The sequence below is a fragment of the Mesorhizobium sp. B2-1-3A genome (assembly GCF_006442655.1).
GTDB lineage: Bacteria > Pseudomonadota > Alphaproteobacteria > Rhizobiales > Rhizobiaceae > Mesorhizobium.
On record NZ_VFWK01000003.1, the window covers coordinates 54,628 to 109,144 of the forward strand.

Annotated in this window: 56 protein-coding genes, 1 tRNA gene and 1 pseudogene (2 of these 58 running past the window's edge); 33 read left to right on the top strand and 25 right to left on the bottom strand. The window is 63.2% G+C overall.

The genetic code is table 11. From position 1 onward, the window contains the following. Positions 1–904 carry the 3' portion of an FAD-containing oxidoreductase gene (locus tag FJ977_RS11625; protein WP_140771522.1) on the top strand. Its footprint begins 473 nt before the window's first position, so the window shows 904 of its 1,377 coding nt (coding positions 474–1,377); its start codon lies off the left edge, out of view; the stop codon is at positions 902–904. A gap of 3 nt (positions 905–907) precedes the next feature. Here the strand turns inward: FJ977_RS11625 and FJ977_RS11630 are convergent, their stop codons facing one another. Further along, positions 908–1,357, bottom strand: a complete 450-nt coding sequence (locus tag FJ977_RS11630; RefSeq protein WP_140771524.1) for a MarR family transcriptional regulator — start codon at positions 1,355–1,357, stop codon at positions 908–910. 173 nt (positions 1,358–1,530) lie between these two features. Between FJ977_RS11630 and FJ977_RS11635 the strand changes: the two genes are divergently transcribed. The 3 genes from FJ977_RS11635 to FJ977_RS11645 all read left to right on the top strand — a co-directional run bounded on the left by FJ977_RS11635 (position 1,531) and on the right by FJ977_RS11645 (position 6,403). Beyond that, on the top strand, positions 1,531–3,894 hold the full coding sequence (locus FJ977_RS11635) for a membrane-bound PQQ-dependent dehydrogenase, glucose/quinate/shikimate family (RefSeq protein ID WP_140771526.1): 2,364 nt from the start codon (positions 1,531–1,533) through the stop codon (positions 3,892–3,894). A gap of 165 nt (positions 3,895–4,059) precedes the next feature. Further along, positions 4,060–5,235: an MFS transporter gene (locus FJ977_RS11640; protein WP_140771528.1), complete on the top strand. Its 1,176-nt coding sequence runs from the start codon at positions 4,060–4,062 to the stop codon at positions 5,233–5,235. A gap of 112 nt (positions 5,236–5,347) precedes the next feature. Beyond that, positions 5,348–6,403, top strand: coding sequence for a succinylglutamate desuccinylase/aspartoacylase family protein (locus tag FJ977_RS11645; protein WP_140771530.1), 1,056 nt, complete (start codon positions 5,348–5,350; stop codon positions 6,401–6,403). A gap of 281 nt (positions 6,404–6,684) precedes the next feature. Here the strand turns inward: FJ977_RS11645 and FJ977_RS11650 are convergent, their stop codons facing one another. Beyond that, positions 6,685–7,455, bottom strand: coding sequence for an isocitrate lyase/phosphoenolpyruvate mutase family protein (locus tag FJ977_RS11650; RefSeq protein ID WP_140771532.1), 771 nt, complete (start codon positions 7,453–7,455; stop codon positions 6,685–6,687). A gap of 68 nt (positions 7,456–7,523) precedes the next feature. Here FJ977_RS11650 and FJ977_RS36655 point away from each other — a divergent pair, with 68 nt between their 5' ends. The 3 genes from FJ977_RS36655 (at position 7,524) to FJ977_RS11660 (ending at position 10,917) form a co-directional block, all read left to right on the top strand. Beyond that, positions 7,524–7,649 (top strand): hypothetical protein, encoded by a 126-nt coding sequence (locus FJ977_RS36655; RefSeq protein WP_274609153.1) that lies wholly within the window; start codon positions 7,524–7,526, stop codon positions 7,647–7,649. A gap of 126 nt (positions 7,650–7,775) precedes the next feature. Further along, on the top strand, positions 7,776–9,965 hold the full coding sequence (locus tag FJ977_RS11655; protein WP_140771534.1) for an anthranilate synthase: 2,190 nt from the start codon (positions 7,776–7,778) through the stop codon (positions 9,963–9,965). A gap of 4 nt (positions 9,966–9,969) precedes the next feature. Continuing rightward, positions 9,970–10,917, top strand: coding sequence for a cation diffusion facilitator family transporter (locus FJ977_RS11660; protein ID WP_140771536.1), 948 nt, complete (start codon positions 9,970–9,972; stop codon positions 10,915–10,917). Positions 10,918–11,073: 156 nt separating this feature from the next. Here the strand turns inward: FJ977_RS11660 and FJ977_RS11665 are convergent, their stop codons facing one another. After that, the gene (locus FJ977_RS11665) at positions 11,074–12,177 is read right to left on the bottom strand and encodes a hypothetical protein (protein WP_140771538.1); all 1,104 of its coding nucleotides are present in this window, start codon (positions 12,175–12,177) and stop codon (positions 11,074–11,076) included. Positions 12,178–12,272: 95 nt separating this feature from the next. Between FJ977_RS11665 and FJ977_RS11670 the strand changes: the two genes are divergently transcribed. The 5 genes and pseudogenes from FJ977_RS11670 to FJ977_RS11690 all read left to right on the top strand — a co-directional run bounded on the left by FJ977_RS11670 (position 12,273) and on the right by FJ977_RS11690 (position 15,417). Then, on the top strand, positions 12,273–12,710 hold the full coding sequence (locus tag FJ977_RS11670; protein WP_140771540.1) for a DsrE family protein: 438 nt from the start codon (positions 12,273–12,275) through the stop codon (positions 12,708–12,710). Between the two features lie 63 nt (positions 12,711–12,773). Further along, entirely contained in the window at positions 12,774–13,556 is a 783-nt protein-coding gene (locus FJ977_RS11675) for an SDR family oxidoreductase (protein ID WP_140771542.1), read from the top strand. A gap of 64 nt (positions 13,557–13,620) precedes the next feature. After that, complete coding sequence (locus FJ977_RS11680) at positions 13,621–13,929, top strand: putative quinol monooxygenase (RefSeq protein WP_140771544.1); 309 nt, start codon at positions 13,621–13,623, stop codon at positions 13,927–13,929. 48 nt (positions 13,930–13,977) lie between these two features. Beyond that, positions 13,978–14,221: pseudogene (locus tag FJ977_RS36255) on the top strand (type II toxin-antitoxin system prevent-host-death family antitoxin). A gap of 92 nt (positions 14,222–14,313) precedes the next feature. Next, positions 14,314–15,417: an AbrB family transcriptional regulator gene (locus tag FJ977_RS11690; RefSeq protein WP_140771546.1), complete on the top strand. Its 1,104-nt coding sequence runs from the start codon at positions 14,314–14,316 to the stop codon at positions 15,415–15,417. 22 nt (positions 15,418–15,439) lie between these two features. Here the strand turns inward: FJ977_RS11690 and FJ977_RS11695 are convergent, their stop codons facing one another. The 6 genes from FJ977_RS11695 to FJ977_RS11720 form a co-directional block, all read right to left on the bottom strand. Further along, positions 15,440–16,519, bottom strand: coding sequence for a siderophore-interacting protein (locus tag FJ977_RS11695; protein WP_140771548.1), 1,080 nt, complete (start codon positions 16,517–16,519; stop codon positions 15,440–15,442). A 147-nt stretch (positions 16,520–16,666) separates the two neighbouring features. Further along, positions 16,667–17,956: an MFS transporter gene (locus FJ977_RS11700; protein ID WP_140771550.1), complete on the bottom strand. Its 1,290-nt coding sequence runs from the start codon at positions 17,954–17,956 to the stop codon at positions 16,667–16,669. Continuing rightward, positions 17,953–18,282: a hypothetical protein gene (locus FJ977_RS11705; protein WP_140771551.1), complete on the bottom strand. Its 330-nt coding sequence runs from the start codon at positions 18,280–18,282 to the stop codon at positions 17,953–17,955. Before FJ977_RS11705 ends, FJ977_RS11700 begins: the two co-directional genes overlap by 4 nt. A gap of 2 nt (positions 18,283–18,284) precedes the next feature. Then, on the bottom strand, positions 18,285–18,848 hold the full coding sequence (locus FJ977_RS11710; RefSeq protein ID WP_140771553.1) for an isochorismatase family protein: 564 nt from the start codon (positions 18,846–18,848) through the stop codon (positions 18,285–18,287). Between the two features lie 52 nt (positions 18,849–18,900). After that, positions 18,901–19,362 (bottom strand): MarR family winged helix-turn-helix transcriptional regulator, encoded by a 462-nt coding sequence (locus FJ977_RS11715; RefSeq protein ID WP_140771555.1) that lies wholly within the window; start codon positions 19,360–19,362, stop codon positions 18,901–18,903. 156 nt (positions 19,363–19,518) lie between these two features. After that, a complete protein-coding gene (locus FJ977_RS11720; protein WP_140771557.1) occupies positions 19,519–20,406 on the bottom strand; it encodes a LysR family transcriptional regulator in 888 nt (295 codons plus the stop codon). 148 nt (positions 20,407–20,554) lie between these two features. Between FJ977_RS11720 and FJ977_RS11725 the strand changes: the two genes are divergently transcribed. Further along, positions 20,555–22,087 carry an MFS transporter gene (locus tag FJ977_RS11725; protein ID WP_140771559.1) on the top strand — a complete coding sequence of 511 codons (1,533 nt, stop codon included), beginning with the start codon at positions 20,555–20,557 and terminating at the stop codon, positions 22,085–22,087. Positions 22,088–22,102: 15 nt separating this feature from the next. Here FJ977_RS11725 and FJ977_RS11730 read toward each other — a convergent pair whose 3' ends face one another. From FJ977_RS11730 to FJ977_RS11740, 3 genes are all read right to left on the bottom strand, one after another. After that, entirely contained in the window at positions 22,103–22,417 is a 315-nt protein-coding gene (locus tag FJ977_RS11730; protein WP_140771561.1) for a nuclear transport factor 2 family protein, read from the bottom strand. A 154-nt stretch (positions 22,418–22,571) separates the two neighbouring features. Beyond that, complete coding sequence (locus tag FJ977_RS11735; RefSeq protein ID WP_140771563.1) at positions 22,572–23,348, bottom strand: esterase family protein; 777 nt, start codon at positions 23,346–23,348, stop codon at positions 22,572–22,574. A 5-nt stretch (positions 23,349–23,353) separates the two neighbouring features. Then, entirely contained in the window at positions 23,354–24,520 is a 1,167-nt protein-coding gene (locus FJ977_RS11740) for an ATP-grasp domain-containing protein (protein ID WP_140771565.1), read from the bottom strand. Between the two features lie 495 nt (positions 24,521–25,015). Here FJ977_RS11740 and leuA point away from each other — a divergent pair, with 495 nt between their 5' ends. The 4 genes from leuA to FJ977_RS11765 all read left to right on the top strand — a co-directional run bounded on the left by leuA (position 25,016) and on the right by FJ977_RS11765 (position 30,448). Beyond that, positions 25,016–26,692: a 2-isopropylmalate synthase gene (gene leuA / locus FJ977_RS11750; protein WP_181179852.1), complete on the top strand. Its 1,677-nt coding sequence runs from the start codon at positions 25,016–25,018 to the stop codon at positions 26,690–26,692. Between the two features lie 241 nt (positions 26,693–26,933). Further along, positions 26,934–28,697 carry a hypothetical protein gene (locus FJ977_RS11755; RefSeq protein WP_140771569.1) on the top strand — a complete coding sequence of 588 codons (1,764 nt, stop codon included), beginning with the start codon at positions 26,934–26,936 and terminating at the stop codon, positions 28,695–28,697. A 224-nt stretch (positions 28,698–28,921) separates the two neighbouring features. After that, the gene (locus FJ977_RS11760) at positions 28,922–29,725 is read left to right on the top strand and encodes an alpha/beta fold hydrolase (protein WP_140771571.1); all 804 of its coding nucleotides are present in this window, start codon (positions 28,922–28,924) and stop codon (positions 29,723–29,725) included. A 108-nt stretch (positions 29,726–29,833) separates the two neighbouring features. Further along, positions 29,834–30,448 (top strand): hypothetical protein, encoded by a 615-nt coding sequence (locus FJ977_RS11765; protein ID WP_140771573.1) that lies wholly within the window; start codon positions 29,834–29,836, stop codon positions 30,446–30,448. Here the strand turns inward: FJ977_RS11765 and FJ977_RS11770 are convergent. Further along, on the bottom strand, positions 30,432–31,361 hold the full coding sequence (locus tag FJ977_RS11770) for a metallophosphoesterase (RefSeq protein ID WP_140772754.1): 930 nt from the start codon (positions 31,359–31,361) through the stop codon (positions 30,432–30,434). The two genes, FJ977_RS11765 and FJ977_RS11770, sit on opposite strands and share 17 nt — an antisense overlap. Before the next feature lie 71 nt (positions 31,362–31,432). Between FJ977_RS11770 and FJ977_RS11775 the strand changes: the two genes are divergently transcribed. Next, positions 31,433–31,927 (top strand): NUDIX domain-containing protein, encoded by a 495-nt coding sequence (locus tag FJ977_RS11775; RefSeq protein WP_140771575.1) that lies wholly within the window; start codon positions 31,433–31,435, stop codon positions 31,925–31,927. A 1-nt stretch (position 31,928) separates the two neighbouring features. Here the strand turns inward: FJ977_RS11775 and FJ977_RS11780 are convergent, their stop codons facing one another. Further along, positions 31,929–32,918 (bottom strand): glutathione S-transferase family protein, encoded by a 990-nt coding sequence (locus tag FJ977_RS11780; RefSeq protein ID WP_140771577.1) that lies wholly within the window; start codon positions 32,916–32,918, stop codon positions 31,929–31,931. A 265-nt stretch (positions 32,919–33,183) separates the two neighbouring features. Here FJ977_RS11780 and FJ977_RS11785 point away from each other — a divergent pair, with 265 nt between their 5' ends. The 5 genes from FJ977_RS11785 to FJ977_RS11805 all read left to right on the top strand — a co-directional run bounded on the left by FJ977_RS11785 (position 33,184) and on the right by FJ977_RS11805 (position 36,919). Next, positions 33,184–33,708, top strand: coding sequence for an N-acetyltransferase (locus tag FJ977_RS11785; protein ID WP_140771579.1), 525 nt, complete (start codon positions 33,184–33,186; stop codon positions 33,706–33,708). A 124-nt stretch (positions 33,709–33,832) separates the two neighbouring features. Continuing rightward, on the top strand, positions 33,833–34,594 hold the full coding sequence (locus FJ977_RS11790; protein WP_140771581.1) for a 3-hydroxyacyl-CoA dehydrogenase: 762 nt from the start codon (positions 33,833–33,835) through the stop codon (positions 34,592–34,594). A gap of 144 nt (positions 34,595–34,738) precedes the next feature. Beyond that, a complete protein-coding gene (locus FJ977_RS11795; protein WP_140771583.1) occupies positions 34,739–35,518 on the top strand; it encodes a HugZ family protein in 780 nt (259 codons plus the stop codon). Positions 35,519–35,673: 155 nt separating this feature from the next. Next, positions 35,674–36,018, top strand: a complete 345-nt coding sequence (locus FJ977_RS11800) for a metalloregulator ArsR/SmtB family transcription factor (protein ID WP_056578376.1) — start codon at positions 35,674–35,676, stop codon at positions 36,016–36,018. A 103-nt stretch (positions 36,019–36,121) separates the two neighbouring features. Continuing rightward, positions 36,122–36,919, top strand: coding sequence for an RNA methyltransferase (locus FJ977_RS11805; RefSeq protein ID WP_140771585.1), 798 nt, complete (start codon positions 36,122–36,124; stop codon positions 36,917–36,919). A 30-nt stretch (positions 36,920–36,949) separates the two neighbouring features. Here FJ977_RS11805 and FJ977_RS11810 read toward each other — a convergent pair whose 3' ends face one another. Both FJ977_RS11810 and FJ977_RS11815 read right to left on the bottom strand, forming a co-directional pair. Next, positions 36,950–38,101 carry a hypothetical protein gene (locus FJ977_RS11810; protein ID WP_140771587.1) on the bottom strand — a complete coding sequence of 384 codons (1,152 nt, stop codon included), beginning with the start codon at positions 38,099–38,101 and terminating at the stop codon, positions 36,950–36,952. A 159-nt stretch (positions 38,102–38,260) separates the two neighbouring features. Then, complete coding sequence (locus FJ977_RS11815) at positions 38,261–38,797, bottom strand: EipA family protein (protein WP_224518884.1); 537 nt, start codon at positions 38,795–38,797, stop codon at positions 38,261–38,263. Positions 38,798–38,916: 119 nt separating this feature from the next. On the opposite strand from FJ977_RS11815, the gene FJ977_RS11820 reads away from it, so the two are divergent. From FJ977_RS11820 to FJ977_RS11830, 3 genes are all read left to right on the top strand, one after another. Beyond that, on the top strand, positions 38,917–39,216 hold the full coding sequence (locus tag FJ977_RS11820) for a hypothetical protein (protein ID WP_140771591.1): 300 nt from the start codon (positions 38,917–38,919) through the stop codon (positions 39,214–39,216). Next, positions 39,185–39,814 carry a histidine phosphotransferase family protein gene (locus FJ977_RS11825; protein WP_019860754.1) on the top strand — a complete coding sequence of 210 codons (630 nt, stop codon included), beginning with the start codon at positions 39,185–39,187 and terminating at the stop codon, positions 39,812–39,814. The genes FJ977_RS11820 and FJ977_RS11825 overlap by 32 nt, the downstream gene beginning before the upstream one ends. Positions 39,815–40,037: 223 nt before the next feature. Then, positions 40,038–40,406: a response regulator gene (locus FJ977_RS11830; protein ID WP_140607090.1), complete on the top strand. Its 369-nt coding sequence runs from the start codon at positions 40,038–40,040 to the stop codon at positions 40,404–40,406. Between the two features lie 173 nt (positions 40,407–40,579). Here FJ977_RS11830 and ctrA read toward each other — a convergent pair whose 3' ends face one another. After that, positions 40,580–41,275 (bottom strand): cell cycle two-component system response regulator CtrA, encoded by a 696-nt coding sequence (ctrA, locus tag FJ977_RS11835; RefSeq protein ID WP_006203583.1) that lies wholly within the window; start codon positions 41,273–41,275, stop codon positions 40,580–40,582. A gap of 451 nt (positions 41,276–41,726) precedes the next feature. On the opposite strand from ctrA, the gene FJ977_RS11840 reads away from it, so the two are divergent. After that, the gene (locus FJ977_RS11840; protein WP_056578132.1) at positions 41,727–42,104 is read left to right on the top strand and encodes a hypothetical protein; all 378 of its coding nucleotides are present in this window, start codon (positions 41,727–41,729) and stop codon (positions 42,102–42,104) included. A 130-nt stretch (positions 42,105–42,234) separates the two neighbouring features. Here the strand turns inward: FJ977_RS11840 and FJ977_RS11845 are convergent, their stop codons facing one another. Beyond that, positions 42,235–42,633: a helix-turn-helix domain-containing protein gene (locus FJ977_RS11845; protein ID WP_140771593.1), complete on the bottom strand. Its 399-nt coding sequence runs from the start codon at positions 42,631–42,633 to the stop codon at positions 42,235–42,237. Positions 42,634–42,722: 89 nt separating this feature from the next. On the opposite strand from FJ977_RS11845, the gene FJ977_RS11850 reads away from it, so the two are divergent. Next, positions 42,723–43,649, top strand: a complete 927-nt coding sequence (locus FJ977_RS11850; RefSeq protein ID WP_140771595.1) for an NADP-dependent oxidoreductase — start codon at positions 42,723–42,725, stop codon at positions 43,647–43,649. Positions 43,650–43,737: 88 nt separating this feature from the next. On the opposite strand, the gene FJ977_RS11855 is transcribed toward FJ977_RS11850, so the two are convergent. Further along, positions 43,738–44,013 carry a DUF1153 domain-containing protein gene (locus FJ977_RS11855; RefSeq protein ID WP_006203587.1) on the bottom strand — a complete coding sequence of 92 codons (276 nt, stop codon included), beginning with the start codon at positions 44,011–44,013 and terminating at the stop codon, positions 43,738–43,740. Positions 44,014–44,300: 287 nt separating this feature from the next. Between FJ977_RS11855 and mnmA the strand changes: the two genes are divergently transcribed. Beyond that, positions 44,301–45,491: a tRNA 2-thiouridine(34) synthase MnmA gene (gene mnmA / locus FJ977_RS11860; RefSeq protein WP_140771597.1), complete on the top strand. Its 1,191-nt coding sequence runs from the start codon at positions 44,301–44,303 to the stop codon at positions 45,489–45,491. 45 nt (positions 45,492–45,536) lie between these two features. Here the strand turns inward: mnmA and FJ977_RS11865 are convergent, their stop codons facing one another. After that, positions 45,537–46,496, bottom strand: coding sequence for a Gfo/Idh/MocA family oxidoreductase (locus FJ977_RS11865; RefSeq protein WP_140771599.1), 960 nt, complete (start codon positions 46,494–46,496; stop codon positions 45,537–45,539). A gap of 241 nt (positions 46,497–46,737) precedes the next feature. On the opposite strand from FJ977_RS11865, the gene FJ977_RS11870 reads away from it, so the two are divergent. Continuing rightward, positions 46,738–46,814, top strand: a tRNA-Met gene (locus FJ977_RS11870). Here FJ977_RS11870 and FJ977_RS11875 read toward each other — a convergent pair. The 3 genes from FJ977_RS11875 to FJ977_RS36260 all read right to left on the bottom strand — a co-directional run bounded on the left by FJ977_RS11875 (position 46,771) and on the right by FJ977_RS36260 (position 49,500). Next, positions 46,771–48,396 carry a recombinase family protein gene (locus FJ977_RS11875; protein ID WP_140772756.1) on the bottom strand — a complete coding sequence of 542 codons (1,626 nt, stop codon included), beginning with the start codon at positions 48,394–48,396 and terminating at the stop codon, positions 46,771–46,773. The genes FJ977_RS11870 and FJ977_RS11875 overlap by 44 nt on opposite strands. Next, positions 48,393–48,665, bottom strand: coding sequence for a hypothetical protein (locus FJ977_RS11880; RefSeq protein ID WP_140771601.1), 273 nt, complete (start codon positions 48,663–48,665; stop codon positions 48,393–48,395). The genes FJ977_RS11875 and FJ977_RS11880 overlap by 4 nt, the downstream gene beginning before the upstream one ends. Positions 48,666–48,789: 124 nt before the next feature. Then, complete coding sequence (locus tag FJ977_RS36260) at positions 48,790–49,500, bottom strand: hypothetical protein (protein ID WP_246682998.1); 711 nt, start codon at positions 49,498–49,500, stop codon at positions 48,790–48,792. A 203-nt stretch (positions 49,501–49,703) separates the two neighbouring features. Between FJ977_RS36260 and FJ977_RS36265 the strand changes: the two genes are divergently transcribed. Then, positions 49,704–49,925, top strand: a complete 222-nt coding sequence (locus FJ977_RS36265) for a helix-turn-helix domain-containing protein (protein ID WP_140772759.1) — start codon at positions 49,704–49,706, stop codon at positions 49,923–49,925. A gap of 518 nt (positions 49,926–50,443) precedes the next feature. Here FJ977_RS36265 and FJ977_RS11895 read toward each other — a convergent pair. Beyond that, positions 50,444–51,013, bottom strand: coding sequence for a TetR/AcrR family transcriptional regulator (locus FJ977_RS11895; protein WP_140771603.1), 570 nt, complete (start codon positions 51,011–51,013; stop codon positions 50,444–50,446). Positions 51,014–51,116: 103 nt separating this feature from the next. Between FJ977_RS11895 and FJ977_RS11900 the strand changes: the two genes are divergently transcribed. Next, positions 51,117–52,523: an amidase gene (locus FJ977_RS11900; RefSeq protein WP_140771605.1), complete on the top strand. Its 1,407-nt coding sequence runs from the start codon at positions 51,117–51,119 to the stop codon at positions 52,521–52,523. Between the two features lie 94 nt (positions 52,524–52,617). Then, positions 52,618–53,592, top strand: a complete 975-nt coding sequence (locus FJ977_RS11905; protein WP_140771607.1) for a quinone oxidoreductase — start codon at positions 52,618–52,620, stop codon at positions 53,590–53,592. Positions 53,593–54,352: 760 nt separating this feature from the next. On the opposite strand, the gene FJ977_RS11910 is transcribed toward FJ977_RS11905, so the two are convergent. Next, on the bottom strand, positions 54,353–54,517 hold the 3' portion of the coding sequence (locus FJ977_RS11910) for an IS110 family transposase (protein ID WP_140771609.1). It continues 924 nt past the right edge of the window; the window shows 165 of its 1,089 coding nt (coding positions 925–1,089); its start codon lies beyond the right edge, outside the window; its stop codon occupies positions 54,353–54,355.

Consider the following 54,517-nt stretch of genomic DNA (forward strand, 5'->3'; position numbering starts at 1 on the left):
CCTGACCAATTCCTCGATGATGGATCTCGACGTCCTGCCGCGCCACCTCATCGTTGTCGGCGGCAGCTACATTTCGCTCGAATTCGCGCAGATGTTCCGTCGTTTCGGCTCGGACGTCACCGTGATCGAGAAGAGCCCGCGCCTGACCGGCCGCGAGGACGAGGATGTCTCGGCCACCATCCTGTCGATCCTCGAGAACGAAGGCATCGCGGTCCATGTCGGCGCCGACGACATCGGCTTCGCCAAGCGAGGCGACGACATCGCGGTGACCTTCTCGGCCGGCAAGCCGGCGGCCGTCGGTTCTCATGTGCTGCTGGCGCTGGGACGCACCCCCAACACCGACGATCTCGGCCTCGACAAAGCCGGCGTCGCGGTTGACAAGCGCGGCTTCGTCATCGTCGACGATCAGCTGCGCACCAGCGTGCCCGGTATCTGGGCGATGGGCGACTGCAACGGCAAGGGCGCCTTTACCCACACCTCCTACAACGACTACGAGATCGTCGCGGCCAATCTGCTCGACAACGATCCGCGCAAGGTCAGCGACCGCATCGAGGCCTATGCGCTCTACATCGACCCGCCGCTCGGCCGCTGCGGCATGACCGAGGCAGCCGTAAAGAATTCCGGACGCCGCGCGCTGGTCGGCCAGCGGCCGATGACGCGCGTCGGCCGCGCCGTCGAAAAGGGCGAGACGCAAGGCTTCATGAAGATCCTTGTCGATGCCGACACCAGGGAAATCCTCGGCTGTTCGGTGCTCGGCCCCGGCGGCGACGAGGCGGTGCATTGCGTGCTCGACCTGATGTACGCCAAGGCACCCGTCGACACTCTGGCGCGCGCGGTGCACATCCACCCCACCGTCTCGGAGCTGCTGCCCACGATTGCCCAGGAGTTGAAGCCGCTGGTCTGAAACCTATTCGGCTTCCGGTCCGGTCAGCTTCGCCTCCAACCGGCCGAGCAGGAGCATTGCGCCTCTCAGTTCAGCGTCACCGATATCGCTGAGCAGCTCGGCGCGCAGCACCGCCAGCAGGCGCTCAATCTCGGTCACACGGCCGCGCCCGGCATGGGTGAGCGACAGGATCTTGGCCCGCCTGTCGGCGGCATCCTCGGTGCGCGTCACCAGCCCCTCCTCGACCAGCAGGTCGACGATGCGTACCAGGGACGGCCCTTCGAAACCGAGATGATCGGCAAGGACACCCTGGCGCCGATTGTCACCCAGCCGCGACAGCATCACCAGTGGCATGGCGGTGGCATGCGACAGGCCGCAATCGTCGAGCGCCTTGTCGGCCGCGCGCCGCCAAAGTCTTGCGACTGATATAACCAGTTGGCCAAATCTGGCACCATCCGGGTCTTGCTTGGGCATGGCGAAAAAGATAACATGCTATTTATTAGGTTGCGATAAAATTCTTTTCCCTGGCGAAGCCCCAGTCGCCAAGAACCGGAAGCCGACGACCGAACTCGAAAGATCGCCCTGACGGCCCTTTTCGGCCGCCGCGACCGCGAGGCGCCGCCCCCCGGAAAAGCGTGAGGACCGATATGTCGAAACAAGATTCCAACAGCTCCGGCGGCATCTGGCTGCTCGTGCTTTTCGGCCTGGTGCTGATGATCATCGGCCTGCCGCTGCTCTATGGCGGCGTCCAGCTCATCGGCCTTGGCGGCTCCTGGTATTATGCGCTGGCCGGCGCCGGCATCATCGTTTCCGGTTTCCTCTTCGCCTTGCGCCGGCGCGCAGGCTTCTGGCTCTACCTCCTCATCTTCCTTGCCACCATTGCCTGGGCATTGTGGGAGGCCGGACTGAACTTCTGGCCGCTGGTGCCGCGGCTGGTCGCGCCGGCGGTGCTGGCCGTGATCGCCCTCCTGCTGGCGCCGCTGTTCCCGTCATCCGGCGGCGGCAAGCGCGGCCCGTTCGCCGTTGCCGGTGTCCTGATGCTCGGCCTGATCGCCACTGCCGCCTACGCCTTCCAGCCGCATGGCGTGATCCGCGACATGGTCGCCGCCAGCGAAGCGCCGCCGCTTGCCGCGGCCGCCTCCAGCACCGATTGGCGTCATTACGGCCGCACGCCCGCCGGCACGCGCTATGCGCCGATCGGTCAGATCAACAGGGACAATGTGAAGGACCTCAAGGTCGCCTGGACCTTCCGCACCGGCGACATACCGGTCAAGGGCGCCGAGGACCAGAACACGCCGCTGCAGATCGGCGACACGGTCTACACCTGCTCCTCGAAAAATGTCGTCAACGCGCTCAACGCCGAAACCGGCGAGCCGCGCTGGAAATTCGACCCGAAGGCTTCGGCGCCGCTGTGGCAGCGCTGCCGTGGCGTCAGCTACTACGAGCCGGCGGCCGATGCCGCGGCCAGTGGCACCCCAGCGGTCTGTGCCGGGCGCATCGTCATGACCACCATCGATGCGCGGCTCATCGAGATCGATGCCAGGACCGGCCAGCCTTGCCCGGATTTCGGCCAGGGCGGCACCGTCGACCTCAAGCAAGGCATGGGCGAGGTGAAGGCCGGTTTCTACTTCCAGACTTCGGCGCCCACCGTCATGCGCGACCTGATCATGGTCGGCGGCTGGGTCTGGGACAATGTCGAGACCGGTGAGCCGTCCGGCGCCGTCAGGGCCTTCAGCGCCAGGACAGGCGAGCTGGTATGGGCCTGGGACCTCGGCAATCCGGCGATCACCAAACTGCCGCCGGAAGGCCAGAGCTACACGCGCGGCACGCCCAACGTCTGGTCGACGCCGAGCTATGACGACGCGCTTGGCCTCGTCTATTTGCCGACCGGCAACGCCACGCCCGACTTCTTCGGCGCCGAGCGCAGCAAGGCGGCGGAGGATTACACCGCTTCGGTCGTCGCGCTCGATATCGCCACGGGCCGCGAGCGCTGGAAATTCCAGACCGTGCATCATGACCTCTGGGACTATGACCTCCCCTCGCAGCCGGCGCTCTATGACGTGCCCGACGGCAAGGGCGGAAAGGTGCCGGCGCTGATCCAGGTCACCAAGCGCGGCCAGATCTTCATGCTCGACCGCCGCGACGGCAAGGCGATCGCCGAGGTGCAGGAAAAGCCGGTGCCGCAGGATGGCGGCGCCAAGGAGGATTTCCTGTCGCCGACCCAGCCCTATTCGGTCGGCATGCCTTCGATCGGCGATAAGCCATTCACCGAAGCCAGCATGTGGGGCGCCACTCCGTTCGACCAGCTCTATTGCCGTATCGGCTTCAAGAAACTGCGCTACGAGGGCGAGTTCACACCGCCGGGCCCGACGCGTTCGCTGCAGTTTCCCGGCTACTATGGCGGCATGAACTGGGGCAGCGCCTCGATCGACGAGGCCAACGGCTACCTGATCGTCAACGACATCCGCATGCCGCAATTCGTCGAATTGCTGCCGCGCGCGGTGGCCGACAATTATGGCCCCTCGGCGGCGCATGACGGTCTGGGCACTCAGCTCGGCACGCCGTATGGCGCGCTCAAGAACGGCTTCATGTCGCCGCTCGGCGTGCCCTGCCACCAGCCGCCCTACGGCACGATCAGCGCCATCGACCTGAACACGCGAAAACTCGTCTGGCAGGTTCCGGCCGGCACGCTGCAGGACACCGGCCCGCTTGAGATGAAGACCGGCCTGCGGATCCCGATCGGCATGCCGTCGCTCGGCGGCCCTGTGACGACGGCGGGCGGGCTCGTCTTCTATGCCGGCACGCAGGACTATTATCTGCGCGCCATCGACGTCGCCACCGGCGAGGAGCTTTGGAAAGGCCGCCTGCCGGTCGGCGCGCAGGCGACGCCGATGACCTACACCTCGCCCGCAAGCGGCCGCCAGTTCGTCGTCGTGTCGGCGGGCGGCGCGCGTCAGTCGCCCGATCGTGGCGACTACATCATCGCCTATGCCTTGCCAAAGGCGCCATGATCGGGAAAGGCTCGTTCCCCAAGGCTGATCGCAAACGAGGCGCTGCGGCGCCTCGTTTCAATCTGCTCCACGCTTTCTGCATCGCTGCAATGCAGCAATATACATTGCGCCCGGCACGGCTCCTCGCGCAGACTCAAAATTGAACCGATTCAGTCTGGACGCCCCATGCCCTTGCCGATCCTTGCGCTTGCCATTGCGTCTTTCTGCATCGGCACCACCGAGTTCGTCATCATGGGCCTGCTGCCGGAGGTCGCCGCCGACCTTCGCGTGTCGATCCCGTCGGCCGGCTTGCTGGTCACGGGCTATGCACTGGGCGTCGTCTTCGGCGCGCCGATCGTCGCGATGGCCACCGCGCATCTGCCGCGCAAGCCGGTGCTGGTCGGGCTGACGGCTTCATTCGTCGTCGGCAATCTGTTCTGCGCCATCGCGCCTGATTATTGGACGCTGATGGCGGCGCGTGTCTTCACCGCTTTTGGGCACGGCGCCTTCTTCGGCATCGGCTCGGTCGTTGCCGCCAGCCTGGTGCCGCGCAACAAGCGCGCCAGCGCCATGGCGCTGATGTTCGCCGGCCTGACGCTTTCGAACATTCTGGGCGTTCCTGCTGGCACAGCCCTTGGCGAAGCGTTCGGCTGGCGCTCCACATTCATCGCCGTTGTCGGCATCGGTCTGATCTCGGTCGCGGCCATCGCCTGGCTGGTGCCGTCGGATGTCGCGGAGCCGAGCGGCGGTGGCTTGCGCGGCGAGCTGCGCGTGCTAGGCAGGTTGCAGGTCTGGCTGGCGATGCTGATCGCCTCGCTGGCCTCGGCCAGCCTGTTTGCCGTGTTCACCTACATCAAGCCCTATCTAACCGACGTGTCGGGCCTGTCCACCCCGGCCGTTACCTGGGTGCTCCTGCTGTTCGGCGCCGGCATGACGATCGGCAACATCATTGGTGGGCGGCTGGCCGACTGGAAGCTGATGCCGACCGTCATCGGCACGCTGCTTTTGATGGCGGTGCTGTTCGTCGGTTTCATGCAGTTCGGCGCCATCGCAAGTGTGGCCATCGGCATCGTCTTCCTGTGGGGCTTGCTCATTTTCGTCGTCGTGCCACCACTGCAGATCCGCGTCGTCGAGGCGGCCTCGGAAGGGCCGAACCTTGCTGCCACGCTGAACCAGGGCGCCTTCAATGTCGGCAATGCCGGCGGCGCCTGGATTGGCGGCGTGGCCCTGTCGGCAGGCGTTTCCTACGCCAATCTGCCGCTGGTCGGCGCGGTGCTCGCCTTGCTGGCTGTCACCGTGGCGGTGCTGTCGCAGGCATTGGACCGTCGCGCGCCCGTCCCGCTCCAGGCTGCCGCGGAATAACGTCTCTTTCGTAAGAGGGACAGAAATCTTGCGCCCATAGCGCGGCCTGCTGGACCAATCGACATCGATGGCCTCAAATGGGCATGTCTTCTTGCTCTTGATGGAGGAAGTCATGCAGAAATCGATCGAACGCATCGCCGGTGATAGCGAAGGCGTTTCCTACGAATTCCCGGTGTTCCACTTCACAGGCAGCGACAAGGCGGCGCCCTCGGCCTATCTGCAGGCGGCACTCCATGCCGGCGAACTGCCAGGCGTCGTCGCCATCGACGCGCTGATGCCGGCGCTGAACAAGGCGGAGGCCGAAGGCCGCATCAGGGGCAGCATCACCATCGTGCCGTGGGCCAACCCGATCGGCCGCGCGCAATATCATTTCGGCGAGCACCAGGGCCGCTTCCATCTGGGTACCCGCACCAATTTCAACCGCGGCTTTCCGCTGCTTGCCGCGCCCGACACCAAGCTCTTGCCGGACACCGCGTTTGGCGGCGCCGACCAGCGGCTGAAGTCACGCCTGGTGCAGCTGTCGCTGGGCCACGACATCGTGCTCGACCTGCACTGCGATGACGAGGGACTTGCCTATCTCTACGTCCACACCAGCCTGTGGCCTGATATGGCCGATTGCGCCGCCGCCATGGGTGTCGATGCGGTCGTGCTGTGGAGCGAGGACACCGACGGCACCTTCGAGGGCGCCTCGATCATGCCGTACCAGAACGTTCCCGCCGATGTGGCGAGGTTCGACCGGCGCGTCGCGACCACGGTCGAATATCGCGGCATCATCGACGTCGATGGCGCCCTGGCCAAAACCGACGCCGAAGGCCTCTACCGGCTGCTGGTGGCGCGCGGCGTGATCGCCGACAGCGCGCTCCCCGCACCCGGCCCTTTCACCGGCACTGTGGCCCCCCTGGAAAACATCGACATGATGCCAGCGCCACGGGCCGGTGCTGTGCTCTATGACGTGAAGCCCGGCGATCGTGTCGCCAGGGGCACGCGCCTCGCCACCATCGTCCACGCGCCGGGCGAAGCCGATGGCCGCGCGGAAGTGTTCGCGCCGCAGGACGGCATCATCCTGACCCGCCGCTCGCGCCGCATCGTCCGCGCCGGCGAGGACCTTCTGAAGCTGGTCGGCGACAGGAAGAGCGCCGACGCAAGGTCGGGTACGCTGGAGGATTGAGCTCTTCGACACAGGAGCCTTTACGAACGCTTGCGTCGAAGGCACCTGCCTCGGTGATTAGCGGAAAACGCTCATCGCTTCGTCATCCACGGGCGGAGCAAGGAGCGTAGCGACGCCGCGCAGACCCGAGGATCCATGCCGCGACTTCGATGCGCCGCTACGGTGCAGAATTTTGCCCCGCTGCACCCGCCAGCAAGGTCACGGAATGGATCCTATGGTCTGCGCGGCGTCGCTACGCTCCTTGCTCCGCCATAGGATGACGAAGTTGGGGATGCTTTCACTTAGCCAGAAATCGCCAGCCGCGCTTTCGCCTCCAGCCATTCGGCCATCTGCCGGTAAGGCACCGGGCCATGGCTGATGCGGGCGACGCCGAGTTCGGCCAGCCGCTGGCGCGGCGGCACATGCGCCAGTGCGATGATGTTGACCGGTAGGTTCGTCGACTTGCAGAGCGTCTCGATCAAGCCCTCGTCGCCAAGACCCGGTGCGAAAAAGCCATTCGCTCCGGCCTTTTCATATGCCTGCGCCCGCTCGATGGCCTGATCGAGCAGTTCGTCGTCATGCGCGTCCGGCTTCGCCTTGAGAAAAATGTCGGTGCGTGCGTTTAGGAATGCCGGAATGCCGGAAGCCTTCACGGCAGCGGCGGCGGCTTCAATGCGCGTTACCTGGACGACGATGTCGTGCAGGCCGCTGCCGCCGACAATCTGGTCTTCGAAATTGAAACCGATGGCACCGGCGCGCAATGCCAACGTCACCGTGCGAGCAACGAATTCGGGATCGACGCCGTAGCCACCCTCGAGGTCCATCGTCACCGGCAGGTCGACCGCCGCCACGATACGCTTGATGTTGTCGAGTGCCAGTTCCAGCGGGATCTTCTCGCCATCGGCATAGCCGAACGCTGCCGCGACCGGCCAGCTTCCGGTGGCGATCGCCTTGGCGCCCGCCTTCTCCACGATCTTCGCCGAGCCCGGATCCCAGGCATTGTAGAGAACGATCGGGTTGCCCTTCACGTGAAGGGAATGGAACGTCCGCGCGCGCTCGGCCTGTTCGGTCATCGGTGTTTCCCGTTTTCGTATTGTTGAAGGTCCAGCCTAGACGCGACCGCCGGCTCTGGCGATGTGCCATGAGCCTGGGAACCGGCGGCCACCGAAGAGGCTTTTCAAATCAGTTGCGCATCCAGTTTTTCGCCGCTATGGATTTCGCCATGAACATGCGTTCGACCAAGACCATTTGGTGGTGGGCCTGCTGACAGCGGCCTGTTCGAACGCGCGTGCGTGAAAAGAGAGGGTGGCCGCAACGGAAAGTCCGGGCGGCCATTTGTTTTTTCCAAGCCAGTCCCGGGTCCGTTGCCCCAACAAGCCAGATGGAGACGGCAATGACGATGAAGGTTCTGGAAAACGGCGCTGAAAGCTTCGTGACCGCGGGTGGCATCACCATCACCCGCGAGCGCCACGACCGGCCCTATGCAGGCGCGATCGACACCTATGTCGACGGGCTGAATTCGCGCCGCGGTGCCGTGTTTTCCTCGAATTACGAATATCCCGGCCGCTATACGCGTTGGGACACGGCCATCATCGATCCGCCTCTGGTCATCTCCGCGCGCGGTCGCGCCATGCGCATCGAGGCGCTGAACGGGCGTGGCGAAGCGCTGTTGCCGGTCGTCGGCAAGACGCTGGGTGGCCTTGCAGACGTCACCATCGCCGAGACGACCAGGAAGCTGATCCGCCTCGATGTCGCCAAACCGGGCCGTGTCTTCACCGAAGAGGAGCGCAGCCGCGTGCCTTCGGTCTTTACCGTGCTGCGTGCCATCACCGCTTTGTTCAAGACAGCGGAAGACGCCAATCTCGGCCTCTATGGCGCCTTCGGCTACGACCTCGCCTTCCAGTTCGACCCGGTCGACTACAAGCTCGAGCGCAGGGAGAGCCAGCGCGACCTCGTGCTGTTCCTGCCTGACGAGATCCTGGTCGTCGACCATTATTCGGCCAAGGCCTGGACCGACCGCTACGATTATTCAGGCGAGGGTTTTTCGACCGATGGCCTGCCGCGCGACGAAATCGCCGAGCCGTTCCAGACCGCCGACCGCATCCCGCCGCGCGGCGACCATGAGCCCGGCGAATATGCCAACCTTGTGCGGCGCGCGATGGACTCGTTCAAGCGCGGCGACCTGTTCGAGGTCGTTCCCGGCCAGATGTTCTACGAGCGGTGCGAGACGCAGCCATCCGAGATTTCGCGCAAGCTGAAGTCGATCAACCCTTCGCCCTATTCGTTCTTCATCAATCTGGGCGAAGGCGAATACCTGATCGGCGCCTCGCCGGAAATGTTCGTGCGCGTCAACGGCCGCCGTGTCGAGACCTGCCCGATCTCGGGCACCATCAAGCGCGGCGACGACGCCATTTCCGATAGCGAGCAGATCCTGAAGCTGCTTAACTCCAAGAAGGACGAGTCCGAGCTCACAATGTGCTCGGACGTCGACCGCAACGACAAGTCGCGCGTCTGCGAGCCGGGCTCGGTGCGCGTCATCGGCCGCCGCCAGATCGAGATGTATTCGCGCCTGATCCATACCGTGGATCACATCGAGGGCCGGCTGCGCGAAGGCATGGATGCCTTCGATGCCTTTCTCTCGCATGCCTGGGCGGTCACCGTCACCGGCGCGCCGAAACTGTGGGCGATGCGCTTCATCGAGCAGAACGAGAAAAGCCCGCGCGCCTGGTATGGCGGCGCCATCGGCATGGTCAATTTCAACGGCGATATGAACACCGGCCTGACCTTGCGCACCATCCGCATCAAGGACGGCATCGCCGAGGTGCGCGCCGGCGCCACATTGCTCTTCGACAGCATTCCCGAGGAAGAAGAAGCCGAAACCGAATTGAAGGCATCCGCCATGCTCTCCGCCATCCGCGACGCCAAGACGGGCAATTCCGCCAGCACCGAGCGCACCACCGCGCGCGTCGGTGACGGCGTCAACATCCTGCTCGTCGATCATGAGGATAGTTTCGTCCACACGCTGGCCAACTACTTCCGCCAGACCGGCGCCAATGTCTCGACCGTGCGCACGCCGGTGCCGGAGGAAGTTTTCGAGCGGCTGAAGCCGGATCTCGTCGTGCTGTCGCCCGGACCCGGCACGCCGAAGGATTTCGACTGCGCCGCCACCATCAAGAAGGCGCGCGCCCGCGACCTGCCGATCTTCGGCGTCTGCCTCGGCCTGCAGGCGCTGGCCGAGGCCTATGGCGGGGAATTGCGGCAGTTGCACATCCCGATGCACGGCAAGCCCTCGCGCATCCGCGTCTCCAAGCCGGGCATCATCTTCTCCGGCCTGCCCAAGGAAGTTACCGTCGGCCGTTACCACTCGATCTTCGCCGATCCGGTGCGGCTGCCTGACGACTTCATCGTCACGGCGGAAACAGAGGACGGCGTGATCATGGCCTTCGAACATCGCAAGGAGCCGATCGCCGCGGTGCAGTTCCACCCGGAATCGATCATGACGCTCGGCCACAATGCCGGCATGCGCATCATCGAGAACATCGTCGCCCATTTGCCGCGCAAGGCCAAGGAAAAGGCAGCCTGACGAAATGGCCGAAGCCGAGAACGCCATGATGATCGCGACGAAAGCCGCCGGCAAGCGCAAGGTCGCCAACCTTGCCTTCTGGTCGATCGTGATCGCCTTTGTCGTGCTCGCGCTGAAGGTCGCCGCCTGGTACGTCACCGGCTCCGTCGCGCTCTATTCGGACGCGCTGGAATCCATCGTCAACGTCATTGCCTCGGTCGCCGCCTTCTGGGCGATCCAGGTCAGCTACAAGCCGGCCGACCAGGACCACCCGTTCGGCCATCACAAGGCAGAGTATTTCTCGGCCGTGCTTGAAGGCGTGCTGATCGTCGTCGCCGCGCTTTTGATCCTGAACGAGGTCTGGCGCTCCTGGCAAACGCCGGCGCCGCTCGAGCAACCCTGGAAAGGACTTGCCATCAATGGCGTCGCCACCGCCATCAATGCCTTCTGGGCCTGGACGCTGATCCGCGTCGGCCGGGCCGAGAAATCGCCGGCGCTGGTCGCCGACGGCAATCATATCATGACCGATGTGGTGACCTCGATCGGCGTCTTCGGCGGCCTGGTCGGCGCAATCCTGACCGGCTGGCAGATCCTCGATCCGGCACTTGCCGTCATCGTCGCGCTCAACATCCTGTGGCAGGGCTGGCACGTCATCGGCTCGTCGATGAACGGGCTGATGGACCGCGCCGTCGACACGCAGGAACATATGCGCATCCGCGACATCATCTCGGCCAACTGCAAGGGCGCGCTGGAGGTGCACGACCTCAAGACCCGTATCGCCGGCCGCGCCACCTTCATCGAGTTCCATCTGGTCGTCGACGCCGACATGTCGGTGGGCGCCAGCCACGTCATCTGCGATCGCATCGAGGACGCGCTGAAAGCCGAAATCCCCTCGGTGCGCGTCACCATCCATGTCGAGCCAGATGATGAGGCGAAACTGCCCAAGGGCACGACGGCCGTGCCGTTTGCGTAGCCTCGCGCTAGCCTGAGGCCTGTCGAGATTCAGGTCAGGCCGAGTCGAGAATGGTGGCTTCCGAGAACCGGAGCGGAGCGTACTCAAAGTACGTGAGCACCGGAAGCGCAGGAAGCCGCCATTCGCAGGCCGGCCTCACCTGAATATCGGCAGGCCTCAAGGTGCGCAGGCCGATTGCGGCATTGGCTCCAGCCGATAGACCTTGTCGTCCGACTTCGTCCTGCCGTCGGCGGCTTTCGAGCACAGATCGACAATCGCCAGGCTGCTATTGGGATTGGCCAGCATCATCATGCCATTGGCGCCGCGCTTGAGGTAGATTTCCTTCTGCGCGATGTCGCAGGCAAAATCGCTCATCTTCGAGCTTGCCGCGCAACGCCACTGGTCGGCCTCGCCCTGGCAGGAATAGGTCTGCGTGACCTTGGTCTCATTCTTTCTGGTCGTCACTGAGATGGCAATGTCAGCGCCGTCGGGCCAGTTGGCGGCGTCGCCGCTAGAGGCGAAGGATGCCAGCTCCACCGGTCCGCGGAAAACCCGGATCGACTGCGTCAGCTGGTTGGGGTGCGAACTCATATGGGCCGTGTCATAGTCGCGCCCATAGCAGAACGGCTGGTCTGGCTTCAGCCGCACGCGCAACGGGTCCCCAAGCGCCGGATCAATGGGATCGATGCGTGCGAACTCGGCCTTGCAGGTCGCGGCCGGCATCGGGTCAAGGCGGAAATTATCATCCTCCGAGCCGAGCGCCTGGCGGTTGTATTCCGCCTTGCCGAGTTGCTCCTCCGAGTCCGGATCGAGGTAGATATCGGAGGACAGATCTGAGAGGAGCAGCCGGCCCTTGTCGTCGACTTTCAGCGAGGCCAGCGTACGATCGCAATCCATGCCACAACGGATCGGGCCTGATGTGCCGTCCTCGGATTCATGATTGCACCAGCCGCCGGCCCATTCCGGCGCCTTGGCGCCACGCACCGTGGTGGAGAGAAAGCCATTGTAAGACGTGTCGGCGTTTGCCGTGGGCTCTTCGTTCGGCCGGCTGACCGGGTCATGGCCGTAGTAGAAGAAGATCCGCGCCACCTTCTGCTTCGGATGCGCCTTGAGATGGGCTGCGTCATAGACCCGCCCGAAACAGGCGTCCGCCCCGTTCGGGCTGAGTTCCCTGAGTTTAAGCGTGTCGCCGGCGACAGCCGTGCCTGACAGCAAACCGAGCAGCACCACGCCAAATCCAGCGCGCGCAATTGTCTTCCTTTCCTCTGCCCTGAACGTCATGTGATCCCTCCTCGCATCGACAGGACGTAACGTCAATTTATGCTAGTATTGCGGCCGGAGCCACGCAAATCGCGGTGAAATTGGAGGAGGAAGCCATGCGCCGGCGTGACATGTTCCGCGCGGTTCTTGCCGGAACCGGAACGTTTCTTGGCTTGCGGGCGGTGCAGGCGGCAGCCACCGAGCCCGCCAGGCTGAAGGTCGCCTATCACCTGAGCGATGTGGACAAGGTCAATTTCGTGCTCGGCAACATCAAGAACCACTATGAGGGCACTGGCGGCAATGTCGACATCGTGCTGGTCGTGCATGGCCCGGCCCTGGCCGCCTTCAAGTCTAAGGGTATATCGGCCGCGGTCTCCGGCCGCTTCGCCGGCCTGGTGCGGCAGGGGCTCGAGCCGCAAGCCTGCGCCAACACCATGCAAGGCATGGACATTTCGCTCGCCGACCTGCTCGACGGCTTCCATGCCGCCGACAAGGGCGGCGTCGTCAAGCTCGCGGAACTGCAAAGCCAGGGCTATGCCTATCTCCGGCCATAGTGCACAGTCTCGACCATGGGACTTGGAACGGCTGGTCCCGTTGAACGCTCCGGAGGACCGACAGTGCCCACCACGACCGCGCTTACCATCCCCGATCTCGCTGGCAAGGCGGTGCTGGTCACCGGCGCCTCGACCGGCATAGGCGCGGCACTCGCGCTGGCCTATGCCGCGCAGAAATCCAAGGTGGCGCTGCATTACAATTCGAGCCAGGAGGCCGCCGAGAAACTTGGCAAGACCATTCGCGACAGCGGCGGCGAGGTCTTCCTCGTCCAGGGCGATTTTTCCCTGCCCACGGATGTCGAACGCGTTGTCGAGGACAGTGCGCGGCATTTCGGCCGTCTCGACGGACTGGTCAACAATGCCGGCGGCATGCTCGGCCGCATACCCTATGCCGAACAGACCGAAGCGCATTACGACGCCGTGATGGACCTCAACGCGCGCTCGGTGCTGACCGCCTCCCGCAAGGCAATCCCGTGGCTGAAGAAGCAGGGCGGCTTCATCGTCAACACCTCCTCGATCGCCGCGCGCAATGGCGCGGGCGGCGGTGCCGGTCTCTACGGTTCGGCCAAGGCCTTCGTCTCCAATGTGACACGCGGCATGGCCAAGGAGCTGATCGGCTTCGGCATCCGCGTCAACGCCGTGGCGCCCGGTACCATTCTCACCCCGTTCCACGAGCGCTATTCGACCGAGGAGCAGATCAAGGGCATGGTCGCCACAATTCCGCAGGGGCGGGCCGGCACGGCGCAAGACTGCGTCGGCGCCTATCTGTTCCTCTCATCGGACCTGTTGAGCGGCTACATCACCGGCCAGTCGATCGAGGTGAATGGCGGCCAGTTGATGCCGTGAGCCGTGAATTGCATACTGGCGCCCTGCATACTCCTTTCGCGCCAATCCCAGGGGGAGACACGGAATGTACGGACTGATCGGCAAGATGCGGGCAGCGCGCGGCCAGCGCGACGCGGTCATGGATGTGCTGCGCGCCAGCACCGGCGCCCTGCCCGGCTGCCTGAGCTACATCGTCGCCACCGATCCGGCCGATGCCGACGCGATCTGGGTGACCGAAGTGTGGACGGATCAGGCAAGCCACAAGGCTTCCCTGCAGCTTCCGGAAGTCCAGGCGGCCATCGCCAAGGCCCGCCCCTTCATCGCCGGCTTCGAATTCCAGGTGGAGACCCACCCCGTCGGCGGCTTCGGGTTGGTCGACGGCAAGACGAGCTGAGCCGGACAGCTAAGGCCCGCACAGTGTCAGTCATTGAGGAGCAACCCTTTGACGCGGACGGTCAACATTCGCGATGCGAAAGCCCATCTGTCGCGCCTCGTAAGACAGGTAGCCAAAAGGTGAGTCGTTCATCATCACCAACGCCGGCAAGCCATTGGCCAGAATCGTGCCTATCGATCAGCCCGCACCGCAGAAGCGACGGGTTGGTTCTATGACCGGCCTTTCCGTCCCTGAAGATTTCGACCGCATGGGTCGCGATGAGATCGAGCAACGGTTCAGCGCCGACATATGAAAGCTGTTACTCGGCGCCTGGACGCGTGAAACCATCATTTTTTCGGTAAACCGTGGTTCGCATTTTCACGCGCCAGGTCTAAGACCAAAACTATGGATTCCTCGGCCGAGTCTCCACCCCAGGACCAGCCCGCCACCGAGCGCATGGCGCGGATGGGCAAGCCTTGGCAATGGCTGGTCCTGCTCACCATCTCCGCTCTGTTTGCCGGTGCGCTCGAACTCGCCGCTCTGCCGGCGGCGCTGCTGATCGGGCCGATGCTGGCGGCGATCGTCGCCGGCACCAATGGCGCCACGGTGCGCGTGCCGCGCCTGCTGTTCGGCTCCGCCCAGGCCATTGTCGGCTGTCTCGTCGCCGCGTCGATCTCGGCCGACATCTTTCCCGTCTTCTACGCAGAGTGGCCGCTGTTCCTGGGCGTTGTGATCGCAACGGTCGCGGCCTCCAGCCTGCTTGGCTGGCTGATCAGCCGCTGGCGCATCCTGCCCGGCACCACCGCCGTCTGGGGCTCCTCGCCGGGTGCCGCCACCGCCATGGTGCTGATGGCCGGCGCCTTCGGCGCCGACCAGCGGCTTGTCGCTTTCATGCAGTATCTGCGCGTCATTTTCGTTTCGATGACGGCCGCCATCGTCGCCAAGATGTGGGTCGACACATCGGGCATCGAAATCCCGCCCATCATCTGGTTTCCGCCGATCGATGCCCAGGCCTTCGCCGCCACGTCAGGCATCGCGCTGGCCGGCGGCCTGGCGGGCAAGCTCTGCCGGCTGCCCTCGCCCTTCTTCCTCGGCACCTTCATCTTCGGCAGCGTCATCCATCTCGGTCTTGGCGTCGAGATGCAGTTGCCGCCCTGGCTGCTGGCTATCAGCTACGCCATGGTCGGCTGGTCGATCGGGCTGAATTTCACCAGGCCGATCCTGCGCCATGCGACGCGGGCCTTGCCCCAGATCATCGCCTCGATCGTGGCGCTGATCGCATTCTGCGGCGGGCTCGCTTTCCTGATCAGCCATCTCCTGGGCATCGATCCGCTGACCGCCTATCTGGCGACCAGCCCCGGCGGCATGGACAGCGTGGCCATCATTGCCGCCGCGGCGCAGAACGTCGACATCTCCTTCGTCATGGCGCTGCAGTCAGCGCGCTTCCTGATCGTGCTGCTCGTCGGCCCGAGCGTCGCGCGTCTGGTGGCCAGAAGCATCCGGGACTGATCGGCTTCAGCGCATCGGCGCCCTATTCCTCGCCGCCGCCGTTCTCGCCTTGCGCGCCGCGACGCCAATAGGCGGTGACCATATGCCTGTCGCGTGGCAGGCCCCACTCCTTGCGCACGATCTTGCGCAGTTCGCGGAAATCGGTGAATTCGCATCCGGCCCAGACGAAGAGGCCGTCGGCAAGCGCTGCGTGACTGCGCTCGCGCAGGGCGGCCGGCAGCAGGCCGGCGGTGCCAGCTTCACGGCCGTGCCGGTAGAACCAGCTGATATCGATGTTCTCGCCTTGCGGCAGCGCGATCCGGTCGTCCGGCCCATCGACCTCGATGAGCGCCTCGGCTCGGCTTGACGGCGGCAGATGCTCGAGGATCCGGCCGATGGCGGGCAGCGCGGTGTCGTCGCCGACCAGAAGCAGGGTTCCTGCCTCCGGCGCATCGCCGCCCCCGGGCCCGACCATGCCGATCACGTCTCCCGCCCGTGCATTCTGCGCGAAGATGGCGGCCGGCGTATCCTGGCCGGGATGCAGCACGAAATCGACATCGAACCAGCCGCTTGCCGCATCGATCGCCCGGATCGTGTAGACCCGTATGGTGAGCGCATCCTCCCCCGCAGGCCAGACAAGCAGGCCATCAGGGCCCACGGAGGGCCAGACCGGCCGCCGGCCGCGCGGCGGCAACAGCAGCCGCATGTGCAGGCCGCCATGAGTGAAGCGGTCGAGATCCGTGCCTGCGAAGCGCAGGCGCTGCATGTGCGGCGAAATCCGCGCCGACGACATCACCGTGATCTCGCGGAAGAAGACCGGCGTGCCGGCGTCGCTGCCATCGCCTTGCCAGCGCAATCCGCTGGCGGTGCCGAGATGCCGCGCGACATGTCCGGCAACCGTCATCTTCATGTAGGACAGGCAGGTCTCGTCGATCGCCGCGACACGGATGAGCATGGCGTCGCCCTCACGCGTCGCGCTCACCGACCCGTAATACAGGCGAAGCTCCCATCGATCGGCGGCACCGGTTTCGATCTCGAATTCGCGGTGCTCGGCGCGTAGACGCTCGATCGCCGACCTGATCGCCTCGTCGCTGATGCGGGTCTGCGCACTCAACTGGTCCATCGCTGAAATCCCTCGATAGCGCTTCAAACGAAGCCGCCGAAAGATCCTGGCCTCGTTGCCATCACGGGGCATGCCACAGCGCCGCCGGGGTTTCCACCGAAACTTGATGTAAGTAATCATATTTTTATCAGGACGCCGGAGAAGACACTATCCGGCCTCTGCCGGCTCGGCTTTGCCATCGTCGAGGTCGAAGCGGAGACGTCCGGCCTCGATCCGCACGCGCAAGTGGCGATACCTCGCGAGATAGCGAACTCCGACGAGAGCTGCCGCAAAGCCGGCAATGGCGGCCACGCCGAGCGCCCAGCGTGGGCCGACATCATCGGCCACCCAGCCGACCACGGGCGCGCCGAGAGCGGTGCCGCCCAGCGTTATGGCCAGCAGGATCGCCATCACACGCCCACGCATGGCAGGTTCGGTTGAAAGCTGCACCAGGCCGATCGTCGAGGTGGTCATAGTCTGCGCCGAGACGCCGATGACAACGAGCGCCAGGCCGAACAGCCAGTAATTGGGCATGATCGCGGCCAGGCTGAAGCCAAAGCCGAAGATCGCGGCGCCCGCCAGAAGAAACGCCAGGCGGGGCTGCTCGCGCCGGGCCGCCAGCAATGCGCCGGTGACCGATCCGATCGCCATGGTCGACGTCAACAGCCCGTATTGGCCGGCGCCCGCGTGAAAGACGGAAACGGACATGGTTGAAATGAAGATCGGGAAGTTGAGCCCGAACGTACCGATCAGGAAAAGCATCAAAAGGATGGCTTTGAGGTCAGGACGCTTCCAGACATAGGCAAAACCCTCGGCAAGCCTGCCGCGGCTCCGCTGCGTCTTGTCCTTCAGGTGAAGCTCACCGAGGCGCAGCAGGCCGAGCGAGGCAAGGACCGCGGCAAACGATGCCGCGTTGATCAGGAACACCCAGCCGGAGCCGACGGAGGCGATAAGGGCGCCGGCGACGGCAGGCCCGATCATGCGCGCGACATTGAACGAGGTGGAATTCAACGCCACGGCATTCGACAGGTCTGTCTCGCCGACCAGATCGGAGACGAATGTCTGGCGCGCCGGCGCGTCGAACGCCGTCGTGCAGCCAAGCAGGAATGCGAACACATAGACGTGCCACAATTGCACGAGCCCGGCGACGGTGAGCAGGCCAAGGCCGAGCGCGAGCAGGCCCATGGCGGCTTGCGTGGCGAGCAGCAGCTTGCGCCGGTCGAGATGATCGGCGGCAAAGCCCGTCCATGGCAGCAGCAGGATCTGCGGCGCGAATTGCAGCGCCATCACCACGCCCATGGCGGTCGCGTTGTTGTGGGTCAGTTGGGTCAGCACCAGCCAGTCCTGGGCGGTGCGCTGCATCCAGGTTCCCACATTGGACACGATCGCGCCACCGGCCCAGATCCGGTAGTTGAAATTGGCCAGCGAACGGAACGTGCCTTTTGCCGGACCGCTCATCCGTCGGCTGGGGCATTGCCGCCGTTGAAGCGGCCGAACATGCGTGCCGTCGCCACCCCCATGAGGAGGGTGCCCAACCCCAACGCGACGACATCATCCGTGGATCGCAGGTCGAAATCTCCGACACGCACCACCAGGAGATAACCGATCGCCAGGTTCAGGAATCCCCACAGGGCATTCACGGTCGAGGAGGAATGGCCCTGGCCGCGCGGCTTGGCGAAGGGGCTTTGAAAAGGCCGCCCCATCACGCCGCTGACGAAATGCGGCACGGCATTCGTCAGCACGGCGCCACCGAAGAAATAGGACACAAAGTCGATCCATTGCATTGTCAGGCACTCCCCTTGGCCAGGAGATCGAGGATGTCTTGTGTCGTGCCGTTTTCGCCCAGCCTCGGGAAAATATTCGCGGTGCTGTTGGTGTGGGCATCGAGGCTCATGTCGGTCATGGCATCGACGGCGAGCGTGACGTTGAACCCGAGATCGCGCGCGTGACGGGCGGTCGCTTCGACGCCCATGCTGGTGGAGACGCCGGCGATCACCACCTGGGTGACGCCCTCGCCCTTCAGCCAGGCTTCGAGATCGGTGTTGACGAAGGCGTCCACGGTGCGTTTGGTCATGATGTGATCCTCCCGCTGCTGCTTCAGTTCGGGGACAAGATCAGTCCAGCCGGCGGGAAATTCCCGCACGCGCGGCGCCTGCTCCGTCCGGCCCGAAGGCGCGCCGGCGACGTTGACGAGCACGACCGGCAAGGCGCGGCCGCGAAACGCATCGGCGAGCGCGCCGGCCCGCTGTATGACGTCGCCGACCGGATGGGCACAGGGTAGCGAAACAATGCCCTTTTGCAGATCGATGACGATAAGTGCGGTCTTCGGGTCAAGCGTGGTGACTGCCATTATGCTTCCTTTCGGCGATCGAACGGCTGCGTGGATCGTGGATATTGAAGGGTCAGGAGTCGGCGAGCCGTTTCAACAATTCGACGGCGCCCGCGAGTTGCTTCTGCTCCTCGCGGTCAAGGTTCGCCTGGATGGCGCGGAACAACCAGTCCTGTCGGGCCGCCCGCCCGGTCGCGATCATGTCCCGGCAGGCTGCCGTGAGCGACAGGAGGATCTGCCGGCCATCGGCCGGATCCGGCGCACCTTCCACCAGACCGGCCAGTTGTAGCGCTGACACAATGGCGCCCATCGACTGCGGACGCATGTCCTGGGCGCGCGCCAGCGTCGTCACCGTCGCCGGCCCCTCGCGCTCGAGATGCAGCAGCGCCGACTTCTGCGACGTGGTCAGATCACCGGTATCGGCCTGTTCGCGCAGCCGCCGGATCAGCCTGCCGGCCACCACCCGAAGCTCGGCCGCCAGGGCTAGCGCATGCGCGGCTTCGGGGTCGTCCTGCGGGGGCAATTGATCTTTCATGGCGGCTTTTGTAGTAGATACGAAGCTAAACTTCAAAGTTTAACTTCATATCCGAAATCACAAGACCGTGACCTCTGGCCGGCCGAAGGCCGTGACCTCTGGCCGGCCGAAGACCGTGAGCCCGGGCCGGCCGCAGGCCGTGCCCCGCTAGTCCGCCTATCGCGCCACAGCGAGGCGCTCGGGAAGGAAATCGACGAAGACGCGCACCTTCGGCGACAGATGGCGATTGGACGGCCATAGCATCCGGAATTGGCCACGGCCGTCGACATGATCGTCCAGCACGATCCGCAGCTTGCCGTCGCGTAGCGCCTCGCGGACCAGGAAATCGGGCATGCAGGCGATGCCGAGGCCAGCCATCGTGGCGCCCTTCAAAGCTTCCATATTGTTGCAGGTTAGCATCGAGCGGATCTGCGGTTCGGCGGCGCCGGTGATGAACGGCCACTCCAGCAGTCTGCCGCTGTTGAGAAAGCGGAAGTTGATGCCGAAATGCCTGATGAGATCTGCCGGCACGCCGGGAGTGCCATGGCGGTCGAGATAGGACGGCGCCGCGCACAAAAGCATGCGAAACGGCGCAACGGGTCTCGACACCAATCGTGAATCGGGCAGCTGGCCGCTTCGAATGGCGACATCGATGCCCTCTTCAATGACGTCGACGATGCGATCGTTGAAATCGATATCGAGCTCGATCTCGGGGTAGCGCTCCATGAACTCCGACAACACCGGCAGCAGCAGATGGTAGGTGACAATCGGGGTCGACACGCGCAGCCGGCCGTGCGGCGTCTCTCGTGTCCGCGACAGCATCGCCTCGGCATCGTCGATGTCGTCGAGGATGCGGCGCACCCGCTCGTTGAACAGCCTGCCCTCTTCCGTCAGCCCGATGCGCCGTGTGCTGCGCTGCAGGAGGCGCACGCCGAGTTCCTGTTCGAGCCTTGCGACACTCTTGCCAACAGCGGAGGCAGAGATGCCGAGCGCCCGGCCGGCCGCGATGAAACTGCCGAGTTCGGCGGTGCGGGCGAAGGCCATGAGGCCGCTGAGACGATCCATCGCATTCTTCCATTCGAGCGTTTTAGTCCGGTATATCAGGAGATATAATACCATTTTTCCTGAAAGGCCGTCGACCTATCTTGTCGTTACGACCGGCGCCGCAACCCGTGCGCCATGCCGGCCGATGCTGCTTCAGATAGGAAAATCCATGACATTGCAGACCACAACCGGCTCGACAGCGAGATGGCTCGTGCTCTTGTCGGTATGCCTTGCCGCGATGACCATGCCCTTGACCTTTACCGGCCCGGCCGTCGCGCTCTCCCGCATTGCTGCCGATCTCGGCGGCAGCCCGATCGCGCTCAACTGGGTGACGAACGCCTTCATGCTGACCTTCGGCGCCGGCCTGATGGCATCGGGAGCGCTGGCCGACAACCACGGCCGCAAACGCGTTTTCCTTGCCGGCCTCTGCCTCTATATCGTGGCATCACTCGGCGCGATGCTGGCGCCCGACATCGTCTGGTTCGACATGTTCAGGGCCGCGCAAGGGATCGGCAGTGCCTTGGCCTTCGCCGGCGGCGCCTCGGCACTTGCCCAGGAATTCGAAGGGCCGCTGCGGCTGCGCGCCTTCTCCTTCCTCGGCACCAGTTTCGGCATCGGCCTGGCCTTCGGCCCCATCGCCTCGGGCCTGCTCATCTCCGCATTCGGCTGGCGGTCGATCTTTGTTCTGGTTGTAGTACTTGCGATCGCCGCGGCAGCCCTCGGCCTGCGCACCATCAGGGAATCGCGCGACCCGGATGCAACCGGGCTCGACTGGGCGGGAGCCGGCACCTTCACCGTCGCGCTGGCCGCGCTGACCTATGGCGTGCTGCAGGCGCCGCAGACCGGCTGGACCGATCCCGTCGTCATCGTGTTGCTCGCGGCGGCAGTCCTCTTCTTCGCAGCCTTCGTCATCGTCGAGCGGCGCGTGCGCCGGCCGATGCTCGATCTCACCCTGTTTCGCTTTCCCCGCTTCGTCGGCGTCCAGTTCCTGGCGGCGGCACCCGCCTATGGCTTCGTCGTCCTGCTGGTGCTTTTGCCGATCCGCTTCATCGGCATCCAGGCAATGAGCGAGGTCAAGGCCGGGCAATTGATGATCTGCCTGTCGGGGCCACTGCTGATGCTGCCCTTGCTCGCCGGCCAATTGGCGCGCCGGATCGCACCGGCCACGATCTGCGGCGCGGGTCTGTTGATTGCCGCCGCCGGCCTCGTCTGGCTGAGCCTAGTCCCACCGGTCGCCATCGCGCTGGTGGCGCCGCTGATGCTGATCGGCGTCGGCATCGCTCTGCCCTGGGGATTGATGGACGGGCTCGCCGTCAGCGTCGTGCCGAAGGAGCGCGCCGGCATGGCGGTCGGCATCTTCAACACCACCCGCGTCGCCTGCGAGGGCGTGGCGCTGGCCATCGTGATGGCGACCCTGTCGGGCTTCACCGCAGCACAACTCGCCACTCGAGGCGCATCTCCCAGGGATACGGCCGCCGCGGCGCAGTTGCTGGTCACCGGCAATGTCGGTGAAACGGCGCAACATTTGCCATTGGCCAATGCCGGCGTCCTTGTCGAGGCCTATGAGACGGCGTTCGACCGGCTGCTGATCGTGCTGGCCGTAATCACCATCGTCACCGCCCTTGTCGTCTTCCTCGGCCTGCGCCGCGGATCGGCGGCGGAACACGAGGCGGTCCCGCTGCCGGCGTGCCAGGAGGCATGATCGTCCGCGACGACATCAGGTGATGACGAGGCTCGCTATGCGGTCTCCATCCAGCGTGAAAGCCATGTCGCCCTCGCCGTTGAAGCCCTTGCCCTTGACGGCGATGCGGACGCGATAAGTGCCGTCCGCCGGCGTGACGCTGACGATGCTCAGATGTGACTTCACGCCGATATTGTCCGACTGGTTCCAGCCCGCGATCTGCTCGCGGCCCTGGAACGATCGTCCCCAGTCGCTCAGGAACGCGCCGTCGGCAAAGCTATCGAGAAAGGCTTCCGTGTCACCCTTGTTGGTGGCATCGACAAAGCGGCGGATGGGGTCGGGTGTGTTCATTCGTCAGCGCCCAAGGTGCATTGAGATTCAGGTCAGGCCGAGTCGAAAACGATGGTTTCCGAGAACCGGAGCGGAGCGTACTTGAAGTACGTGAGCACCGGAAGCGCAGGAAACCTTCGTTTGCAGACCGGCATCACCTGAATATCAATGCACCTTAATCGAGCCGATGCATCAGATCATCATCCAGCCACCGGCCGAAGAAATAGACCAGCTGCTTGTGCCACCATGGCCAATCATGGCTGACATCGCCACCCCAATAGTCGACCCAGGCCGGAATCGACTTGTCGCGCAGTATCTGCTCCAGCTGGCGCGTCTCGACCAGCATGCGCTCTTCCCAGGCGCCCTGCCCGCAGCAGAAGATCAGCCTCAGCGCCTTCAGCCGGGCCAGCAGCTTGGGGTCGACGATGCCGGGCAGATAATCGAGCGGCGAGTTGTAGAAGATGTCGCCCTCCAGCGCCTTGCCGAAGAAATCGCGGGCCGAATAGACGCCCGACAGCGAGATGACGCCGCTGGCCAGCTCCGGAAAGCGGAAGACGAAGTTCGAAGAGTGGTAGCCGCCCATCGAACAGCCTGAAAACAACGGCTTCAGCTTGCGCCCGCCATTGGCGGCCGCCGCGGTGGACAAAAATTCCGGCAGCGCCTCCTCGCGCACGTAGCGGAAATAGGCCTCGTGCCGGGCGATGCGGTGCGCGGCGTCGTGATGCTTGTCGAAGAAGGATTCCGAATCGATGCCGTCGACCGTGAACAGCTGGATGCGGCCGGTGTCGATGAATTCGGCCAGTGCGCCCACCCCGCCGGAATCCTCGAACTGATAGAACCGTCCCTGCGAGGTCGGGAACACCACCACCGGTCGGCCGGCATGGCCGTAGCGCTTGTATTCCATGTCGCGGCCGAGATTGCGGGCCAAATGCTTGTGATAGGAGATGTCCATCGCCTTCAAGCCTTTTCAGCGTGGATATAGGCGACCGCCTCACGCAGATCAGCCTGATCCTTCGAGCGCATCTGGTAGGCGTAATTTCCCATGGCGCGGCTGAAAACCTCTTCTATCGGCTGATGGTGGACGATCTTGTCGCGGTGCGCCGCTAGCACGTCCTCATGACTGTGCAAATAGTGGAGGTGCCGCTTGCGGCTGGCATAGGCGGTGAAATATTTGCCCTCATAGGGCCCGCCGGCAGCGTCCTTGACCACCATATCGGCCCATGCCGCGTAGACGTCGATATCGAACGTGTAGTTGATCGCGTCGGTCATCCAGGCGCCGGGCGGCCGCATGTTGACCTCCAGCGCGATGATCCGGTCGTCCCTGGTCTCGAACAGCTCGATGTGGAAGAAGCGCTCGCGCACGTCGAACGCCTTCAGGATCTTGCGTCCGGCCTCCTCGACAACAGGTCGGATCCGGGGAAAGCAGGTGTAGCTCATGTGGCGGTCCTTGTTGACCACCTCCATGACGCTCTGGTCATAGCGGTGGCTGGCCGCCAGCACGACCTCGCCGTCGCGGTTGACCAGCCCGTCATAGGTCACCACCAGCCCTTCGATGAACTGCTCCATGACGAAGGTCACGTCCTCGGGCTTGTCCCGGAAGAACTGGTCGAGTTCCTTGGCGTTGGAGATCTTGAAGGTGTTCGAGGCGCCGGAGCCCGAATCCGGTTTCACCACGACGGGATAGCCGACGCGGCGGATGAAGGTCATGGCGCCGGCGCGGTCGGAGCATTTGCGCTGCGCGATCGTCTCGACGCCGCTCTTGCGGAAGAAGGCGCGCATGCGGCTCTTGCGCTTCAGGTTCTTCACGAAATCGAGCTTGGTGCCGTAGACGTTGAAATCGGTGCGGATGTTGGCTTCCAGTTCCAGCCAGTGCTCGTTGAGCGATTCGAAGCGGTCAATGCGGCCCCATTTGTGGATGAAATGACCTATCGCCCGGAACACCGCATCGTAGTCCTCCATGTCGGCGACGCGGTAATATTCCGAAAGTGCTGCTTTCAGCTTGCCGTCCAGCGCGTCGTAGGGCGTGTCGCCAATGCCGAGCACGGTGGCGCCCGCCTTCTTCAGCCGGTCGCAGAAATCGGCGCCGTTGGCGGGGAAATGCGGCGAGAAGAACACGAAATTCATGGACGACCCCCTTCCCGGCGATGGCGCACCGCAGCCCCGCCGGCGCCCAAGTCTGGCGCATTTGCGGCGCGCGGGAAAGAGCATCCCATTGAGGATAATGGTCGACGGATCCCGGCCCGCTTGCCTCTCACGGGCCGCTCCTGTATGAGAGCCGGCATGAACACGCGCGCCACCACCGCTTCCCGTCAGACCGGCTTTGCCGGCGAGACCGTGCGCGCGCTTGCCTCGACCCTGCTTCTTCTCGGCCTTATCGGCGATCGCCGGGTTCGCTGAAGGAGCGCCCGGCGGTCGAACCGCCGCGCAAGCGCATGCTCCTTGGCAGTCATATCAAGCGAACGAAAATCTGGTAAAGGCGCCACTCGCCACCCATCCGTCCAAGACGGATCCGAGGGCCGCCGGGAGAACAAGACGATGAACGCACGAGAAGAAATCCGCCCTGATGCCGCGGTAGCCGGCAAGAATGCTCCGAAGGGCATGACCGAGTCAGCCCAGGGCATGCCGGATGCGGCCCGCAAATATCAGCCCTATCCGACCGTAGGCCTCACCGACCGGACCTGGCCCTCGAAAGTGATCGACAAGGCGCCGATCTGGTGCTCGGTCGATTTGCGCGACGGCAACCAGGCGCTGATCGATCCGATGGGTCATGAGCGCAAGGCGCGCATGTTCGGCCTGCTGCTCGACATGGGCTTCAAGGAAATCGAGATCGGCTTCCCCTCGGCCTCGCAGACCGATTTCGACTTCGCCCGCTGGTGCATCGAGGAAGGCAACGTCCCCGCCGACGTATCGCTGCAGGTGCTGGTGCAATGCCGGCCCGAGCTGATCACCCGCACCTTCGAAGCGCTGAAGGGCGCCACCAACCCGATCGTGCATTTCTACAATTCGACCAGCGAATTGCAGCGCCGCGTCGTCTTCGAAAAAGATGTCGGCGGCATCAAGCGCATCGCCACCGACGCCGCCAAGATGATCACCGACATGGCGGCCAAGGCCGGCGGCGGCTACCGTTTCGAATATTCGCCGGAGAGCTTCACCGGCACCGAGCTCGAAGTGGCGCTGGAGATCTGCAACGCCGTCACCGAGATCGTCAGGCCGACTTCAGACAACAAGCTGATCATCAACCTGCCGTCGACGGTCGAGATGTCGACGCCCAACGTCTATGCCGACCGCATCGAATGGATGTGCCGCAATCTCGACAACCGCGAAAATCTGATCATCTCGCTGCATCCGCACAATGACCGCGGCACCGGCATCGCCACCACCGAGCTCGGCCTGATGGCCGGCGCCGACCGCGTCGAAGGCACGCTGTTCGGCAATGGCGAACGCACCGGCAATGTCGACATCGTCACCCTGGCGCTCAACATGTACACGCAAGGCGTCGATCCCGGCATCGACTGCTCCGACATCAACCGGATGAAGGACGTCTACGAGTACTCGAACCAGTTGAAGATCCCCGAGCGTCACCCCTATGTCGGCGAACTCGTCTACACTGCCTTTTCCGGCTCGCACCAGGATGCCATCAACAAGGGTATGAAGGCCTTGAAGAAGGCCAACACCAGCCTGTGGGAAGTGCCTTATCTGCCGATCGACCCGGCCGATGTCGGCCGCAGCTACGAAGCGATCATCCGCATCAACTCGCAGTCGGGCAAGGGCGGCATCGCCTATGTGCTGCAGGCCGATTACGGCTTGAACCTGCCGCGCAATTTGCAGATCGAGTTCAGCCAGGCGATCCAGGCGATCACCGACGCCGAAGGCAAGGAGGTTCCGGTCAAGCGCATTCATGAACGCTTCCTCGAGACCTATGTCGACCAGCCGGGCGCGCGCCTGAAATTCCTCGACCACCACACCTATCCCGATACCGAGGTGAAGGGCCGGCGCGTTGTCGAGGCGGTCATCCTCGACAACGGCAAGGAAGTGACCATATCCGGCACCGGCACCGGTCCGATCGACGGCTTCGTCGACGCGCTGTCGCGTCATGTCGGCGTCGAGATGTCGGTGCTCGATTACTCCGAGCACTCGATGCAGCGCGGCTCGAATGCGTCGGCCATTTCCTATGTCGAGATGGAATATCCCGGCGGCAAACTGTTCGGCGCCGGCATCAACACCAACATCGTCGCCGCATCGCTGGAAGCGGTGACTTCGGCCGCCAACCGCATCGTCGGCCGCAAGGCGCGGTAGCATTTGCCGGTTATCGGCGCGAGAGATTCGACCGGCTCTCGCGCCGCTATTTTTTCAAGCCGGAACAAGAGCTTGCCCACATCCACCCGCGTCGTCCCGTGACCGGCGGCGGCCCCGGTCATTAACCACCGGAAAATTATCCGGTTAGGTACGCGATCGCATAAGGGCTGCATACTTGTGTGGCGATGCGGGCACTATATGATCGCGCCTCAACCTGTGCCGACTTCGAGAGGATCGACACTTGCAGCATGCCACGCCTGCCGCCCCCGCAGTGCGCGAGACACTGGAGCGACTGCTTGCCAGCGAAACGTTCGGAAGATCCGAGCGCGCGCGCAAGCTGATCCGTTATCTCGTCGAACGCGAGCAGGCCGGCGAAGCCGACAGGCTCAAGGGCTTTTCCATCGCCATGGATGTCTTCGGCAAGGACGGCGATTTCGATCCGTCGACCGATGCCGTGGTGCGAGTGCAGGCAGGCAGGCTGCGCGAATTGCTACAGCAGTATTTCGCCAATGAGGGCATCGCCGAACCGGTCCGCATCGCCATTCCACGCGGCGGCTACGTGCCGGCTTATGAGCTCAACGCGATCCGTTTGCCGGAAGCCGTTGAGCCTGCCGGACAGGCCAAACCGGCGACCGCTCTGTCCGAACCATCCGATGATCCTGCCCCCGCCGCGGCATTGCCTGCCGTACCTTCTGCCACCCCCTCGGTGGCGCGCCATCTCAGGTTCTTCTGGATGGCGATCGCCCTGGTCATCGCCATGCTCGGCGTTCTGATCATGCGTCAGGGCAGCGGCGCGCTGCTCGCGGGCGGCGACATGCCGGCCGCGGTCGAGACTGCCGGCCTGACCAGCAGCATCGCATCGTCGCCCGCGAGCGAGGCCTTGCCGCTCGTCTATATCGCCGTCAAGGCCAGCGGCGCCGACGCCAGCCGCGTCGCCGCAGCGCTGCGCGCCGGTCTGAGCGGCTTCGACACGATCGACTTCATCGGCCGCGACACGGTCGACAAGACCGATTCGGCCGCCAGCGCGGCAAGCTTCATCTTCGATGTCCTGCCTGGACCGGATGCTGGCGACGTGACCATCGAATTGCAGAGCGTGGCGACCGGACGGGTGCTTTTGTCGCGCAACCTGACCACCGCCGACAGCGCGCCATCGGCCGTCGAGGACCGTATCGCCGGCATACTGAGTTCGGCCCTTCCCGCGTCCGGCACCATCTACAGCTACATCGAGCAGAGCGGCATTCAGACCGCCCTGACGCAGTGCCTGTTGCTCAACGACAAATATTATCTCGACCAGAACGCCAAGACGCACGAGGCCGCCTATCGCTGCCTCGAAACCCTTGCCGACAACGGCGCCAGATCGCCGCTGGTCTATTCGGAGCTCGCCTCGCTGCATCTGGAGGCAGTGAACGACCACTACGCCTATCCGCCGGACGCGACGATAGAGAAGGCGGTGACATTCGCGCATCGCGCCGTGCAGATGGGGCCGACCAGCCCCTATGCGCATCGCTCCTACGGTTACATCAATTCGCGTATAGGCAATGCCGACGAGGCCCTGCGCTGGATGCGCAAGGCCTATGACCTCAACCCCTACGATCTCGCCATGGCCGCCGCTTATGGCTATGGGCTGATCTTCACCGGCCGGTACGCCGAGGGGACGCCGATCCTGGCCCATGCGGTGGATGCCTCCAGCGGCCATCCGACCTGGTGGGACTTCGGGCTGTTCGCCGGCGAGCTCATGCTCGGCGACACGAACAAGGCGGCCATCGCCAGTTCCGCCCTGCGAACGACCGCGACGAAATCGCACTATCTCGCCGCCCGGCTGATCGGCGCCAGGATCTCCGGCCAGGACGGTCAAGCGCGAAAGCTGATCGATGAGCTGAGCGCCAAGTTTCCGAGATTCGCCGCCAATCCGCGCGCGACCTTCATCGACCGAAAATATCCGGCCGACCTGACCGAACGCCTGGTCGGCGCCTTGCGCGCCGCCGGACTCGGCAACGCCAGCTGATGTCCAATAGACCGGGCCTATTTGGACCAATGGGACAGTTGGACGCCCGCGCGCTGCGGATAAAGCCATAATCGCGCTGATTTAGCCGGCTTTGCCGGCGAAGCCATGGAATGGCATGCTCGCGCCCGGGCGCCAGTCGCGAAAACTTTACTGGTCATCCGGCTGGACAAGGAGCAATCCAGCCACATTTCGAGTTTTCCCGCAATCTAGCACCTTCCGCGATCATGATCTCATCGCTCCATGCCACCGAACAGGGTGTTGGCTCGAAGACCATCGTCCTGCTGCACGGTTTCGGCGGCTGCTCCGACGGCTGGCGAGACGTGGTGGCCTCGCTCGCGCCTTCCGTGCGCACGCTTGCTTACGACTTGCCGGGGCACGGCCTGTCGCTCGATTTTCCGGGCGCCGGGCCCGCAAAGGTCGCGGCAAGGGCCGTTCTTGCCGATCTTGCGACGCGCGCGGCCAAACGGATCCATCTCGTTGGCCATTCGATGGGCGGAGCGGTGGCGACCCTGATGGCGCTGGCCGAGCCCGAAAAGGTGGCCTCGCTGACCCTGCTGGCGCCCGGTGGCTTCGGCCCGGAAATCAACGGGCCATTGTTGCGCCGCTATGCCGGCGCACACAGCCCATCCGAGATCCGCGCCTGCCTTGCTGCCATGTCGGGGCCACGGGCACCGCCTTTTGATCACGCTGCCGACACCCTCTGCGACATGCGCAAACGGCCCGGGCAACCGGAAAAACTCGTCGAGATCGCCGCCGCCATGACCAGGGACGACCGGCAAGGCGTCATCCCGCGCGACCAGTTGGAGAGGCTGGCCATGCCGGTGATGGTGGTGTGGGGCAGTGATGACGCGGTGCTGCCCTTCACCCAGGCGGACGACCTGCCGGCGCGCTTTCATGTGCATCACGTGCTGGAGGCCGGCCATATGCTGGTCGAGGAAGCACCCGATCTGGTGGCTGATATCATCCAGCGCAACATGAACCGTCGCGCCAGGCCCATTCGCCCGAGGCTCGCCACCGCGACTGGTTGAGTTCTTCCCGCGCAACGGTGCCCGCGCCGCGCGCCGTCCATCTCGCCAGTGCATTTTGCCGGCGGCTGTGTTAACTGCGTGTTAACCAACCCCGCGAGGCAGACGCCGATGAAGGACGCAGGCGAAAAGATCGATCCGTCGAGAAAACTGTCCGATGCCATCCGTGATGTGAAGAACGCCTTCGCCGACCGCGACGATGTCGTCGTCGACATGCGCGAGGCGCATCGCATGCGCCTCGATCTCCTGGCAGCCGAGCTTGCGCCTGTCTTCGCCGACGTGCCCGCCGACATGGACAATTTCGATTTCGTCGTTTCCTCGGGGCTGCAGCCGCGCCTGTGGATCGACGCCGTCAGCCATGTCGCGATGGGCCGCGACCGCCGCACCTATCGCTTCCTCAAGGACACCCGTATTGGCCGGGTGGTGCTTGCCGAATCGACGGAGATGAAGCCGGTTGCCGATTCCGTGACACGCTATGTCGCCGAGCGCATCGTCGAGCGGCAAAGGATGATGGAAGGCGGGGCCGAACCGGCCGTCGCCGGCATGAGGCGCGCCCAGGTGGCGGAAGCCGAGCCGCCGCTGCGCTCGACGACGCGCGGCAAGGGCTGGTCGGCCTTCCTGTCAGGCCTTGGCCTGGTCGCTGCTGGCGCCCTGGTCGGCCTGGCGGTGTCGGTTGCCCTGTTCTGGGACCGCCTCGTGGCTATGGTGTTCAGCCTGCGGCAATAGAAGCGCTGGCCTCCACATCCAGTTCCATGGTCTGCAGATCGGTAGGCGGCATCGCCGGCCCGGTCAGGCCGCGCCGCGTCAGGCGGATGCGCCAATTGCCCTTTTCGCCATCGATGTCGAACAGATTGTACTGTGCCGCCGGATGGTTGCCGCCCGGCGCCTGGCCAGCGGCGGCGACGCCAACCACCGGGACCTTGGCGTCGCGCGGGCCGATCTGGAACAGTGACGGTAGATGCGAATGTCCGTGCAGGACGAGCTCCGCGCCGTGCCGGCGGATGATCTTGTGGAAGCGGGCGATGCCGAACAGCCGCTTGTGCTGCGAGACGGCGCCGCGCACCGGCGGATGATGGATCATGATCGCGCGAAACAGGCCTTGCGCGGCCGTGTCGCGAAGAATCTTGCCGAGCCGCTCCGCCTGCCCCTCCATGAAGAAGCCATTGGCCATGAAAGGGGCCGTGGCACGCGCCGTCGAGACGCCGATCAGCGCGACATTGCCGCGCACGCGCAGATAGGGAAATGCGTTGCGGTCGACCGGTGCGTTGACGCCGTCGCCGCTCATCCAGGCCGCCCATGCGCGGCAGACCTTGTCGAAGGCGCCAGGCACATAGGCGTCGTGGTTTCCCGGAACCACCGAAACATCGTGCGGCGATCCCAGCGTCTCCAGCCAGTGCTTGGCCATCTCGATCTCGCCGTCGAGCGCCAGATTGACCAGGTCGCCGGTGACGGCGAGATGGTCGGGGTTCTGCGCCTTGATATCGGCGGTGATGGCATCGATGACGGCGTCATGCATGTGGCGGCGGCGGTTGCGCTGCCAGTTGACGTAGCCGAGCACGCGCTTGGAGGCGAGATCGCGATAGGATACATCGGGGAGCGGCCCCAGATGGACATCGGAAATATGCGCGAGCCTGAACATCCATCCCTCATAGGCGACCAGCGCCCCGCTTTCCACTCAAGGTTTCCTTATCACCCACGGTTTCGCACCTGATGGCAAATCCGGAAGATGCCTTCCGCCAGACCGGTTGGCCGGGGCTGCGCGCCAGACTGTTCCATCTCTATTTCGTGCTGCGGCGGCCAATGACGCTCGGCGTGCGCGGCCTCATCCATGACGCCGCCAACAATTCAGTTTTCCTCATCCGACACACCTATGTGCCGGGCTGGCAGCTTCCCGGCGGCGGCGTCGAAACAGGCGAAACGCTTGCCGAGGCGCTGGCGCGTGAACTGGCCGAGGAAGGCAACATCGCGCTGAGCGGGCCGCCGGTTCTCAAATCGATGCATTTCAACCGCCGTTCCAGCCGCCGCGACCATGTCGGCCTCTACCTGATCGAGCACTTCAGCCAGATCGCGCCGAAGCAGCCGGACCACGAGATCGCCGAGGCCGGTTTCTTCCCGCTGGATCGCTTGCCGGAAGGCACAACGCCGGCGACGCTGCGGCGCATCGCCGAGGTCTTTCGGGGTGAGTCGACATCGCCCTACTGGTAGATCAGGCCCGCTCCCCGAACCGGACCCGGTCATGCGGCGCGCCATAGTCCAGTTCCGGCCCTAGCGGCACGATCCGTGTCGGATTGATCGTTTCGTGACTGCCGTAATAATGCGCCTTGATGTGATGCAGGTTCACCGTGCCGGCGACACCAGGCACCTGATAGAGGTCGCGCAGATAGTTCGACAGGTTCGGATAGTCGGCGATGCGGCGCAGATTGCACTTGAAATGGCCGACATAGACTGGGTCGAAGCGCACCAGCGTGGTGAACAGCCGCCAGTCGGCCTCAGTGATGCGATCGCCCGCGAGATAGCGTTGCCTGGAAAGGCGATCCTCCAGGGTGTCGAGCGCCGAAAACAACTCGCCGAACGCTTCCTCATAGGCCGCCTGGGTGGTGGCGAAGCCCGCACGGTAGACGCCGTTGTTGATGGCGGGATAGACTAGCGCGTTGATCGCATCGATCTCGCCCCGCAACGCTTCAGGATAGAAATCGAGGCTCGCGTCACCCCATTCGTCGAAGGCCGAATTGAGCATCCGGATGATTTCGGAAGACTCATTGGAGACGATGGTCTGCTCCTTCTTGTCCCACAGCACCGGCACCGTCACTCGGCCCGAATAGGTGGGATCTGCCCTGGTATAGATCTCGTGCAGGAAATCGAGGCCGTAGAGCGTGTCGCCGGTGGCGCCGTCTTCGGCAAGAAACGTCCAGCCATTCGCGCCCATGAAATGATGCACAACCGAGACCGAGATGATGCCCTCGAGCTTCTTCAGCGCGCGAAAGATCAGCGTCCGGTGCGCCCACGGACAGGCGAGCGAGACATAGAGGTGATAACGGCCGGGTTCGGCCTTGAACCCGCGGCCACGGTCTCCGGCGGGCGTTCCGTCGCGCGTGATCCAGTCGCGCCATTGCGATTGCGGACGCACGAACTTGCCGCCGCTTTCCTTGGTGCCGTACCAGCGGTCCTGCCATTTGCCGTCGACCAGCAATCCCATGAGATGTCCTTTCGCGTTTCCACCTCATGTAGAGCGCGATGCGGCAGGCCGGAAATCATTCAGGGCTGAACAGATTGTCAATCAGTAGGGCCAGCGAAGGCGCCGATTGCGGCGGCCGAAAATTGATGCTAGCGGACACTCCGCATGTCCGACTTTGCTTTGATCCGGTTTGACCGACGACGAAAGGGCGCCCGCGCTTGAAGCGCTGACTGGCGAATGCTGCCGTTCGCAGCAACCTTTCCTCCTCTACCGGAACGCAAAGACCATGAGCCTTGCCGACGTTAAATACCTGCCGGAAACTCCGGCGCACGACCCTGAAATCGAAGCCATCAATGACGAGGCCTTCGGGCCTGGCCGTTTCGTGCTTGCCGCCTACAAGATCCGCGAGGCCGGCGGCCATGAGCGTGGATTGTCCTTTGTCGCGGTCGACGGCGATATCGTCGTCGCCTCGGTACGCATGACCCGCATTGCCGCCGGTGCCGGCCGCGCGCTGATGCTCGGGCCGCTTGCCGTGCGGCCGGCCTTCAAGAATCTCGGCATCGGCCGCCGGCTGGTAGCGATCGCGCTGGAGGCCGCCGCAAAGTCCGGGGCGCCGGCCGTCATACTGGTCGGCGACGAGCCCTATTACGGGCCGCTCGGCTTCAAGCGCATCCCGCGCGGCCAGATCTCGATGCCGCGTCCCGTCGACCTCGACCGCCTTTTGTCGCACGAGATCACACCGGGCGCGGTTGCCAGGCTCACCGGCGAGGTCGGCCATGCCAGCCAGGCCAGGCTCGCCGAGCACGTCTAGGCGATGGCTTGACCTGGTCCTTCGATCCGGGCCTTGATCCGTCCTGTTCTCCTGGAGCAATTCCAGGAAAAATGTGAAACGGTTTTCCCACGGGACTTGAACCGCTTTAGGAGAGGATGACGCCATGAATCCGAACGGCCAGATCGCGATCGTGACCGGCGGCGGCTCCGGCCTTGGTGAGGCAACGGCGCGTGCGCTTGCCGCCAAGGGCGCTCGCGTCGCCATCTTCGACGTCGGCATCGACCGCGCTGCCAAGGTCGCGGCCGACATCGCCGGCATTGCCGTGCAATGCGACGTCAGCAGCGCCGACAGTGGCACTGCGGCCGTCGCCGAGACGGCGAGCAAGCTGGGCGAGCCGCGCATCCTGATCAATTGCGCCGGCATTGCCATTGGTGTGAAGACGATCGGCAAGGATGGGCCCCATCCGCTCGACCAATACCGCAAGGTGATCGAGGTCAACCTGATCGGCACCTTCAACATGATCCGCCTCGTCGCCGACCGCGCCGCCAGGCTCGAGCCGCTGCAGGGCGGCGAGCGTGGCGTCATCGTCAACACCGCTTCGGTCGCCGCCTATGACGGCCAGATCGGCCAGGCCGCGTACTCCGCCTCCAAGGGCGGCGTGGTTGGCATGACGCTGCCGGTGGCGCGCGACCTTGCCCGTTCCGGCATTCGGGTCTGCACCATCGCGCCCGGCATCTTCAAGACCCCGATGATGGCCGGCATGCCGCAGGACGTGCAGGATTCACTGGGCGCCGCCGTGCCCTTCCCGTCGCGCCTCGGCGAACCATCCGAATATGCCGCTCTTGCCCTGCACATCATAGAAAACCAGATGCTGAACGGCGAAACCATCCGCCTCGACGGCGCCATCCGCATGGCGCCGAGGTAAGGCATGCCGCCCATGAGCCTGCCCACGCCTCGAGCCACGGGTGCGAGGGAGTTCCGGGATGGCGACATGCATGGAACACTTGCCAAAACAGGCCTCATCGTCTGATAAGTGGAATGGAAAAATCAACTTAGCAGGGCGAGAACCTTGGACGACCGAAAGAAGGATGTGATCCGCGAGACCGACGCCGAGGCAATCCGATTGGCGAAAACGCTTCTGCGCAGTGCCCGGTTCGGCGCACTGGCGGTGCTGGAGGCGCAGACCGGGTCGCCGCTGGCAAGCCGGGTCGGCGTCGCCACCGACATCGACGGCGCGCCGCTGATCCTGGTCTCGATGCTCTCGGCGCATACGCCTGCCATCCTTGCCGATCCACGCTGTTCCCTGCTGCTCGGCGAGCCCGGCAAGGGCGACCCGCTGGCGCATCCGCGCCTGACCCTGATCTGCCGGGCGTCGCGGCTGGAGCGCGGCTCTGACGCGCATGCCCGTGCCGAGCGCCGCTATCTCAACCGCAATCCCAAGGCGAGCCTCTATGCCGGGCTCGGCGACTTCTCGATCTTTCGCCTCGAGCCGGAGCGCGCCAGCCTCAATGGCGGTTTCGGCAAGGCCTACCTGCTCGATCGCTCCGATCTCGTCACCAGCGGGCCCATCGTCGAAGAGCTTGCGGCGAGCGAACAATCCGCCGTCGAGCACATGAATGCGGACCATCTCGACGCGATCGCGGTTTATGCGCATCACTATGCCGGGGCATCTGGCGACGGCTGGAGCATCGCGGGTTTGGACGCCGATGGCATGGATTTGGTGTCTAAAGACAATGTTTGCCGGGTATTCTTTCCGCAACCCCTGGTGGCAGCGCGGGACCTGCGACCCGTTCTGGTCGCCATGGCCAGGAGCGGCCGGGCTGCCGGGCAGGCAACCAACGAAACTTAATTGCATTTGATCGAAAGCAACACTTGAGATTTGAAAGAAATGTTCTACCCTTTGTGAAGGGCGCTGACTCGTCGGTTGCCTTTCGCTATTGAATTTATGGATTCAGGCACCATTGCCCCCATGGCGCCTCGATGAGCAAACAGCATGGGGCATTCATGGTCTCGACAAAGCTAATCGCCAACGCCGAATCGGCTGCCGAATTTCTGATGCTGATGGGCAACGAAAAACGGTTGTTGATCATGAGCCATCTGATCGACGGTGAAATGTCGGTCGGCGCTATCGCCGAAAAGGTGATGCTCAGCCAATCCGCCCTCTCGCAGCATCTGGCCAAGTTGCGGGCGCTCGACCTTGTGGAAACCCGCCGCGACCGCCAGATGATCTACTACTCCTGCAACTCCGATGCGGTGCGGGAGTTGCTTGTCGTGCTGGATGGTATTTTCGGCGGCGGCAAGGAGGATCTGTCCCAGATGGCACAGAGATTGCGCCGCGCCGGCACTTGACCGGACGCGGCTGCGGCCGTCTACCTCGCTGACGATTTCCGGAACATGGCTTGCGCGCCGTCCTCGACGCACAAACCACGCTCTTGATGTTTGAGCGGAGGATATGGACCCAATTCGCATCGAAGATCCGGGCGATCCCAGGGTCGCCGCCTATCTTGATATCCGCGAACGCGATCTCGCCGGCCGGCAAGGGCGTTTCGTCGCCGAAGGCAAGGTGGTGCTCGACCTGCTTCTGTCGTCCGGCCGCTTCGGCGCCGAATCCGTCCTGGTCCTGGAAAACCGGCTCGGCGGCCTCAGCGACATCCTGTACAAGGCGCCGGTGGACCTGCCGGTTTTCGTCGTCACCGGTGCGGTGATGGACGCGATCGCCGGCTTCCACATGCATCGCGGCATCCTGGCCATCGGCCGCAAGCAGACGCCGCAAGCGGCCGGGGCATTGCTGGATGCCTTGCCCGGCCGAGCCCTGGTGGTGGTGCTTGTCGGCATCGCCAACCACGACAATATGGGTTCGATCTTTCGCAATGCCGCCGCCTTCGGCGCCGATGCGGTGCTCATGGACGCGACATGCTGCGATCCGCTGTACCGCAAGGCGATTCGCGTTTCTGTCGGCGCCGCGCTCAAGATCCCGTTCGCATCCTTCAGCGACGCCCCTGGCTTTGTCGCAACGCTCGCCGAACGGGGCTTTGAACAATTCGCCCTGTCGCCGCGCGGACGAACCGACATGCGCGATGCAAGGCCGGCCGAACGCCTGGCGCTTTATCTCGGCACCGAGGGCGAAGGCCTGCCCGAAAACCTGCTAGCCAGCCTGCAGACCGTGCGGATCACAATGTCGAAAGGCTTCGACAGCCTGAACGTCGCCGCCGCCTCGGCCATCGCCCTGCATCATTTCTCACACCGTTAGAGCAGCACGAGCACGACTGTGGCCGCCACCTTAGTTCGTGGCCGCTTTCTGCAAGGCCCGCACGCGGTCGGCGAGACTGAGGTCGCCGCCGTCGGATCGGCTGTCCTGCGGGCCCGCCAGCGCTTTCGCGATCGGCGAATCGGGTCCCTCGAGCTTGGCCGTCAGGTGGACGACTTCAGCCGCCAACTCGTTCATCTGCTCGCGCAGCGCGGCACTGCCATTCACCGAACCAGACGATGCCACGGCGCCGAGATCCGCCTTGAGCCGCTTGTTCTCGCGCGCCAGCGCCGTCAGCCTGGCCTCCAGCCGTCCGCGATCGCTGTCGAGCTTGGCGATCGCCTGGTCCAGGTCGTCGCGCCTCTTGGCCTCGTCATCCCTTGCCGCGTCATCCGGCCTGCCGACCACTCGCAAGGCCGGTGCGCCGTCCTCGCCCTTCGCCTTTTCGCGCAGCCGCACCAGTTCCTTCTCGCGACGGTCGAGCTTGTCCTCGCGGTCGGCGAGCGTCGCCAGCAGCCGTTCGACCTTCTTGTCGAGTTCGGCCGCCCTTTTCTTCTCCGCCTTCAGGGCATCGCGCGCGGCCTTGCTTTCGGCCGCGATTTCCTGATGACGCCGATCCGCTTCCTTGCGCTGGCCGCGCAGCAGCGAGATGTCGCTGGCGAGCTTCTGCAATTCGGACTCGCGCGCCACGAGCTCGATTTGCCGGCTGCTGGAGGAAAAACTGGCATCGTCGTACATGTGCTCCAGCTTTTCGAGTTCGAGCGCCCGCCTCTCCAGCTTGCGCTCGGTTTCCTTGAGCCGCTCCGAAAGCTGGTGCAGTTCCTCTTCGCGTTGCCGCAATGCTTCGCTTTTGGCGCCGAGTTCCGCGAGCGCGTGATTCTTGTCCGTGCGCTCGACCGCCAGCCCCTTCAACGCCTCGCGGCCGCGACTGATCTCGACGAGTTGTTCGGCCGCCTTCTCGCGCAACGCCGTGACGTTCATCTCGAGGCGGCGTGTCGACATGGCGTACTCGGCCCGGATCCGGTCCTTGTCGGCCTGGATCTCGGCCTGCGTCAGCGGAATAGAGGCCTCGATGCGCCTGCGGGTCAGGGAGACCGCACGCCGCCAGACGGCCGGGGCCACGATCAGCGCCAGAAAGCCGGCGCAGAGAAAGCCGAGGGCAAAGAACAGGACCGACTGAACCAAAAGACAACCCGCTATCGGCGGCAACCACCTGGACTGGACCGCATCATATTGGCATGGCGGAAATCCGGCGCGGCGGCAAGAGCCTGCCGCGGCGCATGGAGCATCACGGACCTACAATTCCCACGGAAAAGCCGGCATTGCGGTCACGGCGAACTGGAATCAGAACGGATTCCAGGTCGCCCGCTCGGTCAGCTTCAGGTAGCCGAGATTGACGCCGAGCCGGGCGCCGACACCGGTGCGGATCGGCACCAGAAGCACATTGTTGTTCTTCAGTACGTTGAAGCCGACACCCGCCACCACATAGGCCGAACCGGCCACGCCGCCATAGCGGTTGTAGAGGTTGCCGACATCGTCGAGATTGTAGACCAGCATCATCACCCGGGAGCCCTCGCCGCCGAAATCCCAGCCCAGCGACGGGCCTTGCCAGAACACTTTGTGGTCGCCGGCATTCTTGGTGTAGAGCGTGCCTTCGCCATAGGTCAGGCCGCCGATCAGCGCACCCGACCCCTCCTCACCGAGGAGATAGCCATTGGGCAAGCCGTAGGAGGCGAAGATCTTCTCCACGACCGTGGCGAGTCCACCCGATGTCGCGCCGAAGAACTTGTGACCGGAATCGACAATCTCCTGAGCGGTATATTCCTGAGCCCGCAGGGCTGAAGTCGAGAAGACGAGGACGCCCATGAGCGTGATCGCCATTGAGAGGACACGGAGGACACTCCGGTCATAGATTCGGGAAAACATGCTTCCAATCTCCGTCATGGAGCACTTTCGCCGACGCCTCGCATCCGGTCCGGCTCTTTAGGCGGCCGTTAAGGATGACAGTTAAGGGCAAACTATGCCGTAATTCTTTTTCAACCATTAACTCCCACAGGAAGATGGCGGTTCGAAGGCTGGCTTTGGGGTCGCGCGGCGCCGGCGGCCTGCGCGAACACGCCATTTGCCAGACGACAATTTTGGGTTTGTTGCTGTACCTACGAGTGCTGTGTATTCAGAAAGCCTCGGGTTGGAGCATGATTCGTGTGCGCAGGCGCGATAATCAATCGCTCGGCCGCGAATTGTGGAATTTTGCAGGGATTTTCACCGATGGCCGATCTGTTCACCCTTTCCGCGCCTGACCTGGCGGCGCTTCTGTGCAGCCGCGTCTGCCACGACATCATCTCGCCGGTCGGCGCGATCAACAACGGGCTTGAACTGCTCGACGAGGGCGGCGCCGACGAAGACGCCATGCGGCTCATCCGCCAGAGCGCCAAGAACGCCTCGGCCCGGCTGCAGTTCGCCCGCATCGCCTTCGGCGCGGCCGGTTCGGCCGGCATGCTGATCGACACCGGCGACGCCGAAGCGGTGGCGATCGCCTTTCTCAAGAATGAAAAGCCGGAACTGACCTGGAACGGGGCGCGCGCGCTGCTGCCCAAGAACAAGGTCAAGCTGCTGCTCAACCTGATCCTGGTCGCCAATGCCGCCATTCCGCGTGGCGGCAAGCTGGTCGTCACCCTCGAGAATCTCGAAACCGAGCCGCGCATTTCCCTGTCGGCAAGCGGCCCGATGCTGCGCGTGCCGCCGAAATTCCTCGAACTGCATTCCGGCCACAAGCCGGAAGAGCCGATCGATGCGCATTCGGTGCAGCCCTACTACACGCTGCTTCTGGCCCGCGAGGCCGGCATGACGATATCGATCCACGCGACGGCGGAAGAAATCGTACTTTCGGCGGCCTGAGCGGCCTGCCGACTTGCCGGCAGGGCAAAGTATTTCAGCAGCGTAATATTGTCGTGACGGCTCGACTGGGAGCGCCATCGAAGCATCCGCAAAGAAAAGCCTCTCAAACGCATCTTTGCAAAAATTTTACCCAATGGCTTTCCGGGTTCTTTACCAGATTGGTCTAGGGTGCGCAGCAGATGCCCCGCACGACCGGATTGCCCAAGGGCAAAGAGGACCCGGAATGAAACGCTGCATGTTCGTCGACGATTCAAGCGTCATCAGGAAGGTTGCAAAACGCATCCTGGGCGGTTCCGACATGGTGGTCATCGAAGCGGCCAGCGGGCTTGATGCACTGGAGATGTGCGCCGCCGACATGCCCGACATCATCGTCGTCGACGGTGCCCTGCCGGATGTCCAGGCGGTCGACCTCATCCGCCGCGTACGCGCCATGGAGAGCCCGATAAAGCCGCAGATCCTGATCTCGCTGGTCGAACTCGATATCGCGTCGATCATGCGGGCCAAGCGCGCAGGCGCCCAGGGCTATCTCCTGAAGCCGTTCAACCGCCCCCAGTTGCTTGAGCGCTTTCGCACGCTGAAGATCGCGGCCTGAGACGCCGGAACGGTTCACGGAACCGCCGAACTGCTCCATCTCATTGTTTTGCATGCAATTCCGGACGGGAAACCGTTTCCTGGAATTGCTCTGGCAGCCCGTCATTGCGATCGCTGACGCAAAAACCCGGCCGAAGCCGGGTTTTTTGTCGAAGATGGCAATAGTCGGTCGGCTCAGGCGCTGACGCGGATGTCCTCGGGTTCACGCAGCACATAGCCGCGGCCCCAGACCGTCTCGATGTAGTTCTGGCCACCGGACGCGGCGTCGAGCTTCTTGCGCAGCTTGCAGATGAAGACGTCGATGATCTTCAGCTCCGGCTCGTCCATGCCGCCATAGAGATGGTTGAGGAACATTTCCTTGGTGAGCGTGGTGCCCTTGCGCAGCGAGAGCAGCTCCAGCATCTGGTATTCCTTGCCGGTCAGGTGCACGCGCTGGCCGCCGACCTCAACGGTCTTGGCGTCGAGGTTGACCACCAGGTCACCAGTGGTGATGACCGACTGGGCGTGGCCCTTGGAGCGCCGCACGATGGCGTGGATGCGCGCCACCAGCTCGTCCTTGTGGAACGGCTTGGTCATGTAGTCGTCGGCACCGAAGCCCAGGCCGCGGACCTTGTCCTCGATGCCGGCCATGCCGGAGAGGATGAGGATAGGCGTCTTCACCTTGGAGAGACGAAGCGTTCTCAAGACCTCGTAGCCGGACATATCGGGCAGGTTGAGATCGAGAAGGATGATGTCGTAGTCGTAGAGTTTGCCCAGATCGACACCCTCTTCGCCGAGGTCCGTCGTATAGACATTGAAACTTTCCGATTTCAGCATCAGTTCGATGCTTTGTGCGGTTGCACTGTCATCTTCTATCAGCAGAACACGCATTTCATTCCCCTTTTCTGCTGCCGGACCATTTCACGACCCGTCCTGCCCCGGAGCAGTGGTTGCCTTGTGCAGAGGCTGCCATCGAATGGTTAACAAAACCTAATTTCCCGTCCATGACGGTATCAGATTTTTTAACCCCTTTCTACACCCTCTTGAATCTAATAACGAATCCTAGACCCAAATTCCTAATGCAACACATTAATAACCTGGACTAAGCGACTCCAGGGACTCATCGACGCGCCTTCGCTTCGGCGACCGGAATTTTTACCCGGCCTTAAGCCCTGACCCGTATGATTAACAATGCCCGTAAACGAATGGTTACCGCCGGCAAAAAACTTTAGGGTTTTGTTTCCCATAGTTCGGGGAAAGCCGGTGGACACGGGCAACGCCTGGGCGTTTCCAGGTGGTTTGGACGATATGTGCGGGTGTGCGTTTCCGGGAGTACCGAATCATGAAGTCACGTGAAAACCTCGTTCGGCTGAAACAGTTTCAGGTGAATGAGAAGCGGCGGCAGCTGCTGCAACTCGACATGATGATCGCCGAGTTCGAACGCATGGCCGTCGAACTGGAGCTTCAAATCACCGCCGAGGAAAAGAAAGCCGGCATCACCGACATCAATCATTTCGCCTATCCGACCTTCGCCAAGGCGGCACGCTTGCGCCGCGACAACCTCAGAAATTCGCAAAGCGACCTCGCACAACAGCGAAGCGCTGCCGAATCACTACTCGGCGAAGCTGAAGCGGAGCTTTCCAAGGCCGAAATGCTGGAATCGCGCGACACCAAGATTCGCGAAGCCGAGACCGGCGGCCGCAGCGCCATGATCGGTTGAACAGGCCGAGATCGTCGGCATGTCCGCGGGCGCGTAGCTGGAGCAATTCCAGGAAAGTGCCTGGCGGTTTTCTGTACGGACTTGCGTAAAAACAAGAAAGAATGCGGTTTCCGGGAAACGGCGAGCTGCCCTAGGCGGCCCATTCCCCTTCATTCGCCGCAATCGCCCTGGCTCGCGCATCCTTGATGTCTGGGGCGTGCTGTTCCGCCCAGGCCCTGATCTGGGTCAGCAGTCCCGCCAAGTTCTGGCCGAGTTCGGTCAATTCATATTCGACGCGCGGCGGAATGACCGGGAAGATCTCACGCCGCACCAGGCCGTCACGCTCCAGCACGCGTAGCGTCTGCGTCAGCATCTTAGGCGTGATGCCTTCGAGCTTGCGGGCAAGCTCGCCATTGCGCAGACGGCCTTTGCGCAACGCGCAGACCACCAGGTAGACCCATTTGCTGGCCAGCATCTCCAGCACGGTATGCGACGGACATGTCCGCCGGAACGCGTCATAGCCGAAGGGGGAGGCATCTTCACTATCCATGAGGTACCTATATATCAAGAAGGTACATACTGGACAAGGGAATATTACTATCCAAATGATAGCGGCAGCAACCAAGCAGGAGACATCCCATGCGTGCCGTTATCCAGAATTCCGTCGGCGGACCCGACGTCCTTGTCATTGCCGATCAGCCTGACCCGACGGCAACGCCCGGGGAAGTGCTGGTCCGCGTCAAGGCCGCCGGCATCAATCCCGTCGATGGCGCCGTACGCGCCGGCTACTATCCGCTGCTTGGCGAACCTCCCTTCATCCTCGGCTGGGATATTTCGGGAACCGTCGAGGCATTGGGCGCCGGCGTCACGGATCTCAAGATCGGCGACGAGGTGTTCGGCATGCCGCGGTTCCCCAAGCAGGCGGCGGCCTATGCCGAACTGGCCGCCGTGCCAGCCGACGAAATCGCGCTGAAGCCGAAGGCGGCGGACCACATCCAGGCAGGCGCATTGCCGCTGGCCGGCCTGACCGCCTGGCAGGGCCTTGTCCGCCATGGCGCATTGAAGCCGGGCCAGCGTGTGCTGGTGCATGCGGGCGCCGGCGGCGTCGGCCATCTGGCGGTGCAGATCGCCAAGGCGCGCGGCGCTTATGTCATCGCCACCGCCAGCCCGAACAAGCTCGATTTCGTCCGCAAGCTCGGCGCCGACGAGGTCATCGACTACACTCAGGGCGATTTTACCAGCCGGATCAGCGACGTCGATCTGGTGCTGGACCCGATGGGCGGCGAGCACGCCGAACACTCTTTGAAGGTCATCAGGAATGGCGGTGTGCTGGTGTCCTTGCTGAACCTGAACGACACCACCAGGGCACTGGCAAGCGCGCGCGACATCCGGGTCGAGCGCATGTCTGTCGTGCCTGACCGCGAAGGCCTTGTGGAGCTTGGTCGGTTAATCGACGCGAACAAGCTTGCCGTTCATGTGGCAAGGAGCTTTCCGCTCGAAGAGGCGGGGGCCGCCCACGCCTTTCTCGCCACCAGGCCGATCGGCAAGGTGGCGCTGACGGTCTGACCGCGGGAAATTGCCTCAGGACCAGGAACCTGCCTGGAAAAGCAAAAGGGCGCGGAGTGCCGCGCCCTTTGACTGTACCAGGCCGGCTCTAGTGCCGGTATTGCTGGATGCGCGTGGTGCGCAGCCCGGCAAGGCCATATTCGTCGATCGACGCCTGCCAGGACAGGAATTCCTCGGTGGTTAGCTTGTAGCGCTGGCATGCCTCCTCGAGGCTCAAAAGCCCGCCGCGCACCGCCGCGACCACTTCCGCCTTGCGCCGGATAACCCAGCGACGCGTGTTCGTCGGCGGCAGATCGGCAATCGTAAGAGGGCTGCCGTCAGGCCCAATAACATACTTGACTCTAGGTCTAACCAGATCGGTCATCGTACTCTCTACAAAAAACTCAAAGACCCAATCCCCGCCACGTTACCGCCACAGCTTTAAAAATTGCCTAAGCAGACCCTAATGACTAGGTAAGGATCGTGAACGGCGCGTTAGTCTTTTCGCAGGCATTTGAAACATCGGGCTCGAAGCCTTGAATTGGTTGGGAAAAATCCGACGGATGGCGGATCGTTCGCAATCCGTGAATCGGCCTGCAAGCTGGCGTCGTGGGAAAGCTTGACCTATATTCTCGACATTGGCATTCAGACGCCGCGCAGAATGAAAGCATCATGAACAGTCTCGACCTTCCCGGACGTCCCGAAAACACCCGCATCGTCGTCGCCATGTCGGGCGGCGTGGATTCGTCCGTGGTCGCCGGCCTGTTGAAGCGCGAGGGCTATGATGTCGTCGGCGTCACCTTGCAGCTTTACGACCACGGCGCGGCAACGCACCGGGCCGGCTCATGCTGCGCCGGACAGGACATCGACGATGCCCGCCGCGTCTCCGAGACGCTGGGCATTCCCCACTATGTGCTCGACTATGAGGAGCGTTTCCGCAAGGCGGTCATCGACCCCTTCGCCGAGAGCTATGTTGCCGGCGAGACCCCCATTCCTTGCGTCTCCTGCAACCAGACGGTGAAGTTCGCCGATCTCCTGGCCACCGCCAAGGAGCTTGGCGCCGACGCGCTCGCCACCGGCCACTACATCCGCTCCGGCGCCAATGGCGCCCACCGCGCGCTCTACCGGCCGGTCGATGCCGATCGCGATCAGAGCTATTTCCTGTTCGCCACCACCCAGGCGCAGATCGACTATCTGCGCTTTCCCCTGGGCGGCCTGTCGAAGCCGCAGGTTCGCGCGATTGCCGAGGAGATGGGGCTGACGGTGGCCGCCAAGCAGGACAGCCAGGACATCTGCTTCGTGCCGCAGGGCAAATATTCCGACATCATCGCCAAGCTGAAGCCGTCCGCCGCCAATCCGGGCGACATCGTCCACATCGATGGCCGCGTGCTTGGCCGCCATGAGGGCATCCTGCGCTACACGATCGGCCAGCGCCGCGGCATCGGCATCGCCTCCGGCGAGCCGCTCTATGTCGTCCATCTCGACGCCGAACGGGCCCGCGTCGTGGTCGGCCCGCGCGAGGCGCTGGAGACGCACAAGATCTATCTGCGCAACATGAACTGGCTTGGCGACGGTCCGCTCGCCAACGTGCCCGCCGGCGGCATCGAACTGTTCGCCAAGGTGCGCTCCACCAGGCCGCCGCGTCCAGCGGTGCTGCGCCATGAGGCAGGCGTGACATCAGTCGAATTGGCGGACGGCGAATCCGGCATCGCGCCCGGACAGGCGTGCGTGCTCTATTCCGATGACGGCAACGAAGCCCGCATCTTCGGCGGCGGTTTCATCGAGCGCTCCGAGCGTGGCGCCGAGGCCGAGGCCATGCTGACGAAGCTGGCGGCAAGGCCGGCGCAAATTCCCGCCGAATAGGTGACCACCTGCCCTGTCGCGCCAAGAGTACGGCGCGGCCTTCCTTCAAGATTTGGTGTGGGTGACCGTGCCCGCCGTCAGTATGCGCAGCACCCTGATCGCTTCTTCGCCGCTGGTGCGCGGTTCGGCACGCGTCTCGATGCAGTGGATGAAATGCTCCAACTCGCGCGTCAACGGCATGCCTTGCGCGACCGCGACATAGGATGGCTCGTTGGTGGTGAACGCCCATTGGCCGCTGTCCTGCCAGACCGCGTGGCGGTAGACGGCAAGCTTGCGCTCCCACGGCTCGACATCGTCGAACACCGCCATTGCCTTGGTGCCGACCACTGTCAGCCGCCGCTCACGGTAGGGATTGAGCCGCGAGGTGAAAAGATGGCTGCGCAGGCCGTTGGGAAAGCGCATGTGCAGATGCGCGAAGTCGCTGAGATTGTCGAGGAGTGCGGCGCCCTCGCCGCGCACCTCGATCGGCTCGGTGCCGGTGATGGCCAGGATCATCGACAAATCATGCGGCGCCAGATCCCACAGCGCATCGTTCTCGGTGTGGAACTTGCCAAGGCCGAGCCGGTGCGAATGTATGTAGCGGACCTCGCCGAGCTCGCCATTGTCGATCAGTCCCTTCAGCGTCTCGAAGGCGGGATGGAAACGCAGGACATGGCCGACCATGAAGACGCGGCCATTGTCCTTGGCCGCCTGCACCGCACGCTCGGCATCCGGCACCGTCAGCGCGATCGGCTTTTCCACCAGCAGGTCCTTGCCGCTTTCGGCGGCGCGCACGGAAAGGTCGGCATGGAACTGCGGCGGCAAGGCCATGACGATGGCGTCGATGTCGTCGCGGCCGAACAGCTGGTCAGGCTCGATCGCCAGGCAATCCTGTTCGCTGGCAAAGCCTTCGGCTCGCGCCCGGTTGGCGTCGGAAACCGCGTACAGCGCGCCAAGCGCCTTGAGGGTGCGGATATGGTTTGAGCCCCAGTATCCGCAACCGAGGACTGCAATGCGCGGCTTCATCTGTTTCAAACTCTAAAAACTCGTGGCCGAGACATAGCGACGTGCCCCTTCGAACTCAACCCCGGCGGTTGCAACCAAATGTCCACGCGGCAAAGCTTTTTTCGGCAATGAGAATATGCGGCGATATGGAATGCTTCGAAGCTTGACAGGCTCGCCCTCCCAACCTTATATCCGCGCGACCTTGGCGAACGCCTCGAAATGCCTTTCGATTTAAGGTGGATTTCGGGCCTTTCGCCGCCCTGGCGGGGTAGCTCAGTTGGTTAGAGCACGGGAATCATAATCCTGGGGTCGGGGGTTCAAGTCCCTCTCCCGCTACCATCAATACAGCGTCAGGCGCCTCTCCTGGTTTGCGGTTTGCCAGGTTGAGGAGCTCCGCCAGCGCACCGTGGACCTTCAGCTCAATCTGCCCCCTGCCCTCGGTCGGAATGACCTCGATCTTCGCAACTAGCGAGCGGACAATCCTCGCTGCCTCGTGGCGCTCGCGTTCGTCGGATTGCAGAGTCCGCTGGAGTTCTGACACCTTCCGGCGATAAGCCTCGACCGCCGCCGGGTGAAACTCAACAATGCTTTCAGCGGCTGCCATGGCTTGAAGCTCTCGCGCTAGACTTTCCTTCTCGCTCTCGAGGTCCAGCAACTTCGATCTCATGCTGGCCGTCGAGACACCGTCGGCAATGGCATCAACGATATTGGCAATCTGCCTGTCGATGCCGATGAGCCGCTTCTCAGCTTCCTTATTCCGTTGGCGGTTCGTCACGTTCAGCCGCTTTTGCTCGGCCTGATATTCGGCAAGGAAGCCGGCGATGGCATCTGGCGCCAGCAATCGCCGCTGAACGCCAGCAAGCACACGCTTTTCGAGATCGCCAACACGGATCGTCCTGCTGTTGGCGCAGGTACCTTTTTCACGATGCGCAGCACAGGCCAGTTGGTCTTGATTCTTCACGGTATAGGAAGCGCCACAGCAGCCGCACCGCACGAGCCCTGAGAACATATGTTTCGGCCGTCGGCGATGATGGAGTTTCGCCCCTCCATATAGCTTCTTGCGAGCTTGGGCTGCTTCCCATAGCGCATCATCCACGATGCGCAGATGCGACACCTCCATGACCTGCCACGTTTTGGGCGGGTTCGGTCGCGAGATGCGCTTGCCGGTTTCTGGATCCTTCACCATCTTGATACGGTTGAAAACGAGCAGCCCGATATAGATTTCGTTGTAAAGGAAGCCGCTTCTTCGCTTGAGATTGCCGTTGATCGTCGAGGCGCCCCAAGCACCACCAAAGGGCGATGGGATACCTTCTTTATTGAGGTCAGCAGCTATCGCACGCGCTGATCGACCAACCGCGAACTCCTGAAAGATTCTGCGCACGACCTGGGCTTGATCCTCATCGATCTCGCGCAGACCGCGAATCGGTTCGCCACTTTCATCGAGCTTTTTGACCACGCGATAGCCATAGGAAAGGCCACCAGCCGCATAGCCATTCAATATTCGTCCGCTTTGTCCGCGCCTGATCTTAACCGCAAGATCACGCAGGAAGAGCGCGTTCATCGTTCCCTTGAGGCCCACATGGAGTTCGTCGACTGCACCCTCGGAAAGGGTGACGAGGTTGACGCCGGCGAAGCGCAGCCGTTTGAAGAGACCAGCCACGTCCTCCTGGTCGCGTGAGAGGCGATCAAGCGCCTCGGCAAGAACGATCTCGAACCGCCCGCTTTGGGCATCACTCAGGAGCCGCTGAATGTCTGGTCGGCGGACGATGCTTGCACCAGAGATGGCTGCATCGGCATAGGTCCCAACGACGGTCCATCTCTCCTTAAATGAGTGTTCTCGGCATAGTCGCAGTTGGTCCTCGATGGAGGCTTCGCGTTGGTTGTCGGACGAATAGCGGGCATAGAGTGCAACACGGGTCATGGCGGCGGATCCTCTCTACTGTTCCCAGGGGGTCTGCCATCCGGCTCCCTGCCCTCTCCCTCTCGGCGGACCGGCCGATTGTCGTTGGCCGCCAGCCCCGCCTCGAATGCCTCCCGCGCCAGCTGCCGGCCGATCAGCCGGGCGATATCCAGCACGACTCGATCCAGCCTGGCCGCCATGTTTTCTGGGCGGCCCTCGGGGTTGGCGAGGTCGCCGTTGTCGTTCGCCGGAACCAAAGTCTGTGGGCCAGTCTTGGTTTCCTCTGCCATCGCGTTCGCGCTCCCCATGGTGGATCGACCGTCTATCGGAGGCCGCCGGACGGCTAGGGGAAGCACGAAGTTCATGGCGTAGGGCCACAGCGTGCAATGACTTGCGCGTTGCGGTTTCGGAGTGTCAGGAGAGCGCTACATCGTCACGGCACTCCGCCGCGCCTTCCTCTTTCAGGGCCGCGACCAGCCTGACCGCGGACTCCCAATGCTTGGCAATGTCGCTCCGCGTCCTTTCCCGGCTACACCGTCCAACTGGCAAGTCGCCCGCGATTGCCTTCAAGTCTCGCAGTACGGAAGCTATGTGCGGCCACGGGAAGTCAGTAGGGTCACCAATGTCTCGATCAGCACCAACGATCATTTCTAACTTGGCGATAACACCGACTAGCGATGTAGCCGAGACCTCGGGGATAGAATCTTGAAGTTTGAGAGCTTCGGTCATCGCAAGGACCTCAGCCTCCCGCGCAATTGCATAGTCCCATGGAGCGCCGAGAGTGAGCGCCGCTTGGCCTTGAACTTGAGTCGGTGAATCTGTGGTCAATCCCTGAATTCCGGGATTGACCATGATTTGGCTCTCCAACCGCTGCTGCACGCGGCACAGCAGCAGGGAGATGTACCGAGCCATTTGCCAGTCACTCACCAGCAGAAGTGCGGGATCGCGTAGGGCTTGTGGCTGCAGTTCCGTGTCGTCGCGGCTTGCGGCGAGATCGGTTGATGAGTTTGGCTCAATTCGGATTTCCACTTCTGCTGGCGATTCCTCGATCGCACTCGCCGATGGCTCAGTCCCCGTCTCGCGCGTGACGAAGGGCAAAGTCGTGGTATTGTCGGAATCAGCCATGGATCCGAGCTCCCAACAGCTTGGCTGTGGTTTAAGCCGGGTTGCGTGCGAGCGCACGTCGCCGGCCATATTCGCGCAACGGCCGATATCAGCAAGGACCTACGTCGTTGCAAGCGGCTGAAGCGGCCAGTCTATCGTGCCCTTTTAACCGATCCGAGATCACTTTGCAATCACATGATCTAAAAGATATCACTGGTGCTCAAATGCGAGCCGCGCGCGCATTGGTCCGTTGGAGCGCGAAGGATCTGGCCGAAGCTGCAAGCGTAGGCGTAGCGACTGTAAGGCGTGCCGAGGCCGGTGACGGCATTCCGCCTACGACCCTAGCGAACCGAAAAGCGATCCGCGGCGCGCTGGAGGCGGCGGGCATCGAATTTATCCCAGAAAATGGCGGTGGCCCTGGTGTGCGCTTGGCCAAGCGACCCTAGCGACACCGCAATCTCGCGTGTTATTTTTCGAACCTAGGTAAGTCCGAACGGCCCGGATCCCGATTGTAAGCTACGCTGCCGATATCGCTGAGGAATTTCCACCGACCTCCACAAGCCATCTATCGGCAGTTATCGGCTCTTCCAGATCTCCAGCTCTGATGCCCGAACCCAGCTTGCGGCGAAAAGTGCCGTCAGCGTTGGTAGGACATAGTACATACGAGAGCGGGCAAGGTCTGGCCCCATCAGAAAATCTCCAACGAGGGGAACAAATTGACCAAGAAGCCAAGCCACGTACGCGTCTTGGCGACGGCGTATCAGGGCGACGACGATAGACACGTGGTGGGTGTATGCCGGCCCGCCACCATCCCGAGCGGACTACCACGAACCAGCCGACAGCACGAACCCAGATTACCGTGCCACTTGCCGTCAGCACGATCTATGAAATGGAGAAGCGCGGCGACCTGCTCCGAGAACGCCAGCCGAAACCTCTGCATTTGCCCAGGCTGCCTCCGGGGTGGTCACGAGGGCAGAAGACCAGCCTCCCGGTAGGCATCGACGAGGCTATCAAACAGGCCAATATCGGATCGGCTTCTGGCCAACAGTTGCGCTCCGGCAATCGACGCGAAGATCGCACGCGCCCTCTCCTCGGCCGCAGCGTCCGCACTTACGATCCCCGCCGACAAAAGCATCCGGCTAAGCCAGGTCACGTTGACATCTGCGAATGTCTGCACTTCCAGTATGACGGACTCCGGCAAGTCGTCATGCTCTGCCGACAAGAAGCTGCCGAGGCATAGACGGTTCTCGCTTTCGAGCGATCGGCGGAATATCTCCGGGTATCGGCGCAGCGACGACTTCGGATCCTGCTCCTGAGTGTGAATCGCGTCGAGGTTGGCCGCCGCGTCCTCCCAATAGCGCTTGGCCACCGCAGCCCCCAGGTCCGCCTTGCTCGCGAAGTGATGGTAGATGCTAGCCGGCTTGATGCCGACGCGATCTGCCAACTCGCGGAAGTTCATGCCGCCATAGCCGTGGGCCTGTGCGATCCGCCGTGCTTCCGTGAGGATCACTTCCTTCGCACTGGTCGCTGCCATCGTCTCTTCTCCAAAAAACCTAACAGTCGTTAGTTAGCTGTTGACGGGGCCAAATGAAAGGCCTAAGCGTCATAGCCTAACGAACGATAGGTAGGTATTTCCGATGAGCGACGACATTATCTTTTCCGATGCAACCAAGCTTGCTGAGCTAATCCGCACCAAGGCGGTATCCCCGGTCGAGGTGGTGCAGAACCACCTCGACCGGATCAAAGCCGTGAACCCCTCGATCAACGCGATCGTAACCGTCGCCGATGGCGCGATCGCCGCCGCAAAGATTGCTGAAGCTGCCGTGCTGGCCGGTGACGAACTGGGACCGCTGCATGGCGTGCCGTTCACCGTGAAGGACTCGATCGATACCGCGGGCGTGCTGACACAGCGCGGTTCGCCGATCTTCAAGGGCCGGCTGCCAGACGCCGATGCGACAAGCGTCGCCCGCATGAAGAAGGCCGGCGGCATTTTGCTTGGCAAGACCAATCTTCCCGAGTTCTCCTATTGGATCGAGAGCGACAATCTTCTCTCCGGACGGTCGAATAATCCTTGGGACGTGACTCGAACGCCGGGCGGTTCGAGCGGCGGTGAGTCTGCCGCCATCGCAGCCGGCATGTCTCCGATCGGGCTTGGCACCGACCTGGCGATCTCGGTGCGTGGGCCGGCCGCACAGACCGGCATTACCTCCATGAAGGCGACACACGGCCGAGTGCCGATGACCGGCATCTGGCCACGCGCACCGCGCCGCTTCTGGCATGTCGGTCCGATGGCGCGCTCGGTGCGCGATATCGCGCTCGCCTTCTCTCAGCTCATCGGCCCGGACGGCCACGATGCGTTCGCGACCAGCACCGTTCAATTCGACGCCGGTATCGGTCGCCAGCCCTATCGTTCGCTCCGCGTCGGTTGGATGGTCGGCCCAGGTTTTGGGCCGGTCGATCCCGAAGTTGCTGGCACGGTCAAGGCCGCAGCCGAGGCGCTCAAGGACCTCGGGATCCAGGTCGAGCAGGTCGGTATACCGGCTCTGGAACGCGATTTCGCGCTCGACGTCTTCAACAGGCTTCACGTGATGGAGATGAAGCCCGCCTTCCGCGAGGCGACCGCCGGTCACGAGGACCAGACGTACAAGATGGCGAAGACCATGTTGTCGCTGCCCGATACGTCGATGGCCGATTACATTGATGCCGAGCAGGCGGCAGAGCGTATCCGCGACGGCTATGCGGAATACTTTCGCGGCTTCGATGCGCTCATCACGCATGTCCTGCCAATCCCGGCCCACAAGCATAACGTCGATGAGTTTGTCATTGACGGGCAGACGGTCGATGCGACCTACCTCCAGGGCGCGACCGTGCCGCTCAACGTCACGGGCCTGCCCGGCATCTCGATGCGCTTCGGCACAAGCAAGGAAGGCATGCCGATCAACGTGCAGATCGTTGGTAGCTGGCTGGCAGAGTCGACCATCCTGCATGTGGCGTCGCTGCTCGAAAGCGTCAGCCGCGTGCGGAACTTGCACCCGAAGCTGTGATGATGAGGCGCCTATGGCGAGCACGTCGGGGCAATTTCCTGCCATTTTCTGAACCGTTGTGGCGTTGCTGCAACGGCTGAAGAGAGGATCCAGCATGACGACGCAGATATGGCTCGATCACACGGGTGGCCCTGAGGTGTTGCAGCTTCGCATCGTCGACCGCGAAGTCCCCGGGCCGGGACAGGTCTGGCTCGACCAGGAAGCGATCGGGGTCAATTATCTCGATGTAACGCAGCGCAAGGGTGGCGTGCCGATCACGCTGCCGGGAGGCATCGGTCTGGAGGGCGCGGGCCGCGTCGCCGCGCTTGGGGCTGGCGTTACCGATTTCGCTGTAGGCGATCGCGTCGCCTACGCGCTTGGACCGCTCGGGAGCTATGCCGGTGGTCGGCTGTACCCGGTGGAGCGCCTCTTAAGACTGCCAGACACTCTATCGGCGCAAGATGCTGCGTCGATCCTCTTCAAAGGACTGACCGCGCAGTATCTGATATTCTCGACCTATCCTGTTACGAAGGGGACCGTGGTACTTCTATACGGCGTTGCTGGTGCCGTCGGCCAAATCCTATCGCGCTGGGCGACGCATTTGGGCGCTAGCGTTATCGGCGTTGTGTCTCGTGCGGAAAGCATCGACGCAGCCAAGGAGGCCGGCTGTGTTGCTGTGCTGGTATGGGGCCAGGACGACTTACCCAACGGTATCCGGGCCGCGACCGGCGGGAACAAAGCAGATGTGGTTTACGACGGGATCGGGCGTGAGACATTCGCCACCTCCCTCGATTGCCTCCGTCCGCGTGGCTTGATGGTCTCGTTTGGCGCATCGTCGGGCAAGCCCGATCCGGTCGCCGTCGAAACCCTAAACAGCAAAGGCTCACTCTACCTGACTAGACCTGGACTGGCTGCTCACATCAGCGATGTAGACGAGTACCGAAAGCGTGCCCGAGCTGTGTTCGATGCAGTCGCAGCCGGAACTATCGTGCCAAAAATCTGGCGTACCTACGCCCTTGCCGACGCTGCGACGGCCCACGCGGACATCGAGGGCGGCCTTTCACGCGGAGCGATTGTGCTAACGCCCTGATGAAAGTTGGAACGTGATAGAGAGGGGTGCCCGAACAACGTCCATCGGGCTTTCAACGCTGGCTGGCCATTGCGTCGGCCAGATATCGTTTGGATATCGAGGCGAGTAGCGAACTCGACCTACCAGAACACATTCAAGTTCTTCTACTTAGCCGAAACGGGCGGCAGTGCGCCGATCGCGTCCCTTCCCGGCTCCAACCTTTCGTTGCCCGAGCACCGCACATTGCGTTAAGCTGCCGAAACCATTCAGAAATTGTCATCGCCAAAAGGTGCGACGAATATTCAAACATTGTGAAATTGCCACTTAACGCATTGAAAACAAACGACCGCTGAAGCGCGCACCCTGCGGGCTTTTATCTTGCCGTCTTAATCGGTCGTATTTTGCGAGACTTGTTTTCCATCGTCGTTTCTCTCCTAATCTACGATAATACATTATTCTATGCTCTATGCCACGATCCCGTACTCTTGCGTTGAGTCCCGATGCGCCGTGCAGTCTTCCGCGCTCTGCGACGGCGTAGCAGCGCTGCTTATTTGCAGCACGGGAACCGTCGTGGCGCACTTTTCCATCGGAGTGACGGAGCATCGTCACAGGCAATCCGGCGCGGTCCGGCGGTCTCGCGATCGGCGCGGCCGCAGGCAAGATAACGTGCGTTCCGTCGTTCCTGGTCTGCATCGGTCCTCATCCGCCGGAGCGGATTCCTTGTGTCAGATGGCGCCCGTCAGCGTGCCGACGCCATGCGTTTCGACTGTCGATCTTCTGCTCATCCATGCGCTCCCAGCAGCTTGCGGGCCTTGTCATTGGCACGCCGGCCGGTATCCGCTTGGGTTGCCGCGGAATCGCCGACATAGAACGTGCCGTCGGTCCAGATCGCGTGCATGATCACCGCCAGCTTGCGCGCCACGGCGACACAGGCCTTGCGGTGGCA

What these genes read in the sequence shown, in the direction of transcription:
- FJ977_RS11800 (WP_056578376.1), top strand. Translation starts at nt 35,674, where the DNA reads ATGGTCTCGACAAAGCTAATCGCCAACGCCGAATCGGCTGCCGAATTT.
- FJ977_RS11725 (WP_140771559.1), top strand. Translation starts at nt 20,555, where the DNA reads ATGACATTGCAGACCACAACCGGCTCGACAGCGAGATGGCTCGTGCTC.
- FJ977_RS11650 (WP_140771532.1), bottom strand. Translation starts at nt 7,455, where the DNA reads ATGACCGAACAGGCCGAGCGCGCGCGGACGTTCCATTCCCTTCACGTG.
- FJ977_RS11635 (WP_140771526.1), top strand. Translation starts at nt 1,531, where the DNA reads ATGTCGAAACAAGATTCCAACAGCTCCGGCGGCATCTGGCTGCTCGTG.
- FJ977_RS11765 (WP_140771573.1), top strand. Translation starts at nt 29,834, where the DNA reads ATGAAGGACGCAGGCGAAAAGATCGATCCGTCGAGAAAACTGTCCGAT.
- FJ977_RS11630 (WP_140771524.1), bottom strand. Translation starts at nt 1,357, where the DNA reads ATGCCCAAGCAAGACCCGGATGGTGCCAGATTTGGCCAACTGGTTATA.
- FJ977_RS11665 (WP_140771538.1), bottom strand. Translation starts at nt 12,177, where the DNA reads ATGACGTTCAGGGCAGAGGAAAGGAAGACAATTGCGCGCGCTGGATTT.
- FJ977_RS11865 (WP_140771599.1), bottom strand. Translation starts at nt 46,496, where the DNA reads ATGAAGCCGCGCATTGCAGTCCTCGGTTGCGGATACTGGGGCTCAAAC.
- FJ977_RS11820 (WP_140771591.1), top strand. Translation starts at nt 38,917, where the DNA reads ATGACAGTTAAGGGCAAACTATGCCGTAATTCTTTTTCAACCATTAAC.
- FJ977_RS11720 (WP_140771557.1), bottom strand. Translation starts at nt 20,406, where the DNA reads ATGGATCGTCTCAGCGGCCTCATGGCCTTCGCCCGCACCGCCGAACTC.
- FJ977_RS11670 (WP_140771540.1), top strand. Translation starts at nt 12,273, where the DNA reads ATGCGCCGGCGTGACATGTTCCGCGCGGTTCTTGCCGGAACCGGAACG.
- FJ977_RS11905 (WP_140771607.1), top strand. Translation starts at nt 52,618, where the DNA reads ATGACGACGCAGATATGGCTCGATCACACGGGTGGCCCTGAGGTGTTG.
- FJ977_RS11710 (WP_140771553.1), bottom strand. Translation starts at nt 18,848, where the DNA reads ATGGCAGTCACCACGCTTGACCCGAAGACCGCACTTATCGTCATCGAT.
- FJ977_RS11655 (WP_140771534.1), top strand. Translation starts at nt 7,776, where the DNA reads ATGACGATGAAGGTTCTGGAAAACGGCGCTGAAAGCTTCGTGACCGCG.
- FJ977_RS11830 (WP_140607090.1), top strand. Translation starts at nt 40,038, where the DNA reads ATGAAACGCTGCATGTTCGTCGACGATTCAAGCGTCATCAGGAAGGTT.
- FJ977_RS11805 (WP_140771585.1), top strand. Translation starts at nt 36,122, where the DNA reads ATGGACCCAATTCGCATCGAAGATCCGGGCGATCCCAGGGTCGCCGCC.
- FJ977_RS11715 (WP_140771555.1), bottom strand. Translation starts at nt 19,362, where the DNA reads ATGAAAGATCAATTGCCCCCGCAGGACGACCCCGAAGCCGCGCATGCG.
- FJ977_RS11770 (WP_140772754.1), bottom strand. Translation starts at nt 31,361, where the DNA reads ATGTTCAGGCTCGCGCATATTTCCGATGTCCATCTGGGGCCGCTCCCC.
- FJ977_RS11690 (WP_140771546.1), top strand. Translation starts at nt 14,314, where the DNA reads ATGGATTCCTCGGCCGAGTCTCCACCCCAGGACCAGCCCGCCACCGAG.
- FJ977_RS11740 (WP_140771565.1), bottom strand. Translation starts at nt 24,520, where the DNA reads ATGAATTTCGTGTTCTTCTCGCCGCATTTCCCCGCCAACGGCGCCGAT.
- FJ977_RS11895 (WP_140771603.1), bottom strand. Translation starts at nt 51,013, where the DNA reads ATGGCAGCGACCAGTGCGAAGGAAGTGATCCTCACGGAAGCACGGCGG.
- FJ977_RS11735 (WP_140771563.1), bottom strand. Translation starts at nt 23,348, where the DNA reads ATGGACATCTCCTATCACAAGCATTTGGCCCGCAATCTCGGCCGCGAC.
- FJ977_RS11880 (WP_140771601.1), bottom strand. Translation starts at nt 48,665, where the DNA reads ATGGCAGAGGAAACCAAGACTGGCCCACAGACTTTGGTTCCGGCGAAC.
- FJ977_RS11825 (WP_019860754.1), top strand. Translation starts at nt 39,185, where the DNA reads ATGGCCGATCTGTTCACCCTTTCCGCGCCTGACCTGGCGGCGCTTCTG.
- FJ977_RS11785 (WP_140771579.1), top strand. Translation starts at nt 33,184, where the DNA reads ATGAGCCTTGCCGACGTTAAATACCTGCCGGAAACTCCGGCGCACGAC.
- mnmA (WP_140771597.1), top strand. Translation starts at nt 44,301, where the DNA reads ATGAACAGTCTCGACCTTCCCGGACGTCCCGAAAACACCCGCATCGTC.
- FJ977_RS11730 (WP_140771561.1), bottom strand. Translation starts at nt 22,417, where the DNA reads ATGAACACACCCGACCCCATCCGCCGCTTTGTCGATGCCACCAACAAG.
- FJ977_RS11840 (WP_056578132.1), top strand. Translation starts at nt 41,727, where the DNA reads ATGAAGTCACGTGAAAACCTCGTTCGGCTGAAACAGTTTCAGGTGAAT.
- FJ977_RS11660 (WP_140771536.1), top strand. Translation starts at nt 9,970, where the DNA reads ATGGCCGAAGCCGAGAACGCCATGATGATCGCGACGAAAGCCGCCGGC.
- FJ977_RS11680 (WP_140771544.1), top strand. Translation starts at nt 13,621, where the DNA reads ATGTACGGACTGATCGGCAAGATGCGGGCAGCGCGCGGCCAGCGCGAC.
- FJ977_RS11875 (WP_140772756.1), bottom strand. Translation starts at nt 48,396, where the DNA reads ATGACCCGTGTTGCACTCTATGCCCGCTATTCGTCCGACAACCAACGC.
- FJ977_RS11845 (WP_140771593.1), bottom strand. Translation starts at nt 42,633, where the DNA reads ATGGATAGTGAAGATGCCTCCCCCTTCGGCTATGACGCGTTCCGGCGG.
- FJ977_RS11705 (WP_140771551.1), bottom strand. Translation starts at nt 18,282, where the DNA reads ATGCAATGGATCGACTTTGTGTCCTATTTCTTCGGTGGCGCCGTGCTG.
- FJ977_RS11780 (WP_140771577.1), bottom strand. Translation starts at nt 32,918, where the DNA reads ATGGGATTGCTGGTCGACGGCAAATGGCAGGACCGCTGGTACGGCACC.
- FJ977_RS11645 (WP_140771530.1), top strand. Translation starts at nt 5,348, where the DNA reads ATGCAGAAATCGATCGAACGCATCGCCGGTGATAGCGAAGGCGTTTCC.
- FJ977_RS11695 (WP_140771548.1), bottom strand. Translation starts at nt 16,519, where the DNA reads ATGGACCAGTTGAGTGCGCAGACCCGCATCAGCGACGAGGCGATCAGG.
- leuA (WP_181179852.1), top strand. Translation starts at nt 25,016, where the DNA reads ATGCCGGATGCGGCCCGCAAATATCAGCCCTATCCGACCGTAGGCCTC.
- FJ977_RS11790 (WP_140771581.1), top strand. Translation starts at nt 33,833, where the DNA reads ATGAATCCGAACGGCCAGATCGCGATCGTGACCGGCGGCGGCTCCGGC.
- FJ977_RS11775 (WP_140771575.1), top strand. Translation starts at nt 31,433, where the DNA reads ATGGCAAATCCGGAAGATGCCTTCCGCCAGACCGGTTGGCCGGGGCTG.
- FJ977_RS11900 (WP_140771605.1), top strand. Translation starts at nt 51,117, where the DNA reads ATGAGCGACGACATTATCTTTTCCGATGCAACCAAGCTTGCTGAGCTA.
- FJ977_RS11815 (WP_224518884.1), bottom strand. Translation starts at nt 38,797, where the DNA reads ATGGCGATCACGCTCATGGGCGTCCTCGTCTTCTCGACTTCAGCCCTG.
- FJ977_RS11760 (WP_140771571.1), top strand. Translation starts at nt 28,922, where the DNA reads ATGATCTCATCGCTCCATGCCACCGAACAGGGTGTTGGCTCGAAGACC.
- ctrA (WP_006203583.1), bottom strand. Translation starts at nt 41,275, where the DNA reads ATGCGTGTTCTGCTGATAGAAGATGACAGTGCAACCGCACAAAGCATC.
- FJ977_RS11640 (WP_140771528.1), top strand. Translation starts at nt 4,060, where the DNA reads ATGCCCTTGCCGATCCTTGCGCTTGCCATTGCGTCTTTCTGCATCGGC.
- FJ977_RS36265 (WP_140772759.1), top strand. Translation starts at nt 49,704, where the DNA reads ATGCGAGCCGCGCGCGCATTGGTCCGTTGGAGCGCGAAGGATCTGGCC.
- FJ977_RS11850 (WP_140771595.1), top strand. Translation starts at nt 42,723, where the DNA reads ATGCGTGCCGTTATCCAGAATTCCGTCGGCGGACCCGACGTCCTTGTC.
- FJ977_RS11855 (WP_006203587.1), bottom strand. Translation starts at nt 44,013, where the DNA reads ATGACCGATCTGGTTAGACCTAGAGTCAAGTATGTTATTGGGCCTGAC.
- FJ977_RS11700 (WP_140771550.1), bottom strand. Translation starts at nt 17,956, where the DNA reads ATGAGCGGTCCGGCAAAAGGCACGTTCCGTTCGCTGGCCAATTTCAAC.
- FJ977_RS36260 (WP_246682998.1), bottom strand. Translation starts at nt 49,500, where the DNA reads ATGGCTGATTCCGACAATACCACGACTTTGCCCTTCGTCACGCGCGAG.
- FJ977_RS36655 (WP_274609153.1), top strand. Translation starts at nt 7,524, where the DNA reads ATGAGCCTGGGAACCGGCGGCCACCGAAGAGGCTTTTCAAATCAGTTG.